The sequence below is a fragment of the Micromonospora sp. DT178 genome (assembly GCF_049841695.1).
In the GTDB taxonomy this organism is placed as follows: Bacteria; Actinomycetota; Actinomycetes; order Mycobacteriales; family Micromonosporaceae; genus Micromonospora.
Map to the genome: position 1 here is coordinate 111223 of NZ_JBNCKV010000016.1, position 57671 is coordinate 168893.

Here is a 57671-nt window from a genome sequence, read left to right on the forward strand (position 1 = left end):
GGCGGCGTCGGTCGTCGTGGGGCAGCAGGTCGGGCAGGGGCAGGTGCTCGGGCACGTCGGCAGCACGGGCAATTCCACGGGCCCGCACCTGCACTTCGAGATCCGCCGCCACGGCGCGGTGTACGACATCCGCCCGGCGTACGCCTGCGGCGGCATGGTCACCAAGGGCGCCCCGATCAACCTCCCGTTCGCCGACCTGACACCGGCCGACGCAGTCCCCGACCGGTTCGCGTTCGTGAACTCGGCGGGTGTGGTGTACGCGAAGGATGGGGCGTACTCGTCGTGGCGGGCGGTCAACGCGGGTGGGGCGTCGAAGGTGGTGCTGGGCGGTAACTGGATCGGGTGGCTTCAGGGTGGTGACTTCTTCGTCAAGGACGGCGTGTTCGGTGAGTGGTTGTCGATGGCCGGGGGTGGGCAGGTGCGGGACATCGCGGTCAGTGGTGACCGGTTCGCGTTCGTGAACTCGGCGGGTGTGGTGTACGCGAAGGATGGGGCGTACTCGTCGTGGCGGGCGGTCAACGCGGGTGGGGCGTCGAAGGTGGTGCTGGGTGGCAACTGGATCGGGTGGCTTCAGGGTGGTGACTTCTTCGTCAAGGACGGCGTGTTCGGTGAGTGGTTGTCGATGGCCGGGGGTGGGCAGGTGCGGGACATCGCGGTCAGTGGTGACCGGTTCGCGTTCGTGAACTCGGCGGGTGTGGTGTACGCGAAGGATGGGGCGTACTCGTCGTGGCGGGCGGTCAACGCGGGTGGGGCGTCGAAGGTGGTGCTGGGCGGTAACTGGATCGGGTGGCTTCAGGGCGGCGACTTCTTCGCCAAGGACGGCATCTACGCCGAGTGGCTGACCATGGCCGGGGGCGGGCAGGTCAGCGACGTCGCGCTGACCGGCCAGGACTGGTTCGCCTTCGTCGGCGGCGGGAACTTCTTCGCCAAGCAGGGCGCCTACGCCCCCTGGCTGACCATGAGCGGTGGCGGGCAGGTGAGCGGGATCGCCGTCACCACCTGACGGGCGCCACCGACCCGGGCGGGGAGCACGGGTGGGGCGTTCGCGTTTGCCGGGCGCCGGGATCGGAGACATTAGCCAGGCATGGCTGACAGGTGGTACTCGGAGGCGGTCGTCTACTGCCTCGACATCGACACGTACGCGGACTCCGACGGCGACGGGGTCGGTGACATCCGGGGGCTCATCGGCCGGCTGGACTACCTCGCCCGGCTGGGCGTGACCTGCCTCTGGCTGCACCCCATCCACCCGTCACCCAACCGGGACGACGGCTACGACGCGACCGACTTCTACAACATCGACCCGCGCTTCGGCACCCTCGGCGACTTCGCGGAGCTGCTGCACCAGGCGCAGAACCGCGGCATCCGGGTGATCATCGACCTGGTGGTGAACCACACCTCGAACGAGCACCCGTGGTTCCAGTCCGCCCGCTCCTCGCCCGACTCGCCGTACCGGGACTGGTACGTCTGGTCCGACCACGAGCCGGCCGACCGGCACCAGGGCATGGTCTTCCCCGGCGAGCAGCACGAGACGTGGAGCTACGACCGGACGGCCAAGGCCTGGTACTACCACCGGTTCTACAAGTTCCAGCCGGACCTGAACTTCACGAACCCGGCGGTCCGCGAGGAGATCAAGAAGATCGTCTCGTTCTGGCTCCAGCTCGGCGTCTCCGGCTTCCGGATGGACGCGGTGCCGTTCATCATCGAGCTGACCGAGCCGGGCAACCCGAACTCGCCGAAGGACTTCGAGTTCCTCACCGAGCTGCGCCAGCACGTGCAGTGGCGCCGGGGCGACGCCGTCCTGCTCGCCGAGGCCAACGTCGAGCCCGACCAGCTGCCGACCTTCTTCGCCGACAGCGGCGGCTCGGGCAACCGCCTGCACATGCTCTTCGACTTCATGCTCAACGGGCGGCTGATGCTGGCCCTGGCCCGGCAGGATCCGGAACCGATCATCGAGGCGCTGCGGGACACCCCGGCGCTGCCCGAGGGCGGGCAGTGGGCCACCTTCCTGCGCAACCACGACGAGATCGACCTCTCCCGGCTCACCGCCGAGCAGCGCAACCAGGTGTACGCGCAGTTCGGCCCGGACGAGGACATGCGGATCTACGACCGGGGCATCCGCCGCCGGCTCGCCCCGATGCTCGGCAACGACCGCCGCCGCATCGAGCTGGCGTACGCGTTGCAGTTCTCGCTGCGCGGCACGCCGGTGCTGCGCTACGGCGAGGAGATCGGCATGGGGGAGGACCTGTCGCTGCCCGGCCGGGAGGCGATCCGCACCCCGATGCAGTGGTCGTACCAGCCGAACGCCGGCTTCTCCACCGCCGACCCGGAGAAGCTGGTCCGCCCGGTGATCGACAAGGGCGACTACTCGTACGAGAAGGTCAACGTGACCGCCCAGCGCAGCGACCAGAAGTCGCTGCTCGCCTGGTTCGAGCGGATGATCCGTACGCTGCGCGAGGCCCCCGAGGTGGGCTCGGGCTCGACCACCCACATCGACGTGGCGATGCCGCCGGGAGTGCTGGCGCACCGGGCCGACGGGCGGACCGGCACGATGGTCTTCGTGCACAACCTCGGCACCACCGACGCCGAGGTGGACCTCAGCCTGCTGGAGCCGGAGGCGGACCTGCCCATCGACGTCCTCGCCGACCGCAACTACGGCGAGGTCGGCAAGCTGGACCGCCTGAAGGTCGCCGGCTACGGCTACCGGTGGATCCGCCTCTGCCGCGGTCGTGGCCTCTGACCGGTCACTCCCGCCAGCCGGCCAGTTCGACCCCCTTGGCCAGCTCCACCCGGAAGCCCAGGGTGATCTCGCCGCTCTCCCCCGGCCCGAGCCGCAACCGCCAGGTCAACTCGCCCAGCTCCGTGCGCTCGGCCGGGGGCGGGACGAGGGTGGACTCCCGCACGACCACCGCCTCGTCGCGGGACACCGGCAGCTGGTCGCGCACCTCCACGCTCGCCGGCCGGGGCGTGTGGTTGGCCACGCTGATCCGGTACTCCACGTCCCGCCGCCGGGTCGAGCCGAGCGTGGCCCGGGTGTCGGCGCGCCGGCCCAGCTTCCGTTCCACCCGCACCCGGTCGTCCACGCCGAGCGCCAGCTCGGTCTCCTCGCCGGGCGCCCACACCGGCAGCCGGGTGGTCGCGACGAAGTCGGCGCCGTGGAAGACCGCCGCCGGGCCGGGGAGCAGCGTGTGCGACGAGGTGTTGCGGACCGTCGCCCGCAGGTGCGCCTCGGCCGCGCGGACCGGCACGGTCACGTGGTCCAGCCGGGCCGGCAGCTCCAGCACGGCGATGGTGGCGCGGTGGGCGCTGCCGTCGGCCGGCACCGCGACCGGGCGCGCCGGCCGGTAGGTGGCCGCCGTGACCCCCTGCTCCACGGTGGCGACGCTCTCCCGCATCTCGGGGCGCGGCGGGGCGGACCGGGCCGCCGCGCCGGCGGGCGCCGCGCCGGGGGCTGCGGGCGCCGGCATCGCGCCGAAGCTCGCCGGCGCCATCGGCATCGGCGGCGGCACCGGCCGGAGCCGGTCGAGGTACCAGGGCGACAGTTCGGGTACGCGGGTCGCCGCCGCCGGCCGGGCCGTCGAGAGCTCGAGCACGCACTCCGGCCAGTCCTCGCCGGTGTCCTGGCTGACCAGCCCGAACCAGGTGACGGTCATGGTGTCGTCGACCAGCCGCAGGTCGTAGGAGGGCTGCCAGCGGGCCCCGTCGACCAGGTAGCTCAGCTCCAGGTCCAGCTCGTCGTCGTCGGCGTCCACCGACACGGTGACCTCGGCGACCAGCTGGTCCGGTTTCCGCTTGCCGCGCGTGGCGTCCAGCTGCCGCTTGACGGCCGCCAGCTCCTCGGTCAGGTCGGTGCGCCGCCGGTCCAACGCGCGACGGCGGCGCTGGGAGTCGGCGAGCTGACCGGCCACCGAGTCGGCGAAGGTGGCCACGTCGGTCGGGGCGGCGTCACCGGAGGCCAGCGCGCGGGCGTACGTGCCGCCGGCCCGGTCGGCCAGCCGGGTGAGGAACTGCCCCCGCTGCGTCTCGACCTCGCCCGCGTCGTCGACCTCGGCCAGCTCGTCGGCCAGCTCCCGGCTCCGCTGCTCCAGCTCGCGAACCTGCCCGTCGGTGCTGCGTGCCTGCCGCCACGTCGTGACGTCCACGCCGAGCACGGTGGCCGCGCCCCGGCCGCCGACCCGCAGCGAGTCCCGCCGCAGGCCCAGCGGCAACGGTGCGACGCGTACGCGGTGCTCACCGGCGGTCAACCGGGTGCTGCCCCGGCGGGTGACCCGGGCGCGGTCCGGGTAGACGGTGACACCGACGACGGGTGCTTCGATCTCCACTGCCTTCACGGCGGCGAGAGTAGCCGGGCGATGCTCGTGAGCGGTGTCCCGCGCGGGGCCGGCGTCGGCGTACGGCTGGGTTAAGCTCCTTCGATCGAGCGTAAGTTACCGGGAGGTAGGCATGTCGGAGGAGCAGCGGGTCGCCATCGTCACGGGCGCGGCGCGGGGGATCGGGGCGGCCACCGCCCGGCGGCTGGCGGCCGACGGCCTCGCGGTCGCCGTGGTCGACATCGATGAGTCGGCGACGAAGGAGACCGTGGATGCCGTCGTGGCGGCCGGCGGCCGGGCGCTCGGCGTCGGCGCGGACGTGTCCGACCGGGCCCAGGTCGAGGCGGCCGTGGAGCGGGTCGCCGCGGAGCTGGGCGCCCCGACGGTGCTGGTCAACAACGCCGGCGTGCTCCGCGACAACCTGCTGTTCAAGATGACCGACACCGACTGGGACACGGTCATGGGGGTGCACCTGCGCGGCGCGTTCCTGTTCAGCCAGGCCGCCCAGAAGCACATGGTCGAGGCGAAGTGGGGCCGGATCGTCAACCTGTCCAGCACCTCGGCGCTGGGCAACCGGGGCCAGGCGAACTACGCGGCGGCGAAGGCCGGCCTCCAGGGCTTCACCAAGACCCTCGCCATCGAGCTGGGCCCGTTCGGGGTGACCGTCAACGCGGTCGCGCCCGGCTTCATCGTCACCGACATGACCGCCGCCACCGCGGCCCGGATGAAGGTCGACTTCGAGGCGCTGCAGAAGCACGCCGAGTCGGAGATCGCCGTACGCCGGGTCGGCCGCCCCGAGGACGTCGCGCACACCATCTCGTTCCTGGCCAGCGAGGGCGCCTCGTTCGTCTCCGGCCAGGTCATCTACGTGGCCGGCGGCCCCAAGTCCTGACCCCCTCCCGCCCCACCCCGCGAGCCCTCCCCGGGAACGTCGATCATGCAGTCGTGGTGCCCCGCAAGGCCGGCGAACCCGGCCACCACGGGCACCACGACTGCGTGATCGCGCCCGTTCTGGCGCGGGGGTGGGTGGGCTGGAGGTCAGGGGTTGGTGGGGCGGGTGCGCCAGAGCCAGAGCAGGCCGAGCACCGGCAGGACCAGCGGGATGTAGCCGTACCCGCTGCCGAACTGCGACCAGACCGTCTCGTCGGGGAAGAGCTCCGGGTCGGCGAGGCTGAGGGCCCCGACGCCGAGCACCCCGACCAACTCCACGGCGCAGCACGCGAGCGCCACGCGGCGGCCGGCGGCGCCGGCGCGGGCCAGCCCCACCGCCGCGACGATGTAGATGGCCGCGGCGAGGGCCGAGAGCAGGTACGCCACGGGCGCCTCGTCGAACTTCGTGGCGATCTGGAGGCCGGCGCGGCTCGTCGCGGCGATCGCGAAGAGCAGGTAGACCGCGATCAGCAGCCGTCCCGGGCCGGCGTTGGTCCGCTTCACCTTCGGGGCGGGTACGTCAGCCACCCAGCACCTCCCAGGTCTGCTGGAGCCGTACGACGACCACCGGGGTGACCAGGCAGACCGCGCAGACGATCGCCGAGCCCCAGCGCGTCGGCTCCATCCGGGCCAGCACCCAGGCCAGCGGCGGCAGGCAGACCACCGTCGCGAGGTAGCCGAAGAAGGCGCCCGGCTCGTCGGGGCGCTCGCCGTCGCCGAGGGCGACCAGCGCCACCGCGGCCAACGCGAGCAGCGCCACCTCCAGCACGGCCAGGCCGGCGAACTGCGCCCGGTCCGGCGCGCGGTGCCGCAGCGTCGCCACCAGCGCCCAGACGGCGACGAGGAGCGACAGCACGATCGAGGCGGTCGCGAGAAGCCCGTCCACCGGCGAACCCGCCGACGCTGCGCTGGTCATCGGGGCCGTCCGGGGCGTGATTCGGTCACCGGCACAGCCTACTAACCCGCGTAGTACACCCCGTCACCCGCCGCCCCCTCCACAGGGGCCAGCCGTCCGCCCGGCCCGGCACCCGGGGGTCCGGCGGCGTCGGACCGGCGGGCGTGGGAGCGAGCCCGGCCAAGGCGGCGACGAATGTCGTCAGAGGACAGTGGGGTACCCCTATTGACCCCTACTCGCCGGTAAGCAGAACGTTGCGGAACGTTATTCTCTCGTCATCGTCGCCACCTCCGACGGCACGTTCGTCTGACGGAGAGGATCCCCATGTCCTTGCCCACCATCCCCCCGGCGCTGAGCGTGGTGATGCCGACATACCAGGATCCGCAGTGCCTCGCGCTGACCCTCCGGGCGCTGGCCCGGCAGACGCTGCCGCCGGAACGCTTCGAAGTGATCGTGGTCCGGGACGGTGGTTCGTCCGACAGGTACGCCGAGGCTCTCGCCGAAGGCGCCGGTCTCCGCCTGCGGGTGGTGGAACTCCCCCGGCGCAAGGGTCGCTCCGTCGCCCGCAACGAAGGGGCGCGGCACGCCACCGCACCCCTGCTCGTCTTCCTCGACGCCGACTCGTGGGCCGTGCCCGACCTGCTGGAGAGGCACCTGACGTGGCACAGCACGCCCGGCAACGCGGCGGTGCTGATCGGCCGGCGGGACGAGATCGGCCTCGCGGACCTCCCCGCCGTGCTGTCCGGGGAGTCGGACACGATCGCGCGTAGCTTCCCGCACGGTGGCGACCTGCGGTTCGCGACGGGACTCCCGGACGACGGCGGCGACTGGCTCCGGGCCGGCTGGGTGATCGCCTACACGCACAACATCTCGCTCTCCACCTCGCTCTTCGCGAAGGTCGGCGGCTACCGCGAGGCGTTCGGTCTCAGCTACGGCGTGGAGGACGTCGAGCTGTTCTACCGCGTGGACCAGAGCCTGCCGGACGGCGTCAACTTCGGCTACGACGACGAGGCCCGGGTCGTCCACCTGCCGCACCACAAGAACATCACCCGCAACTGGATGGAGATGAAGGCCAACTTCCAGCAGGCCGCCAGGTTGTACCCCTGCCTGGAGTGGGAGTTCCTCACCGCGGTCATGGGATACGAGGCGGTCCGGCGGATCCTGTACTACCGGTCGCTCGTCGACGAGTGCGTCGAGCGGTCGGCGTGCGCCATCGGGCCCGCCGCCGCGCGCCTCGCGGGCAAGTTGCGGGGACCCAGGGCGCTCTGGATCGGCACCGGCCGCGCCGAGGCGAGGCTGCCCGCCACGGCGCTCACCTTCGACTACTCCGCACCCATCGGCCCGACCAACTTCCACCTGCTCGGCGTCGCCCCGCCCATGCCGGCGGGCAGTCTGGACGCGGTGGTCAGCGTCGACTTCTGGCGGTACCTGCTGTGGCCGGAGCTCTGCCAGTTCATCTCCGCCTCGGTGCAGCTGGCCGGCGAGGTCCACCTGGTCGCCACCGCCGACGCGACGCCGGGGATGTGCGCCGCCGACCCGCAGACGCTGGACTACCTGCGCCAGGCACAGGCCGCCGAGTACGCGGCCGAGCTGCGCACGGTCGAGGGGCTCGGCGACGTGTTGACGCTACGGGCCCGCCAGCCCGTGACCGGCGCCGCGCGCCGGGTGCCCGGCCAGGTGACCACCAGGGCGCGACCCACGGCAATGGCGCCGGGTCGCCCTCCGACGGGCTAGCAGATCGACGGTGCGGCCGGACCCGACGTGCTGGGTCCCGGCTCGCTCCACCGCGCCCGGATCCGCCGCTACAGACGGAAAGGCGAGCATCATGCGCGTACTGTTGTCGACCCTCGGGTCGCGCGGCGACGTTCAACCACTGGTGGCGCTGGCATCGCGGTTGAAGGCTCTCGGTCTGCAGGTTCGCCTCTGCGCCCCACCGGACTTCGCCCGGTGGGTGGCCACCTTCAAGATTCCCTTCGTGCCCGTCGGCCCGCCCTGGCGCAGGTCGGCCGCGCCCAGGCCGCGGGCCGCCGTGCCCCGCCCCTCGCCGGCACAGGTGCGTCAGCTGGCCGAGTCCTCCGTCGGCATCCAGTTCGAGGTGCTGTCGAAGGCGGCCCGGGACTGTGACGCCATCGTGGCGTCGACCGGCCTCCAGATCGCCGCCCGCACCGTGGCGGAGAGGCGCGGCATACCGTACGTCTTCACGGCGTTCTGCCCGGCGGCCCTTCCCTCACCGCACCACCCTCCGCTACCGCTGCCGGCCCTCGGGGAGGTGCCCGCGCCCGCGTCGGCCGACAACCGCGAGCTGTGGGCCGCCAACCAGCGGCACGTCAACGACACCTTCGGCGCGCCGCTCAACGCGCTCCGGGCGACGATGGGACTGCTCCCGGTCGACGACGTCAGCGACCACATCCACACCGACCAGCCGTGGCTGGCGGCCGACCGGACGCTGGCGCCCTGGCCGGACACCGCCGACCCGGCCGTCTACCAACCGGGCGCCTGGCTCCTGCCGGACGAGCGGGCCCTGCCGGCCGAGCTGACGACCTTCCTGAACGCCAGCGACCAGCCGTGCGTCTACGTCGGATTCGGCAGTGTCGCCGCACCCCCGGGCGTGCTGGAGACGGCCATCCAGGCGGTGCGCGCGGTCGGCTGCCGCCTGGTCGTCTCCCGGGGCTGGGCACCCCTCTCGATGGCCGGCCGGGCGCCCGACTGCCTGGTCGTCGGCGAGGTGAACCAGCAGGCGCTGTTCAAGGAGGTGGCCGCGGTGGTCCACCACGGCGGCTCGGGCACCACGACCACGGCCGCGCGGGCCGGGACCCCGCAGGTCGTCATCCCGCAGGTCTACGACCAGCACTACTTCGCGCGACGCGTCTCCGCGCTCGGCATCGGCGGCGCACACCCCGGCGCGGTGCCGACCGTCGAGTCGCTGACCGCGGCTCTCAGCGCCGCGTTGCGGCCCGAGACCGCCGCCCGCGCCCGCGCGTTCGCCGCCGCCATCAGCACCGACGGAGCCCAGGCCGCCGCGGAGCGGTTGACCGCCGCCCTGCGGGCCTGAGCACCGGGTCACCGCCGGATCGTCCGCGACGACCAGCGGTGAGGGTGAGCGGGCACGTGCCGGCCGGGCAGCATTCCGGCGGGGAAGGGGCGACATCGAACCAGCCGCGACCCTGACGGCCGGTCCCGGAAGGACGGACGCGCCGGCGACATCCGGCACAGGGCCCGGCGCGGCTCGTGGCCGCGGGTACCGTGGTGTGACGACGACGGTGGAGGTGCTCGTAATGCGGTTCGGGTTGTTCGGCACCGGTCACTGGGCGGCGGAGACGCACGCTGCGGCGCTGCACGCCCACCCGGGGGTCGCGTTCGCCGGCGTGTGGGGCCGGGACCCGCGCAAGGCCGCCGCCCTGGCCGAGCGCTACGGGGTGCCGGCGTTCGACGACGCCGACGCGCTGATCGACGCCTGCGACGCGGTCGCCGTGGCCCTCCCGCCGGACGTCCAGGCCGGCATCGCGGTCCGCGCGGCCACCGCCGGCCGGCACCTGCTGCTGGACAAGCCGCTCGCGTTGAGCGTCGCCGACGCCGACCGGGTGGTCGACGCCGCGCAGGCGGCGGGCGTCGCCTCGGTGGTGTTCTTCACCGGCCGCTACCAGCCGGACGTCGCCGGTTTCCTCGCCTCGACGGCGGCCGTCGGCGGGTGGCACACCGCGAAGGCGATCCGGTTCGGCTCCATCTTCCAGCCCGGCAGCCCCTACGGGGCCTCGCCCTGGCGGCGGGAGCACGGCGCGCTGTGGGACATCGGCCCGCACGCGCTGTCGCTCATCCTGCCGGTGCTCGGCCGGGTCACCCGCGTCGCCGCCATGGACGGGCCGCGTGGGCTCGTCCACCTGCTCCTCAGCCACGACGGCGGCGCGACCAGCACGGTGTCGCTGACCCTGGACGCCCCGCAGGAGGCGGTGAGCCGGGAGTTCGTCTTCTACGGCGAGAACGGCGTCGAGAGCGTTCCGGCCGGCGAGGGCGACTCGGCGACCGCGTTCGGGGTGGCGATCGACCAGTTGCTGGAGGAGATCGGCTCGGGCACCCGGGACCACCGCTGCGACGTGCGCTTCGGCCGCGAGGTCGTCGCCGTGCTCGCCGCCGCCGAGACCGCCCGCGCCGAGGGCCGCACCGTCGACCTGCCGGGCTGAGGGCGCACCGCGGAAGCGGAAAAGCGGTCGCCTCCCGGGGACGGGCGCGGCTAGGGTCGCCGCATGTCCGCGCACGCTCTGATCGAGGGGGTCGGTACGCCGGCCGTCCTCGGGTCGCTGTTGGCGGCCCGCCTGCGAGTCCGGCGTCCGGCCCTGGCCGGCGCGACCCGCGACTGACCCCGCACCGCACACGCGGCGCCCCGCCCGGGCATCCCCGGGCGCGACGCCGCCCCCGCCACGCCTCCGGGTGCCGTCCCGGGGCTGAGTGCCGCCCGTCGGCGCCGCCCCGGTAGCCGCCCCGGCGTGGCGCCACGCCGTGCGCCGCCGATCCCGCGTTCCGCGTCCCGCACAGGGCCGTCCGAGTCCCCGGACCATTCGGACAGGCCCCGCTCGCGGCTGCCTGTCCGCTCCGTCGCCGCCCGGCGACAGACAGGACGACGACCCGTGGCGCCTCGCCGTACCCGAGCAACCGAACGTGACCGGTCCCGTCGCGTACTCTCCCAGAACTTCCTCGCCGACCCGGCCGCCATCGCCCGGATGGTGCACGCCGCCCGCCCCGGGCCCGACCGGCTCCTGCTGGAGGTGGGCGCCGGCCGGGGCCAGCTCACCCGGCCGCTCGCGGCCCGCTGCCGGCACCTGACGGCGTACGAGGTGGACCCGGCCGCCGGAGCCGAGCTGGCCAGGGTCTGCGCGGCCCTGCCGAACGTGACGCACCGGCAGGTCGACTTCCTCACCGTCACCCCGCCGCCGGAGGAGTTCGACGTGGTCGGCAACATCCCCTGGTCGCTGACCTCGGCCGTGGTGCGGTGGTGCCTGGCCGCGCCCGGTTTGCGCGCCGCCACCCTGCTCACCCAGTCGGAGTACGCCCGCCGGCGCAGCGGCGACTACGGCCGCTGGACCAGGCTGACGGTGCTGACCTGGCCGGAGTTCGGCTGGCGGCTCGCCGGGCGGGTGCCCCGCACCGCGTTCCGCCCCGTGCCGAGGGTGGACGCCGGCATCCTGCGCGTCGAGCGGCGGCCGGAGCCGCTGCTGGCCGCGTCGGCGCTGCCCGCGTACCGCCGGATGGTGGAGCTCGGCTTCGACGGGGTCGGCGGCTCGCTCGCGGCCTCGCTGGCCCGGCACCACCCGCGGGCGCGGCTGGCGGCGGCGCTGCGGGCGACCCGGCTCGACCCGGCCACCCCGGTCGGGCACGTCTGGCCCGAGCAGTGGCTGGTGCTGTTCCGGCTGCTGCACGCCCGCTGAGGGGTCAGGCCAGCGTGTTCAGGGCCTCGCTCAGCTCGGCGGGGGAGTCGAACTCCTCCGCCGGCAGGGCCCGGAGCGTCTGGAGCGTCGCCGTGCTGACCCCGTTCTCCTGGCCCCAGCGGATGAGGTCCTCCCGGGAGACCGGGTAGTCGAGCCCGGCCAGGTACTCCTGCAACTGCACGCCGGTGACGGTCATGCCGGCGGGCTACCCGCTCAGCCCGCCGGCACACGCCCGCCGATCGACGATCGGCGGTTTGCCCCGGCGGCGCGCCGGGTAGCCGCCGGCATGCTGGTTCAGCGGCTCGGCGCGCCGAGCGACTTCGACCCGTTGCTGGAGCGCGTCCGGGACGCCCGGATCGTGATGATCGGTGAGGCGACGCACGGCAACTACGACTACTACCGGCTGCGCGAACAGCTCACCCGCCGGCTGATCGCCGAGTGCGGGTTCTCCTTCGTGGCCGTGGAGGGGGACTGGCCCGACTGCGACCGGGTGCACCGCTCGGTGACCGCCGCACCGGGCGGAGCCGCCGACCCGCGCGTCGCGCTGGAGCGCTTCGAGCGCTGGCCGACCTGGATGTGGGCGAACGCCGAGGTGGCCCGCTTCTGCTCCTGGTTGCGGGCGTGGAACGTGGAGCGGCCCCAGGACGCCCGGGCCGGCTTCCACGGCCTGGACGTCTACAGCCTGTGGGAGTCCATGCAGGCGATCTTCGACTACCTCGGCGAGGAGGACCCGGGATCGCTGGAGGCGGCGCAGGACGCGTACCGCTGCTTCGAGCCGTACGGCAAGCGGGTCGAGGAGTACGGGATGGCGAGCCGGTTCGTCTCCGCCCGCTGCGAGGAGGAGGTCGTGCGGCTGCTGGCGCGTACCCGCGAACAGGCCGCCGGGGACGGCCCGGACAGCTTCTCGGCCTGGCAGAACGCGGAGGTGGTGGCCGGCGCGGAGCGCTACTACCGGTCGATGGTGCGCGGCGGGCCGGAGTCGTGGAACATCCGGGACACGCACATGGCGGACACCCTGGACCGGCTGCTGGAGCGCTACGGCCCGGGCGCGCGGGGCGTCGTCTGGGCGCACAACACGCACATCGGCGACGCCCGGGCCACCGACATGGCCGGCGACGGGATGGTCAACATCGGCCAGCTGGCCCGCGAGCGGCACGGCGCCGACGAGGTGGTCCTGGTCGGCTTCGGCGGCTACCGGGGCACGGTGATCGCCGCGCCCCGCTGGGGTTCGCCGGCGGAGGCGATGGTGGTGCCGCCGGCCCGCCCCGGCTCGGTCGAGCACCGGCTGCACGAGCTGATGCCCGAGCGGGCCGTGCTGGTCTTCGGCGGCGACGACCAGCCCGGCTGGGTCACCGGGACCGCCGACCACCGGGCGATCGGGGTGGTCTACGACCCGTCCTTCGAGTCGTGGGGCAACTACGTGCCGACCCGGCTGGGGGAGCGCTACGACGCCTTCGTCTGGTGCGACGAGACGACGGCCCTGCACCCCCTGCCGGCCCTGACCACCCCGGGCGAGATGGAGACCTACCCGGCCGGCGTCTGACCCGGCCCCCGCTCCGATCCCGCTGATCAGGCAGTCGTGGTGCCCGTTCCGACCGGTTTCACCGGTTGTGCGGGGCGCCACGACTGCATGATCGACCGAGCGGTGGTGGGTCAGGTGTGGGCGGGGGACCTGTCGTCCAGGTGGGCGCGCAGGCCCTCGCCCTCGATGTCGACATTGGGCAGGATCTTGTCCAGCCAGCGGGGGAGCCACCAGGCCCGCTTGCCGAGCAGCGACATCACGGCCGGCACAATGGTCATCCGGACCACGAACGCGTCGATGGCGACGCCGATGGCGAGCGCGAAGCCCATCGACTTGATGACCGGGTCGTCGAGGAAGACGAAGCCGCCGAACACCGAGATCATGATCAGCGCGGCGGCGGTCACCACCCGGGCACCGTGCCCCATCCCGTTGATGGTCGCCTGCTGCGCGGTGTCGCCGTGCACGAAGTCCTCCCGCATCCGGGAGACCAGGAAGACCTCGTAGTCCATCGCCAGGCCGAACAGGATGCCGATCAGCAGGATCGGCAGGAAGCTGACCAGCGGGCCGGGCGTGTCCAGGCCGAGCAGGTCGGCGAGGTGGCCCTGCTGGAACACCGCCACGGTGATGCCGAAGGTGGCGGCGACGGTGAGCAGGAAGCCCAGCGCGGCCTTGACCGGCACCAGCAGCGAGCGGAAGACCAGCATCAGCAGCAGCACCGAGAGGCCCACCACCAGCAGCAGGTAGACCGGCAGGGCGTCGGAGAGCTTCTCGGAGACGTCGATGCCGATCGCGGTCGCCCCGGTCAGCAGCACGTCGACGTCGCGGAACTCACCCACCGCCGCGCGGACGTCGTTGACCAGGGTCTCGGTGGCCTCCTCGGTCGGGCCGGTCTTCGGCACCACCCCGAGCAGCGCGGTGCGGCCGTCCGGGCTGAGCTGCGGCGGGGCCACCGCGAGGACGTTCTCGGTGCGCTGGACCAGCGCGGTGACCTGCGGGATGGCGGCCGAGGTCGCCTCCGGGGTGTCCCCGGCGACCACCACGGCGAGCCGGCCGGTGAAGCCCGGCCCGAAGCCCTCGGTGATCACGTCGTTCGACTCCCGGGCGGCCGAGCCGACCGGCGCGGTGCCCGCGTCGGGCAGCGCCAGCCGCATGTCGGGCGCGGGCAGCGCGAGCAGCCCCAGCCCGATCAGCCCGACCAGGATGACCGGCACCCGGAACCGGGTGACGAGGCGCGCCCAGCGGAACCCGAAGCCCGACCGGTCCTCGGCCCGCGGGGTGCCCGCGTCGGCGGCGTCGGCCGCCCGGTCCCCGGCCGGCACGGTGGCGCGCAGCTTGCGGGGCAGCACCCGGCGGCCGGCGAAGCCGAGCAGGGCCGGCTGGAGCGTGATCGCGACCAGCACCGCGACGGTGACCGTGCCGGCGGCGGCCAGACCCATCACCGTCAGGAACGGGATGTTCACCACGGCCAGCCCGGCCAGCGCGATGACCACGGTGGCGCCGGCGAAGACCACGGCCGAGCCGGCGGTGCCGACCGCGCGGCCCACCGCCTCGTCCGGTGGCAGCCCCTCCATCAGGTTCTGCCGGTAGCGGGAGGTGATGAAGAGCGAGTAGTCGATGCCGACCGCGAGGCCGAGCATCAGGGCGAGGATCGGCGCGGTGCTGCTCAGGTCGACCACGCTGCTGATCGCGAACAGACCCGCCATGCCGACGCCCACGCCGATCAGCGCGTTGAGCATCGTCATCCCGGCCGCCACCAGCGAACCGAAGGTGACCACCAGGACGATCGCGGCGACCGCCACACCGATCGCCTCGGTCGAGCCGACCTCCGGCACGCTGCTGAGCACCTCGCCGCCGGGCGCGACCTCCCAGCCCTGGGCCTCGGCCCGCTCGCCGACCTTCTCGTACGCGTCGCGCTGGGCGTCGGTCACCTCGTCGGCGCCGGTGGCGAACTGGACCTGGACCAGCGCGTACCGGCCGTCCGGGGAGACCGCCCCCACCTGGAACGGGTCGACGGCGCCGACGACGCCGGGCAGCGTGGCGGCCTCCTGGGTGAGTTCCTTCACCACGGCCTGCCCCTGCGGGCCGGCGAGCGCGCCGTCGGCCGGCGCCTTGACCGCGATCGTGCCGGTCGCGCCGCTCGCCGCCGGGAACTGCTCGGCGAGCAGGTCCAGGGCGCGCTGCGACTCGGTGCCGGGCATGGTGAAGTTGTCGGCTATCGGGCCGCGCAGGGTCGCGGCGGCGAGGCCGAGACCGACGAGTACGACGAGCCAGATCGCCGCGACGAGTCGCCGCCGGCGCATCGAGCCCCGGCCGAGCCGGTAGAGCAGGGTGGCCATGAGTTCCTTGTCCTCGGTCGTGGATGGTTGGGTACGGATCAGTCGACGGGCTCCAGTGCCCGCCGGGCGAGTGCCAGCAGGGCGGCGCGCAGCTCCTCGTCGGGTACGTCGGCGAACTCCCCGCAGGTCTCGGAGATGCCGGCGAGCAGCACCAGCGCCGCGATCCGGGCGGACGGGCGTGCCGGGTGTCCGGCGAGCGCGTCGACCAGTCGTTCGGACATCCGCTGGATGTGCGCGAAGGCGGGCTGCTTGAGCAGCTCCGGGAACTCGCCCCGGAGCAGGGCGATCTCGCGACGGAAGCGGACCGCGAGGTCGACGAAGCCCTCGGCGGCGACCCGCTGGGCGTCCGCGCCGCGATGCGCGGAGATCCGCTCGTCGAGCGCCTGGAGGACGTCGATCGCCGGGGCCATCAGCTCGGTGAGGATGGCCTCCTTGTTGGCGAAGTGGTAGAGCACCGCCGCCTTGGAGCAGCCCACCTCGCGGGCGATGTCCTGCAACGAGGTGCCCCGGTAGCCGGTCGTCGCGAAGCGTCGGGCCGCCGCCGAAAGGATCTCGTCGTGCGTCTCCGGAACCATCCGCGCCATGCCGGTCCACCTCCCCGGACCAGCATGCCTGACCGATCGGTCAGACCCTGACCGATCGGTCAGATCGAGGGCGTGGCGTTCCCCACACGCCGTCGAGGTTTACCCCTCCGGGGCGTGCGGGAGCGCCTCGTCGGCCGCGCCGTGCGCCCGGTCGTACGTGGCCCGGGCGTCGGCGATCGCGCTGCGGTGCCGTTCCGCCCAGCTGGTCAGGGCGATCAGCGACTCGTAGAGCTCCAGCGCGATCGGGGTGGCGGTGTACTCCACCTTCGGCGGGACGGTCGGATAGACCTCCCGGTGCAGCAGGCCGTCGCGTTCCAAATTGCGCAGGGTCAGGGTGAGCATCCGGCGGCTGATCCCCTCCACGCAGCGCTCCAGCTCCGTGAAGCGCACCGGGCCCTGGGAGGCAGCCACCAGGATGCCGATGCTCCACTTGCCGCCCACCCGGTCGAGCACCTCGCGGACGGTGCACGCCTTGGCCTGGCCGGGGGTGAAGGGCTCGTCGACCGCCCCGCACGCCTGGGGCGCCCGCCCGACGGTCACATCGCTGTTCCCCTGGGACATGAAAGTGCCTCCTTACGCTCCGCCTCATGGTCACAGAGGATGGCCCTGGTAACAAACCGTGCACCTAGGGGGCCGCTCGATGTCCACCCGTACCGTCGATTCCCGCTGGCCGGCGCTGCTCCTGCTCTGCGCCGGCAGCCTGATGATCATCCTGGACGGCAGCGTCGTCGCGGTGGCGCTGCCGGCCATCCAACGGGACCTCGGTTTCACCGCGACCGGCCTGGCCTGGGTGGTCAACGCCTACCTCGTCGCCTTCGGCGGGCTGCTGCTGCTCGGCGGACGCCTAGGGGACCTGCTCGGCCGCCGGGCGGTCTTCCTGGCCGGCGTCGCGCTGTTCACCCTCGCCTCGCTGCTCTGCGCAGTCGCGACCGGCCCGGCGGTGCTCGTGGTGGCGCGCTTTCTCCAGGGCGCCGGCGGGGCCCTCACCATGGCGGTCAGCCTCGGCATGATCGTCCGGCTCTTCCCCGCCCCGGGCGAGCGCGCCCGGGCCATCGCCGTCTTCAGCTTCACCGGCGCGGCCGGGTCGTCGATCGGCATGCTGGCCGGGGGCCTGCTCACCGACCTCGCCGGTTGGCCCGCCATCTTCGGGATCAACCTGCCGATCGGGCTGGGGATCCTGCTGGGCGCCGTACGCCTGCTCGACGCCGACCGTGGCATCGGGCTGCGGGCCGGGCTGGACCTGCTCGGCGCCGTGCTGGTCACCGCCGGCCTGATGCTCGCCGTGCTGGCGATCGTGGGCACCGGAGAACACGGCTGGGCCTCCGCCCGGACGCTCGGCGCCGGCGGGCTCGCGGCGGCCCTGCTCGGGGCGTTCGCGCTGCGGCAGCGGGCGAGTGCGACCCCGCTGCTGCCGCCACGGGTGCTGCGTACCCCCGACCTGGTCGCCGCCAACGTCGTGCAGTTCCTGATGGTCGCCGCGTTCTTCGGCTTCCAGTTCCTGCTCGCGCTGGAACTCCAGCTGGTGCTCGGCCTCGACGCCGCGGCCACCGGGCTGGCCTTTCTGCCCACGCCGGTGGTGATCGCGGTGGTCTCGCTCGGTCTCGCCGGCCGGCTGACCGCCCGGTACGGCGCCCGACCGGTGCTGCTCACCGGGCTCGCGCTGGCCGTGGTCGGGTTCCTGTTGCTCGCCCGGCTCCCCGTCGACGGCGGCTACCTGACCGACGTGCTCCCCGCGATGCTCGTCTTCGGCGCCGCCGGTGGACTCTCGCTGCCGGCGGTGACGACCCTGGCGATGGCCGGCGCCGATCCGGCGGACGCCGGGCTCGCCTCCGGGCTGGTCAACACCACCCAGCAGGTCGGCGGCGCGCTCGGGCTGGCCACACTCGCGACCCTGGCCGCCAGCCGCACCGACGGCCTGCGGGACGCCGGGTGGGCGGCGGCCGACGCGCTCGCCGCCGGGTACCGGACCGCCTTCGCCGTGGCCGCCGCCCTCGTCGTGGCCGCCCTCCTGCTCGCCCTGGCCACCCTGCGCCGTCGCCCGGCCCCGGAACCCGCCCCGGCCCGGCCCGCACCCCCGCTGCGGGCCCCGACGGCCTGACCACCTCCGCTCGCAAAAGGGGTCAGAGGGCGGTGAGGACGTGGGCCAGTGCGTCGAGGGCGGCCGGTAGGCGTGCGAGGGCGCGGCGGCGTAGCCGACGACCAGACCGCCCGGGTGCGGTCCGGGCCGGCGGCGATCCGTTCGCCGCGGTTCGCCCCGCCGCGTCCGGTTGACCGCCGGCCCCCGGGCCGCGAAGGTGGTCGGATGAGTGGCGCTGACGAGACCCGGGACGGGGTGTCGCTGACCAACCTCGACCAGCCGTTGTTCGACGGTGCCGACGCGACCAAGCGGGACCTGGTCGACTACCTCGACGCGGTGCACGAGCGGATCCTGCCGCAGCTGCGGGGCCGGCCGCTGTCGGTGATCCGGGTCCGGCCGGGGCAGCCGCCGTTCATGCAGAAGAACCTGCCGAAGTACACCCCGGACTGGGTGGCCCGCACCCCGGTCTGGGCCGAGGCGTCGCACCGCGAGATCTCGTACGCGCTCTGCGACGACCGGCGCACCCTGCTCTGGTTCGCCAACCAGCGCGCGGTGGAGTACCACCCCACCCTGGCCACGGTCGACGACCTGCACCGCCCCACCCACCTGGTGCTGGACCTCGACCCGCCGGAGGGGGACTCCTTCGCGCTGGCGGTCGCCGCCGCGCGGCTGGTCCGGCAGGCGCTCGCCGACGCGGGGCTCGCCGGCGCGGTCAAGACCAGCGGGGCCAAGGGCGTGCACGTCTTCGTGCCGGTGGCGCAGGGCGCGACGGTGGAGGACATGGCCGCCGCGACCCGGGCGGTGGCGGCCCGCGCCGAACGGCTGGATCCGGCGCTGGCCACCACCGCCTTCATCCGCGAGGACCGGGGCGGCAAGGTGTTCGTCGACTCGACCCGGGCCGGCGGGGCGACCGTGGTGGCCACCTACAGCCCCCGGCTGCGGCCGGGCGTGCCGGTCTCCTTCCCGGTCGACTGGGCCGACCTGGGCGACGTGACCCCAGCGGACTTCACCATCCGCACCGCCCCGGCGCTGGTCGTCGGGCACGACCCCTGGGCCGAGCGGCTGCCCGCGCCGCAGCCGCTCCCGGCGGACCTGGTCGCCGAGGGCCACACCATCCCGGTCGCCCGCGTGCAGGCCATGCACGAGGGCAAGCGCCGGGCCCGCGCCCGCCGCGCCGCCGACTGACGTACGCCCACCGCCTTCGGCCCCCTCCGTCGCCTGTCGCCGGCCACCCGTCGGCCTGTCGCCTGTCGGCCCTCCGTCGACTGCCGTGGGTCGCCCCTCGACCATGCCCGTCGGCCACCTCGGCTACGTCGGGAAGCGACGCCCGACCGCGCGGGCGGGCGACCGGTCCGTGCCGCCGTACGTCCGGAGGCGACCCCGCGTTCGCGCCGTCGGGCGGCAGACGGGCGGCGGCGGCCGACCTAGCGTCGACGACGACCCCAGCGGACGGCGCCGGCACGGCGTCGACTGGATCGGCAGGAGGACCCATGACCCGCGACAGGCTGACCTGGACGGTGCTCATCGCCCTGGTGTGGACGGCGATGATGTCGTTCGGCGGCGTCGCCGCCGAGACCGTGATGCTCTACCCGAACATCTTCGGGGACCCGCCGGCGTCCCTGGACCGGGCCCGCGAGTTCCTGGTGGCGGGCGGCCCGAGTGACTACTTCCCGCCGCTCGGCGCGACAGTCGTGCTCGCCTGTCTCGCGGCAGCGGTGCTGACCTGGCGCGACCGCCGGCTGCGGTGGTGGGTCGCCGGCGCGGCCGTGGTCTTCGTCGCCTGCGAGTTCCTGTTCTCCGTGTTCTTCTTCTGGCCGCGCAACGAGATCATGTTCGTCGACCCGGTCGGCACGCACTCCCCGGAGTACCTGCGTCAGGTCGCGGACGAGTTCGTCGCCGGGCACCGGGTGCGCCTGGTGGGCGGGGCGGTGACCGCCGCGCTGGCCTTCACCGCGCTGCTGCGCTGGGCCCGCGCGACCGCCCCTCGGACCTGACGGACGCCTTCCGCCCGCCCCGACCGGGCGGCGGCCGGAGCGCAGGCGAGGCCGTCGACCAGGCAACCTGGTCGGCGGCCTCTGCTGGCGGCCATGATCCAGTAGGTAGTCTCCCGCTCATGATCGCGCTGCTCTCGCCTCGCGTTCACAGCGAGCCCGCGCCGCTGCGGGCCCGCCCCGCCGCCACCCGTGCTGCGGCCAGTCCAGCTCTGAGGAGGATCTGGTGACCAGAGCCCATGCGAAGACCCTGGCCTTGATTGTCGGCGTGCTTCTCGTCCCGTTGATCCTGGTCGGATGCGCAAGAAATGAGGATTCGGGGGAGACCAGGATCTTCGAGATCGAAAACACGGAGGAGGTCTTCGGCAAGAAGGACGAAGACCACGTGACCGTCAGGAAGCACTACATGATCCTGAACCCACCCGAGGATCTGACGGAACTGAAGGAGCTGGTCGAGAAGTACGGCAAGGAGCACCCAGTCGAGGGGGAAATCGGAGCGGCGGCGGGAAAGACCCGCTTCTTCCACATGTACTTCTACCGGGAGAGCGACGACCTGCCGAGGGACTGGCAGCCGGACGAGGGCTACCTGAGCACGGATCGGATGGAGCACCACAAGAACGATCTCATTGCGGCGGTAGATTGGTCGGACGCAGACCCGCAAAAAGAATACTCCAGTTATGAAAAAAGCAAGGAGGGGAAGATCGTCAAGCGGATGCGTTTCGTGGAAGACCAGCTTGTCGAGTGAGGCTGGAGTCTCCAACAGATGTGCAGTGGCTGCGATGGCTTCCGCATGCGCCGCACCTGCTCCGCAGCCGCCCGCCTGATGATCCGGCTCAGCCACGCCAGGCGACGGCCGCGTTCAACTTCGGCACGCATCGGGTGCAGGCGCCCGTCACGGGCCGCTGAGAGCCGAACGTGGCCGAACGTACGACAAAGGCCGCTGCCTGGGCTTGCCCTGGTCAGCGGCCTTGATCGTGCTCATCGTGGTGCCCCCGGCAGGATTCGAACCTGCGCCCCCGCCTCCGGAGGGCGGTGCTCTATCCCCTGAGCTACGGGGGCTCAGCGACTCGAGAAGACTAGCAAACGCCTCCCCGGAACGCCGAATCGGTATCCGGTGCCCGCCCTCGTGTCGCCCTGCCCGGTGCCGCCTGCGCCGCACGCCGCGCCAAGGGGAGGGCGGACGCCCTCGGGCGGCACCAGTGGAACCTCACGGTTGTGTCCCGTCGTCCGATGCGACCATGGCGTTCCACTCGTCGTTGCCCGCCGGCCGCTTCGGCCGTCGCGCCGGGGCGGGCCGGCCCCGGCGCGGGCCGTCGCACCCGATGTCGGGCGTACGGTGCGGGCGCCGGCGCTGTGGGCGGTCAGGCGGCGACGGCGCGGCCGCAGCTGGGCAGCGGGTGCAGCACGATGCGGCGGGGCAGGCGCCGGGGCCACTCGTTGCGGGGCCAGGAGCCGTCGACGATCAGGTGCACGGTCCGCTGTTCCTCGCCGCTGAGCCGCAGCACGAAGTCGCGGGGGAGCGGCGGGTCGACCGACGGGGTGGTGATCATGAAGCGTACGCGGCCGCGGGAGGAGACGGCGGAGATGACGTCCGCCGCCGGCATCGTGCCCCGCAGGCGTACGCGGCCGATCCAGTAGACCTCGGCGAGGTGCTCCTGCGCCGCCCGGGTGATGGTCGGGTACTCGCTGCGTACCCAGCGCTCCACCGCGCCGACGCAGAGACCGCAGGCCCGTTCGCGGGGCTCCCGTGGGCCCAACCCCCAGGCCCGCAGGTACGCCCCGACCGCCCCGGCGTCCATGGGCGCCGCGAAGCGGTGCTGGATGAGGGCGTGCAGGCTCTGCCGCGTCCACAGCTCCTCGTCCAGGCCCAGCTCGTCGGGGTAGACGCCCCGCAGGACGTCGATGAGTTCGAGCTCCTGTTCGCGGCTGAGCGTTCCCGGCTCGCCCTGCCGCTGTCCGCGACGGACGGCTGCCACCGCCCCGTCACCGCCGATGGTGTGGCGCCGGCACCAGCTGGTGACCGAACGCCGTGCGTCTCTCAGTGCAACCCCCACGTCCTGCGCAACGAGCCCGAATCGCAACTGGTCACGATATGTGTGGAGAAAACTCTCTTAGCGTCAGAATCGGGCGTTCCGGTCAATCGGGCTGTCTGCCCGCCAGGCCGGACGCCGAGCGGTCGGGTGTCGGCGCGCTGCGTGGACGGAGAGCGGCCCGAGGATGGCGCAAGGCGCGACGGCCGGGCCGATTCGGCCTCGATCCGGCCCGCTTCGGCCTCGGGGCGGAACGGCGAGAGGTCCGCGGCGGCCGGGGCGAACCGGCGGCGACGCGGACCTCTCGACGGACAGCGGTGCGGTGGCGCGGGGTCAGCCGCCCAGCCGCTTCAGCGCGTTCTGGAGATTGGTGAGGTCGTTGCGCTGGGTGTTCTTCATGGTCTGCGCGGTCCTGACCACGTCGGTCTCGTCGCTGACCTCGAGGATCCCGTCGATCATGTGGATGCCGCCCAGGTGGTGCTTGATCATCAGTTGCAGGAAGAGGACGTCCAGCTCCCGGCCCTCCGCCGCGTGCAGCTTCGCCATCTCCTCGGGAGTGGCCATGCCCGGCATCAACCCGTTCCTGACCAGGCCCGCGCCGTCGGACATCCAGGACATCGACGGCTTGCTGCCCGCCGGGTCGAGCCCCCACGAACGCAACCACGTGTGCATGGTGCCGATCTCGCCCTGCTGGGCGGTGGCGATGTCGCCACCGATGCTGCGGACCTCCGGGTCGCTGCCCTTGTCGAAGGCGACCAGGCCCATCTCCACCGCCTGCGCGTGGTGGGTCAGCATGTCCCGGGCGAAGCCCGCCTCGGGCGAGGCGTCGCCCGGCCGGGTGAGCCGGGGCGTCAGCATGCCGCCCGCGTACCCGAGGAGCAGCCCGACCACGACGGCCAGGGCCAGCGCGGCCGTGCCCCAGCGGGCCGGCGACCGCCGCTCCTCCGGAGCCGGGCTGGCCGGCTCGCTGGTCTCGGTCATGGTCGGGATGCTCATCGCTCTCCTCAGCCCTGCGGCATCTGCTGGGCGTCGTCACGCGGCGCGGTGCCGGTGGCGGTGATGCCCTGGCTGCACAGCGCGGTCGGGCCCTCCACCGAGGCGTTGACCTTCAGCGTCTTGATGAACTCGTCGATCCGGCCGTCGTCGGCGTTGTCGACCTTGAGCTGGTAGCCCCACGCCTGGAGCGAGATCGGCTTGTCCAGCCCCTCGAACGGGCTGAGCATCAGCTTCTCCTTGCCCCGCACCTTGTCCGCGAGCTTCGTCACCTGGTCGGCGGGCAGGTCGGGGCGGTAGGTGATCCACACCGTGCCGTGCTCCAGGCTGTGCACCGCGTGCTCGTTGGCGATCTGGGCCGGGTAGACGTCGCCCATGCAGTTCTGCCAGGCGGCGTTGTGCGGGCCGGCCACGGGCGGCAGCACCGTGTAGGTGATGGGCCCCGTCTTGTGGTTCCCGCCGGCCACGAGGTCCTTGTCCTTCTCGCGGTAGTTGACGATGCCGTCGATCGCGTCGGCCCGGTCCTCCCAGGGCTTGGCGCCCTGGAACGTCGCCCAGGCGCCGTAGCCGATGATCGCCACGGCCAGCACACCCACGGCGACGAAGAGCGCGATCGGGCCCCAGGAGCGGCCCTGGCTCACCTTCACCGGGGCGATGGGCTTGCGGCCCTTGCCCCCCGCGCCGGGGCGGGTGCCCGTGGGCTTGCCGGACCCGGTCTTCGCGCCGGTGGACCCGGGCTTGGCGCCGCCGGACCCGGCCTTGGCGCCTGCTGCCGGCCGGCCCGCCGCCGGCTTCTTGCCGGTGCTGACCACGTTCGGGCGCCGCTCGGGGCCGCCACCCGGTGTGCTGATGCTCATCGTGCCTCGTCAGGTCGGTCGGTCAGGGGATCCGGCGGGCCGGTCTCACACACTGGGTCGCCGCCGCGGGTGCCGAGTCTACCCCCGATAACATGGATCGGTGACTCCCGCAGAACTCGCCGAGGTCGTCCTCTCCGCAGCCCACGCCGTCTTCACCGAGCGTGGCCTCGACCGCTCCGCCCTGCCGGAGCGGACGGCGGTCGAGCGACCCCGCAGCCCCGAGCACGGCGACTACGCCTCCACGCTGGCCCTCCAGCTCAGCAAGAAGGTGGGCGTCCCGCCGCGCGAGCTGGCTACGGCCCTCGCCGAGCAGCTCGGCCGGGCCCCGGGGGTCAAGTCGGTGGAGATCGCCGGCCCGGGCTTCCTCAACATCCGGCTCGACGCGGCCGCCGCCGGGCAGCTCGCCCGGGTGATCGTCGAGGCGGGCGAGGCGTACGGGCGCAGCGACCGGCTCGCCGGGCAGAAGATGAACCTGGAGTTCGTCTCGGCGAACCCGACCGGCCCGGTGCACATCGGCGGCGTCCGCTGGGCGGCCGTCGGCGACGCGCTGAGCCGGCTCCTGCGCGCCACCGGCGCCGAGGTCGGCACGGAGTACTACTTCAACGACGCGGGCTCCCAGATCGACCGGTTCGCCCGGTCGCTGCTCGCCGCCGCGAAGGGCGAGCCCGCCCCCGAGGACGGGTACGCCGGGGCGTACATCACCGAGATCGCCGAGGCCGTCCGGGGTGTCCGTCCCGACGTGCTGGAGCTGGACGACGCCGCCGCCCAGGAGGTCTTCCGGGTCGAGGGCGTGCAGCTCATGTTCGCCGAGATCAAGTCCTCGCTGCGCGGCTTCGGGGTCGAGTTCGACACCTACTTCAACGAGAAGGACCTGCACGACCGGGGCGAGCTGGACCTGGCCCTGGAGCGGCTGCGCGCGCAGGGCCGGGTGTTCGAGTCCGACGGCGCGACCTGGCTGCGCACCACCGACTTCGGCGACGACAAGGACCGGGTGCTGCGCAAGTCCAACGGCGAGTGGACCTACTTCGCCGCCGACTGCGCCTACTACCTGGACAAGCGGGAGCGCGGCTTCGAGCGGGTCGTGATCATGCTGGGCGCCGACCACCACGGCTACATCGGCCGGATGAAGGCGATGGCCGCCTGCTTCGGCGACGACCCGGAGCGCAGCCTGGAGATCCTGATCGGCCAGATGGTCAACCTGGTCCGCGACGGCGCACCGGTCCGGATGAGCAAGCGGGCCGGCACGGTGGTGACCCTGGAGGACCTGGTCGACGCCATCGGCGTGGACGCCTCCCGGTACGCGCTGGCCCGCTACTCCAGCGACTCCCCGATCGACATCGACGTCGAGCTGTGGACCCGGGCCACCCGCGACAACCCGGTCTACTACGTGCAGTACGTGGCGGCCCGGACGGCCAGCGTGGGCCGCAACGCGGCCGAGGTGGGGCTGACCCGGGGCGACGCCGAGGCGTTCCGGCCGGAGCTGCTCGGGCACGAGAAGGAGAACGAGCTGCTCAAGGCGCTCGCCGAGTTCCCCGCCGTGGTCGCCACGGCGGCGGAGCTGCGCGGCCCGCACCGGGTGGCCCGCTACCTGGAGGAGCTGTCCGGGGCCTACCACCGGTTCTACGACGAGTGCCGGATCCTGCCGCGCGGCGACGAGGAGACCACCGACCTGCACCGGGCCCGGCTCTGGCTCAACGACGCCACCCGCACCGTGATCGCCAACGGCCTGCGCCTGCTGGGCGTCTCGGCCCCGGAGAGGATGTGAGCGCCGTGCGAGCGCGAGGTGTGAGCCTGCGAGCCCCGCAGTCGCGAAGCGGAGACAGCTGAGATGCGTGCTCACGAGGCCGGTGCGCTGCACGGTGACATCGGCGTCCGGGGGCCGGCGTGGTTGCGCCCGCCGGCCGACGTCAACGCCCTGGTGCCGCAGCTGTGGCCGCGCAACGTCACGCGCGGCGGCGACGGCGTGCTCGCCGTGGCCGGCCTCGGCGTCCGCGACATCGCGGCCGAGTTCGGCACCCCGGTGTACGTCCTCGACGAGGACGACCTGCGGTCGCGCGCCCGGGACTTCCGCACCGCCTTCGACGGCGTCGACGTCTACTACGCCGGCAAGGCGTTCCTCTGCCGCGCCGTGGTCCGGATGATCGCCGAGGAGGGCCTGCACCTCGACGTGTGCACCGGGGGCGAGCTGGCCACCGCGCTGTCGGCCGGGATGCCGCCCGAGCGGATCGGCTTCCACGGCAACAACAAGTCGGTGACCGAGCTGAGCCGGGCGCTGGACGCCGGCGTCGGCCGGATCATCCTCGACTCGTTCGACGAGATCGGCCGGCTCACCGCGCTGGCCCGCGAGCGGGGCGTCCGCCCCCGGGTGATGATCCGGGTCACGGTCGGCGTCGAGGCGCACACCCACGAGTTCATCGCCACCGCGCACGAGGACCAGAAGTTCGGCTTCTCGCTTGCGGGCGGGGCGGCGGCGGAGGCGGCCTTCCGGGTGCTCGACGAGGGCGTGCTGGAGTTGCGTGGCCTGCACTCGCACATCGGCTCGCAGATCTTCGACGCCAGCGGCTTCGAGGTCTCCGCCCGCCGGGTGCTCGGCCTCCAGGCGCAGATCCGCGACGCGCGCGGGGTGGAGCTGCCCGAGCTGGACCTCGGCGGCGGCTTCGGCATCGCGTACACGACCCAGGACGACCCGGCCGCCCCGCAGGACCTGGCGAAGCGGCTGCGCCGGATCGTCGAGGCCGAGTGCGCCGCCGAGCGGCTGGCGGTGCCGCACCTGTCGATCGAGCCGGGCCGGGCGATCGTCGGACCGGCCGTGTTCACCCTCTACGAGGTCGGCACGGTCAAGGACGTCGACGGGATCCGGACGTACGTGAGCGTCGACGGCGGGATGAGCGACAACATCCGTACCGCGCTCTACGACGCGTCCTACTCCGCGACGCTGGCGTCCCGGGCGTCGGCCGCCGAGCCGCTGCTCGCCCGCGTGGTGGGAAAGCACTGTGAGTCCGGGGACATCGTGGTGAAGGATGAATTCCTGCCCGCCGACGTGCAGCCCGGAGATCTTGTCGCGGTGCCGGGCACCGGCGCCTACTGCCGGAGCATGGCCAGCAACTACAACCACGTGCCCCGCCCCCCGGTGGTCGCGGTGCGGGACGGCCAGGCGCGCCTGATCGTCCGGCGGGAGACCGAAGAGGACCTGCTGGCATTGGATGTGGGATGACGTCACCTGTGCGCCTGGCACTGCTCGGCTGCGGCACGGTCGGTAGCGAGGTGGTCCGGCTGCTGCACGAGCAGGCGGCCGACCTCGCCGCCCGGATCGGCGCCCCGCTGGAGATCGCGGGCATCGCCGTACGCCGTCTCGGCCGCGACCGGGGCGACCTGCCCGTCGACCCGACCCTGTTCACCACCGACGCGCTCGGCCTGATCAAGCGCGACGACGTGGACGTGGTCGTCGAGGTGGTCGGCGGCATCGAGCCGGCGCGGGGCTGGCTGGTCGAGGCGCTGCGGGCCGGCAAGAGCGTGGTCACGGCCAACAAGGCGCTGCTCGCCGAGGACGGCGCCGCCCTGCACGACGCGGCGGCCGAGGGCGGCGGCGACCTCTACTACGAGGCGTCCGTGGCGGGGGCGATCCCGCTGCTGCGTCCGCTGCGCGAGTCGCTGCACGGCGACCGGATCAACCGGGTCACCGGCATCGTCAACGGCACGACCAACTTCATCCTCTCCGCCATGGACGCCACGGGCGCCGGCTTCGCGGAGGCGCTGGAGGAGGCCACCGAGCTGGGCTACGCCGAGGCCGACCCCACCGCCGACGTGGAGGGCTTCGACGCGGCGGCCAAGGCGGCCATCCTCGCCTCGCTGGCGTTCCACACCCGGGTCGGCGCGGCCGACGTGCACCGGGAGGGCATCACCGAGGTCACCGCCGCCGACGTGGCCAGCGCCAAGGCGATGGGGTGCACCATCAAGCTGCTCTGCATCGCGGCCCGGGGCGCCGACGCCGCCGGCCGGGAGACGGTCAGCGTGCGGGTGCACCCGGCGATGATCCCGCTGGGCCACCCGCTGGCCAGCGTCGGCGACGCGTTCAACGCGGTCTTCGTCGAGGCCGAGGCGGCCGGGCCGCTGATGTTCTACGGCCGGGGCGCGGGCGGCGCGCCCACCGCCAGCGCCGTGCTGGGCGACGTGGTGGCGGTCTCCCGCAACCGGCTCGCCGGGGTGCGGTCGGCCAGCGAGAGCGCGTACGCCGACCTGGCGGTGCGGCCGATGGGGGAGGCGCTGACCCGCTACCACATCAGCCTCGACGTGGCCGACCGGCCGGGTGTGCTGGCGGCGGTGGCCGGGGTGTTCGCCCGGCACGACGTGTCGATCGCCACCGTGCGGCAGGGCCCGGCGGGCGGCGGCCCGGCGGGCCGGGGCGAGGACGCCGACCTGGTCATCGTCACCCACGTGGCGCCGGACGCGGCGCTCGCCGCCACCGTGCGGGAGCTGCGCGGGCTGGACATCGTCCGCTCGGTGGCGAGCGTGCTGCGGGTCGAGGGCGGGCTCTGAGCGGTCCGCTCGCGGGAGCGGGTCGGCCCGCGACCGCCGGCGTCAGGCGCCGGGCGGTGCCGGGCCCGCTGCGCGGCACGCGTCGGGCGGTGCCGGGTCCGCGGTGCGGCCCCGGCGGGGCGGGCGCCTCCGCGTCTCGCCTGGTGGTTAACTGCGGGTGCGCCGGCGGGCACGCGGCGAGACTGGTCCAGGCTGGAGGCGTACCCGACTCGGCGGGGCGGTAGAGGCGAGGGAGAACGACATGTGGCGGGGTCTGATCGACGCGTACCGGGACCGGCTGCCGGTCACCGACGCCACCCCGGTCGTGACCCTGCACGAGGGGAACACCCCGCTGCTGCCCGCGCCGGTGCTCTCCGCCCGGCTCGGCTGCGACGTGCACCTGAAGGTGGAGGGCGCCAACCCGACCGGCTCGTTCAAGGACCGGGGCATGACGCTCGCGGTCTCCAAGGCGGTCGAGGCCGGCAACAAGGCGATCATCTGCGCCTCCACCGGCAACACCAGCGCCTCCGCGGCGGCGTACGCGGCCCGCGCCGGCCTGACCTGCGCGGTGCTCGTGCCGCAGGGCAAGATCGCGCTGGGCAAGCTGGCCCAGGCGCTCGTGCACGGGGCGAAGCTGCTCCAGGTCACCGGCAACTTCGACGACTGCCTGTCGCTGGCCGCCAAGCTCGCCCAGGACTACCCGGTCGCCCTGGTCAACTCCGTCAACATCGACCGGCTGCACGGCCAGAAGACGGCCGCGTTCGAGATCGTCGAGGCGTTGGGCGACGCCCCCGACATCCACTGCCTGCCGGTCGGCAACGCCGGCAACGTCTCCGCCTACTGGATGGGCTACTCGGAGGAGCAGCGGGACGGCAACGCCACCCGGGCCCCGAAGATGTACGGCTTCCAGGCGGCGGGCGCCGCCCCGATCGTCACCGGGCAGGTGGTCCGCGAGCCGTCCACGATCGCCACCGCCATCCGGATCGGCAACCCGGCGAGCTGGACGAGGGCGCTCGACGCCCGGGACTCCTCGGGCGGGCTGATCGCCGCCGTCACCGACCGGGAGATCCTGGCCGCGTACCGGCTGCTGGCCCGCGAGGTCGGGGTCTTCGTCGAGCTGGGCAGCGCGGCCAGCGTGGCCGGCCTGCTCCAGCAGGCCGCCGCCGGTCGGGTCCCCGCCGGCTCGACCGTGGTCTGCACGGTCACCGGCCACGGCCTGAAGGACCCGGAGTGGGCCATCTCCACCGCGCCCGTGCCCACCACCATCGCCAACGACCCCCTGGCCGCCGCCCGATGCCTCGACCTCGCCTGAGCCGCCGGCGGATCGGCGCCGGCCGAGGTCGACGGGAGGAAACCGGCGCGGCGTAGGCGAGTCCTGTGCATCGGACTGGGGCAGGGCCGACCGGGGCCGGTCCGGCCGGGTGGGGGAGAATCCGTACCCCCGCCAATCGCCTTTTCAGGAGTGAGTCACGCCGATGTCGCTGCTCGCCAGATTCAGCCTCGCCAACCGAGGGCTGATCGCCCTCATCGCGGTGGTGACCACGCTGTTCGGGGCGTTCGCCGTACCGTCACTGAAGCAGCAGCTCCTGCCGTCGCTGGAGTTCCCGGCGGCCTTCATCGTGGCGGTCTACCCCGGCGCCGGGCCCGAGGTCGTCGAGTCGCAGGTCACCGAGCCGATCGAGAACGCCCTCCAGGGCATCCCCGGGCTGGACCAGGTCACCTCGACCTCCCGCGAGGGCTCCACGACCGTCCAGGTCCAGTACGAGTTCGGCACCGACCTGGACGACGTGGTCAACAAGATGCAGACCGCGCTCAACCGGATCGACGCGCAGCTGCCCGAGGGGGTCGACCCGCAGGTCATCGCCGGCAGCACCGACGACCTGCCCGCGGTGGTGCTCGCCGCCTCCGGCGGTGACGACCAGCGCGTCCTCGCGGAGAAGCTGCGCGCCACGGTGGTGCCCGAGCTGGAGGCGATCGAGGGGGTGCGGACGGTCGACCTGACCGGCGCCCGCGACGACGTCGTGGTGGTCACCCCGGACCCGGCCAAGCTGGCGGCGGCGAAGCTCCAGCCGACCGCGCTCGGCGCGGCGTTGAAGACCAACGGCGTGACGGTGCCGGCCGGCGCCGTGACCGACGGCACCCGCGCGCTCCCGGTGCAGGTCGGTACCCGGCTCGCCACCCTGGACGACCTGCGGGGCGTCGTGGTCGCGCCGGCGACGGGCCGGGCGGCCCCGGTCCGCCTCGGCGACGTGGCCACCGTCGAGCAGCAGCTCGCCCCGGCCACCGCGATCACCCGCACCAACGGCAAGGACAGCCTGGGCATCGCGGTCACCGCCTCCCCGGACGGCAACGCGGTGGAGATCTCCCACGAGATCCGGGACCGGCTCGCCGAGCTGCGGGAGGCCTCCGGCGCCGAGCTGACCGTCGTCTTCGACCAGGCGCCCTTCGTCGAGAAGTCGATCGAGAGCCTGACCACCGAGGGCCTGCTGGGCCTGGTGATGGCCGTCGTGGTCATCCTGGTCTTCCTGCTGTCGGTCCGCTCCACCGTGGTCACCGCGGTCTCCATCCCGCTCTCGGTGGTGGTCGCCCTGATCGCCCTCTGGATCGGCGACTACTCGCTCAACCTGCTCACCCTCGGCGCACTCACCATCGCGGTCGGCCGGGTGGTCGACGACTCGATCGTCGTGCTGGAGAACATCAAGAGACACCTGGAGTACGGCGAGCCGAAGCGGCAGGCGATCCTCGCCGCCGTCCGCGAGGTGGCCGGGGCGGTGACCGCGTCCACCCTCACCACGGTCGCCGTATTCGCGCCGATCGCGCTGGTGGGCGGCTTCGTCGGGCAGCTCTTCGCGCCGTTCGCGATCACCGTCACGGTGGCCCTGCTCGCCTCGCTGCTGGTCTCGCTGACCGTCATCCCGGTGCTCGCGTACTGGTTCCTGAAGCCTCCGAGCGGCACGGCGGACGACGCCGCGGTGCGCCGGGCGGCCGAGGAGAAGGAGCTGCGCAACCCGTTGCAGCGGGCCTACCTGCCGGTGATCGGGTTCGCCACCCGCAAGCGGGCCACCCGGTGGATCACGCTGGGGCTGGGCGTGCTCGTGCTGTTCGGCACCTTCGGCCTGTCCCGGCAGCTGGAGACCAACTTCATCGACGACTCCGGCCAGGACACCCTGAGCATCACCCAGGAACTGCCGGCGGGCACCGGCCTGGTCGGCACCGACGCGGCGGCCAAGCAGATCGAGGCGGTGCTGGAGCGCACCGAGGACGTCGAGACGTACCAGGTCACCGCCGGCGGCGGGGACAACCCGTTCGGCGGCGGCGGCAACAACGTCGCCAACTGGTCGCTGGCGCTCGGCGACGGCACCGACGCTCAGCAGATGCGGGAGAAGCTGCGCCGGGAGTTCGACGCGCTGGGCCCGGCCGTCGGTGAGGTCAGCTTCGGCGCCGGTCAGGGCGGGGCGGCGGCCAACCAGATCGAGGTGGTCGTCCAGGGCGCCGACCCGGAGGCGCTGACCCGGGCCGCCGAGGAGGTCCGGTCGGCGATGGCCGGGCTGGCGGGCGTCGAGGACGTCTCCACCAGCCTCGCCACGCGGGTGCCGCGCGTCGACGTCACCGTCGACCGGGTCGCCGCCGGCCGGGTCGGGCTCACCGAGGCCGCCGTCGGTCAGGTGGTGGCCCAGGCGTTCCGGGGCTCGCCCCTGGGGCAGGTCACGCTCGACGACGGGCAGCGGGACGTGGTGCTGCGGTTCGCGGGCAAGCCGCCGACCACGGTGGAGGAGCTGCGCGCGATGCCGGTCGGGCCGGTGAAGCTCGACGACATCGCCGACGTCACCCAGACCGAGGGCCCGCAGCAGGTGAGCCGGATCGACGGCGAGCGCAGCGTCTCCGTCACCGGTACGGCCACCGGCTCGAACCTCGGCGCCATCACCCAGGAGCTGCAGAAGAAGCTGGACGGCATCGACGTGCCGGGGGCGACCTTCGCCATCGGCGGCGTCAGCGCCGACCAGGAGGAGGCCTTCGCCGACCTGGGCCTGGCCGTGCTCGCCGCCATCGCGATCGTCTTCCTGATCATGGTGGCGACGTTCCGGAGCCTGGTCCAGGCGCTGATCCTGCTGATCTCCATCCCGTTCGCGGCGACCGGCGCGATCGGCCTGCTGCTCGCCACCGGCACCCCGCTGGGCGTGCCGGCGCTGATCGGCGTGCTCATGCTGGTCGGCATCGTGGTGACAAACGCGATCGTGCTGCTGGACCTGGTCAACCAGTACCGGGCCCAGGGCATGGGGGTCCAGGAGGCGGTGGTCGAGGGCGGCCGGCGCCGGCTGCGACCGATCCTGATGACCGCGGTCGCCACCATCTTCGCGCTGTTGCCGATGGCGCTCGGCCTCACGGGGGAGGGCGGCTTCATCTCCAAGCCGCTGGCGATCGTGGTGATCGGCGGGCTGCTCAGCTCGACGCTGCTCACCCTGATCCTGGTGCCGACGCTCTACGCCATGGCGGAGAACACCAAGGAGTCGTTCCGCTCCCGGCGGGCCCGCCGCTCCGGCGGGGTGGCCCCGGCCACCGGCACGGGCGACGGCGGCCCGGCCGGCGACGACGGCGGGGCGCCCGCCGCCGAGCCGGTACCGGTGCCCGCCGCGGGTGCCCCGTCCACCGCCGGCGCGGAGGCCGCCGACGCCCCGGCGTCCCGGCTGACGCCGTCGGGCGCGCTGGTGGACGGCACCGACCAGTTCGAGGTGCTGCGGCTGCCGAAGAGCCGCACGTCCCCGCTGCCGCCGACCGAGTAGCGGTACGTCCGCGAACGCCCCCGACGGGTCCCGCCCGCCGGGGGCGTTCGCGTTCGGTCAGGTACCCGCCGTACGCCCGGCCCGCCGGCCGGGGCCCGGTAGGGTATCCGGACGTGCCGTCCACCGTCTCGGTCCTCACCCGCAACCGGAACTTCCGCAATCTCTTCCTCGCGGAGCTGGTGGTCTTCGGTGCCGACTGGTTCGTCATGGTGCCGCTGCTCGTGCTGCTGCCGGACCTGACCGGCAGCGGGGTGTGGGGCGCGCTGGTGCTCGCCGTCGACACCGGGATCGTGGCGTTGCTGCTGCCGTACACGGGCACGATCGCCGACCGGTTCGACCGGCGCAAGATCATGATCATTTCGAACGTGGCGGCCCTGCTCGGCGTGCTGCTGCTGCTCGGGGTGCGCAGCGCCGGGACCGCCTGGCTGGCGATGGCCGGGATCGGTGTGGTGGCGGTCGCCAAGGCGTTCTACTCCCCGGCGGCCCAGGCGGCCCTGCCCAACGTGCTCGACCCGGACGAACTGGCCGCCGGCAACGCCGTCGCGGGGTCGGCCTGGGGCACCATGACCGTCGTCGGCGCCTCCCTGGGTGGCGTGCTCAGCGCCGCCGTCGGCCCGTACGCCTGCTTCTCGGTGGCGGCGGTCGGCCTGGTGGTCGCCGCGGGCCTGGCCACGCTGATCCGCCGGCCGTTGCAGGCGCCCCGCGACGCGGCCCTGCCAACGCAGCGGACCTGGCCGGCGATCCGGGAGGCGCTGGGCTACATCGGACACCGGCCGAGGGTGCTGGCGCTGGTCACCGTGAAGTCGGCGGTCGGCCTCGGCAACGGCGTGCTGACGGTGTTTCCGCTGCTCGCGGCGGTGTACGGCGTGGGCCCTGTCGGCACCGGGCTGCTCTTCGCGGTCCGCGGGGCGGGGGCGCTCGTCGGGCCGATCCTAATGCGCCGGGTGCTGACCAACCGGGCCTGGCTGCTGCCCGGGCTGGCGCTGTCGATGTCCCTCTACGGCCTGGCCTACCTCGGCACCTCGGTCGCCAACTGGTTCCCGCTGGTGCTGGCCCTGGTCTTCGTCGCCCACTTCGCGGGCGGCAGCAACTGGGTGATGTCGAACTTCGCCCTCCAGGGCGAGGTGCCGGACCGGCTGCGGGGCCGCGTCTTCGCCACCGACATGATGCTGGCGACCCTCGCCGTCTCGGTCAGCCAGCTCGCCGTGGCCGCCGTGGTGGACACCGTGGACGAGCGGGTGGTGCTGGCCAGCTGCGGCCTGGTCACGGTGGTCTACGCGATCGGCTGGCGGATCGCCACCCGCCGGCTCTCGCTCACGGACCCGGCCACGCAGCCGGCCCCGAGCGCCGCCCGCTGACCCGGCAGCGACCGGCCCCGCGCGCCGCGCGCCCGTAAGCGCCGCCCGCTGACCCGGCCGGCGGTCAGGGTCGGTCCGCGCCGGCGCCCGTCGGCGCGTCCGGCCGGGACCGGCCGCCCCACTGCGCCGGCACGTCGGCGTCGCCCGCCGCGGTCCACCCCGGGCCGGTCGGCGGCGCCGGCTGGGCGGCGGGCGCCGGCGCGGTGGTCGGCACCGGGCCGCCGTCGGCGAGCGGTCGTGCGCCGAAGGGGCCGGCCTCCGCGCCGCCCGCCCGCCGCCCGACCAGCACCGCCGCGATCAGCAGACCCGTCCCGATCGGGTACGCCAGGGCCTGCACCCCGCCGTAGGCCAGGTTCATGAGCTGGAAGTTCGAGTACCCCCAGTCGAAGCTGAACGCGCGGGGCAGCAGCAGGGACCAGGCCACGTTGAGCAGCGCGCAGGCCAGCAGCACACCGAGCCCGGACAGCGCCAGCAGCCGGGGCTTGCGGGGCAGTCGCCGCCCGGCCGTCGCGGCCAGTACGAGGCCGGCCAGCAGCACCAGCACCGTGGGCGCCTCGAAGACGACCGCCGTCGCCATGTACCCGAGTTCGCGCATCCCTGCCTCCAGCCGCCGTCGGTCGGGCCAGGCTAACGGACCGGCGGTGCCACCACCGCCCTGCGACGAGGCCGTCCGGCCCGGTCCCATCCGGCGGGCGGACATCCGCCCCGTCGGTACGCGGCCCTACCATGAGCCCGTGCCGACGAACTTCATCTCCGGCCCGGTCCGGGTCCGGGTCCCCGCCACCAGCGCCAACCTGGGGCCGGGGTTCGACGCCCTGGGGCTCGCCCTGGCGCTGCACGACGACGTGGCCGCCGAGGTGACGGCGGGGGGCGTCACGGTGACCGTGGCCGGGCAGGGCACCGGGGAGCTGCCGGCCGACGACCGGCACCTGGTCGTCCGGGCCATGCGGGCGGCCTTCGACGCGCTCGGCGGGCAGCCGCCCGGGCTGGCGGTGGAGTGCGTGAACCGCATCCCGCAGGCCCGTGGGCTGGGGTCCTCGTCCGCGGCGATCGTCGCCGGCGTGCTGCTGGCCCGCGCGCTGGTCACCGACGGCGAGGCCCGGCTCGACGACGCCGCCACGCTGCGCCTCGCCGCCGAGATCGAGGGCCATCCGGACAACGTGGCGCCGTGCCTGCTCGGCGGCTTCACCCTGGCCTGGACGGAGCCCTCCGGCGCCCGGGCGGTGTCGCTGCCGGTCGCCGACGGCGTACGACCGACGGTCTTCGTGCCGGCGGAGCGCGGCCTGACGGCGACCGCGCGGGCCGCGCTGCCGGCCACCGTGCCCCACGGCGACGCGGCGCTGAATGCCGGCCGCGCCGCGCTGCTGGTGCACGCGCTGACCGCCGACCCGGGTCTGCTGCTGCCAGCCACGGTCGACCGGCTGCACCAGGACTACCGCGCCGAGAGCATGCCGGGCAGTGCCGGCCTGGTGAAAGCGCTGCGTGAGGCCGGTGTGGCCGCCGTGATCAGTGGTGCGGGCCCGACCGTCCTGGCCCTGACCGCCCCGCCCGAGGGCTTCGACCCGGGAACATGTTGGGAGGTCTGGCGGTTGGATCCAGACGGGCGCGGAGCACAGGTTGCCCGGGGTAGACTGGGACACGCAGAGCGGGACCCTGTTGCCGCAGGTCGGAAGAGTTGATTACGCTCTAGACTTAGCACAGCCGCGAAGCATGCGATCTCCCTGCGGGTCGGCGCACCCCCGAAGCTCTCGGCGGTCAGCCCGTCACCCCTGCCTAGGCCCACGCCGCACCGCAGTCTTCACAGGTCGCCGCAGACGGCGAGACCTGCTCACCGACGTTCGGTGAGTCGGGAAACCGACCGGCTGCTGTGCTACAGACTCCCGCGACGCGTCCATGCGAGGCGGGTGCACCGAGGCCGCCCGGCCACCTTGCTTTTCGACTCCGGGCAGTCCCGGCCTATCGAGGGAAGGAATCCATTGAGCGACACCACCGACGTGACGTCGGATGTTTCCAACGTCGCTGGCGATGCCACCACCGCCGCCGCCCCCGCCCGTCGTCGGCGCAGCGGCACCGGCCTGTCGGCGATGCTGCTGCCGGAGCTGCAGAGCCTGGCCGCGTCGCTCGGCATCTCGGGCACGGCCCGGATGCGCAAGGGCGAGCTGATCAGCGCGATCTCCGAGCGGCAGGGCGGCGCCGCCGCCGGGACCCCTCGACCGCGGGCCGAGGCCGCTGCCGCTCCCGCCCGTGAAGAGGCCCATGCCGAGGTCCGCGAGACCACCGAGCGGCCGGCGGCCGGGCGGCGCACCGCGGCGCAGGCTCCGGCGGAGCCCGCGGCGGCAGAGACCGAGCCCCGTGGCCGGACCCGGCGCAGCCGGGCCGCCACCTCCGAGGCACGGGCCGCGGAGGCCCGTCCGGCGGAGGTTCGTCCGGCGGAGGCGGCCCGTCCGGCGGAGGCGGCTCGTCCGGCGGAGGTCACTCCGGCGGAGCCGCGCGCGGACGAGGCCGAGGCCGGCGAGCGTGCCGACCGTGGCCGTGAGCGCGGCGACCGTGCCGAGCGCGCGGAGCGCGGCGAGCGTGCCGAGCGGGGTGACCGTGCCGAGCGGGGTGACCGTGCCGAGCGCGGCGACCGTGCCGAGCGCGGCGACCGCGCCGAGCGCGGCGACCGCGCCGAGCGCGGCGACCGCGCCGAGCGCGGCGACCGCGCCGAGCGGGGTGACCGTGCGGAGCGCGGCGAGCGCGGCGAGCGTGCCGAGCGGGGCGACCGTGCCGAGCGTGGCGAGCGCAACGAGCGGGGTGACCGCGGCGAGCGTGCGGAGCGCGGCGACCGCAACGAGCGGGGCGAGCGTGCCGAGCGGGGCGACCGCGACCGCAACGAGCGCGGCGACCGGGGTCAGCGCGTCGAGCGTGACAACGACGACGACGACGAGAGCGGTGGCCGGCGTGGCCGGCGCAGCCGGTTCCGGGACCGCCGCCGTGGCCGCGGTGAGCGGCCCGAGGGCGGCGGCGACGGCGGGCGCGACGGTGGGCGCGACGGCGGGCGCGAGCCGCAGGTCGGCGAGGACGACGTGCTCGTCCCGGTGGCCGGCATCATCGACGTGCTCGACAACTACGCGTTCGTGCGGACCACCGGCTACCTGGCCGGCCCGAACGACGTCTACGTCTCCATGTCGCAGATCAAGAAGTACGGCCTGCGGCGCGGCGACGCCATCACCGGTGCGGTGCGCGCCTCGCGCGACGGCGAGCAGCGGCGGGACAAGTACAACCCGCTGGTGCGGCTGGACACCATCAACGGGATGGAGCCGGACGAGGCGAGGCGCCGGCCGGAGTTCTACAAGCTCACCCCGCTCTACCCGCAGGAGCGCCTGCGGCTGGAGACCGAGCCGCACATCCTCACCACCCGGGTCATCGACCTGGTCATGCCGCTCGGCAAGGGCCAGCGCGCGCTGATCGTGTCGCCGCCGAAGGCGGGTAAGACGATGGTGCTCCAGGCCATCGCGAACGCGATCACGCACAACAACCCGGAGTGCCACCTGATGGTGGTGCTGGTGGACGAGCGGCCCGAAGAGGTCACCGACATGCAGCGGTCGGTGAAGGGTGAGGTCATCGCGGCGACGTTCGACCGTCCGCCGCAGGACCACACCACGGTGGCCGAGCTGGCGATCGAGCGGGCGAAGCGCCTGGTCGAGCTGGGCCACGACGTGGTCGTGCTGCTCGACTCGGTGACCCGCCTCGGTCGCTCGTACAACCTGGCGGCGCCGGCCAGCGGCCGGATCATGTCGGGTGGTATCGACTCCACCGCGCTCTACCCGCCGAAGCGCTTCCTGGGTGCGGCCCGCAACATCGAGAACGGCGGCTCGCTGACCATCCTCGCCACCGCGCTGGTGGAGACCGGGTCCATGGCGGACACGGTCATCTTCGAGGAGTTCAAGGGCACCGGCAACGCGGAGCTGAAGCTGGACCGGAAGATCGCCGACAAGCGCATCTTCCCGGCCATCGACATCCACCCGTCCGGTACGCGCAAGGAGGAGATCCTGCTCGCGCCGGAGGAGCTGGCCATCATCCACAAGCTCCGGAAGGTCCTGCACTCGCTGGACTCGCAGGCGGCGCTGGACCTGCTGCTGGACAAGCTCAAGCAGACCCGCACCAACATCGAGTTCCTGATGCAGATCGCCAAGTCGACGCCGGGGGAGTGACCCTCCCCGGGTGAGACAGCGAGAAGGGCACGGCCACAAGGCCGTGCCCTTCTCGCGTCCCTGCCTCCGGTTCCGTCCTGCCTCCGGTTCCGTTCAGTGCTCCGGTGCCGCGTCCGCAGACGGACCGCCCGGAGCGATCGACCCTTGCCGGCCCGGGTTGGTGACGATCGGTGACGTTCGCCTCGAAGCGGCTCCGATGTGACTCTACGTGTTCGAATCCGGTCGCGCGAAGAGATTTCCTGTCCGGCCGCCACCGCTGCGGCCTTCTGACCAGGCACTCTGTCCCGAGATCCGATCTTGCGGCACCATCCCCCGCGTCCCCTTTGCTCTGCAGCCACATACGCAACGCTTACGCGCAGTGTCCGGTGCGGATATGACTGCAGAGCAAAGGGGACGGAGCGCGGGGTGGGCGGCCCCAAGGGCGCCCACTCTCCGTGACCGAAGGTGGTTGGCCGCGCGGCCCACGAGCGCCGCTGCGGTGCGGCACGCGCGTGCGGCGTGCGGGGCGGTGCGGCGCGCGGGTGTGGCGGTGCGGCGTGCGGGTTTGGCGGTGCGGTCCGCCGTGCCGGAAGCGGCCCCGCCTGCGCGGCACAGGGGACGGCGTGGTGCGGGCGCCGCCGTCCGGAGGGCGGTGCCGGTAGCGGCGATGACGGCAGCCGGAAGGGTGGAGTTTTCCTTCGCTTTGGCCGGCAGCTATTGAAACTTCTATTCACCGTCCGGTTGACTGTCGCCCATGCGTACCCGCAGACGATCCGCCCGGCTCGCAGGCGTCCTGCTGCTGACGCCGCTGCTCACCCTGGCCGGCACCGTGCCGGCGAACGCCGGCGCGCCGGCTCCGGCCACCGACCCGTCCCTCACCGCGGCCGAGGACGCACCGCGTGCCTCCTCGTACTCCACGGGCTCCGTGACGCTCGCCGGCGACCCGGCCGCGAGCATGTCGGCCGCCGCGGCCCCGACCGGCGTGGAGCCGGCCGGCGGGCTGGAGACCGCGAAGACCACCCGCCCGGTCGCCCCGGGCCTGAATCTGACCTCCTTCGACCGGTACGACGCCGACGGCTGGCTGCGCGCGGACGCGCTGACCGCCGACCTCACCGGCGGCCTGACCGTGGACTACGTCAACTCCGGCGCGGTCAGCCGGGCCGAGCCGCTGCGCGGCGCCGTCGACGCGGCCCGTGCGGTCGCCGCCGTCAACGGTGACTTCTTCGACATCAACAACTCCGGTGCCGCCCAGGGCGTCGGCGTCCGCGACGGCCAACTGGTCCAGTCGGCGGTCAACGGGCACCGCAACGCCGTCGCGATCACCACCGAGGGGCTCGGCCGGGTCATCGAGGTGAACTTCGACGGCACCGCGACCCTGCCCACCGGTCCGGTGACGCTGACCCAGTTCAACAACATGATCCAGGCGAACGGGATCGGCGTGTTCACCGCGCTCTGGGGGTCGTACACCCGGCAACGCGCGGTCGAGGGCGCCGCCCGCGTCACGGAGGTCACGGTGGTCGACGGCCGCGTCGCCACCGTCGGCGGCACGGCCGGAAGCGGGGCGGTCCCGGCCGGCACCACCGTGCTGCTCGGCCGTGACGCCGGCGCGGACGCCCTCGCCGGGCTGCGCCCCGGCGACCCGGTGACCGTCGCCTACCAGCCCAAGCCGGCGGACGGCAGCACCCTGCACGCGGCCGTCGGCGGCGGCAACGTGCTGGTCCGCGACGGAGTGGTGCAGAGCATCGCCGACGCGTCGCTGGCCCCGCGCACGTCCGTCGGCTTCTCCGCCGACGGTCGCCGCATGATCATGCTGACCGTGGACGGCCGGCAGGTCGACAGCCGCGGCGTCACCCAGACCGAGATGGGCCGCATGATGGCCGAACTCGGCGCGCACCACGCGCTCAACCTCGACGGCGGCGGCTCCTCGACGCTGCTCGCCCGGGAACCGGGTGCGGCGGCCGTGCAGGTGGAGAACAGCCCGTCCGACGGCAGCGAGCGCGCCGTGCCCAACGGCCTGGCCATCTACGCGCCCAAGGGCAGCGGCCGGCTCACCGGGTACTGGCTGGAGACCGCCAGCGACCCGACCACCGCCCCCGGCGTCGCGCCGGTGCGCGGCGGTCGGCCCGACCGCGTCTTCCCTGGCCTGACCAGGCAACTCACCGCCGCCGGCCACGACGAGACGTACGGCCCGGCGGCCGGCGCGCCGACGTGGCGGGCCAACCCGGCGGTGCACGGCGTCGTCGACGGCAAGGGCCGCTTCCGGGCCCTCCTGCCCGGCAGCACCACGGTCACCGCCTCGCGGGACGGGGCCCGTGGCACCCTCGACCTGACCGTGCTCGGGCCGCTGGCCCGGATCGACTCCACGGTGGACCGGGTCGGCCTGACCGGCGCGCAGGGCAGCGCGCTGTTCGGCGTCGTCGGCTACGACGCCGAGGGCAACACCGCCCCCATCGAGCCGGCCGACCTGAAGCTCGACTACGACAAGGAACTGCTGAAGATCGCCCCGACCGCCGACGGTAACCTCTCCGTCACCGCCCTGCGGGACACCGGCTCGGCGCTGGTCACCGTCCACGTCGGCCGGAGCAGCACCGTCCTGCCGGTCACCGTCGGGCTCACCGACGTGCCGGTGGCCGGCTTCGACGACGCGGCGGCCTGGAAGTTCAGCCAGGCCCGGGCCAGCGGCGCGGTCGCGCCCGCGCCGGGCCGCACCGGCACGGGCCTGAAGATGACGTACGACTTCAGCCAGTCCACCGGCACCCGGGCCGCGTACGCCGACCCGCCGGCCTGGATCGAGGTCGCCGGCCAGCCGCAGGCGTTCGGCATGTGGATCCACGGCAACGGCACGGGGGAGTGGCCCAGCCTGCACCTGCACGACGCGCAGGACACCCAGCACGTGCTGCGCGGCCCGCTGATCACCTGGACGGGCTGGAAGTACGTCGAGTTCGCCGTGCCCGCCGGAGTGCAGTACCCGGTGCGGGTCCGCCGGTTCTACGTGGCGGAGACCAACGCCGCCGCGCAGTACCGCAGCGAGGTGGTCATCGACGACCTGGTGGCGAAGGTGCCGCCGACGGTCGACGCGCCGGCCGAGAAGCCGCGTACCGACCGGGTGGTGCTGCGTGACGGCACTGTGGACGGGGCGCCCTGGCGCTTCGCCGTCATGTCCGACGCGCAGTTCGTCGCGGCGAACCCGGACAGCGACCTGGTCGCCCAGGCCCGCCGTACGCTCCGCGAGGTCAAGGCCGCGAAGCCGGACTTCCTGGTGATCAACGGCGACTTCGTCGACACCGCCTACCCGGCGGACTTCGCGCTGGCCAAGCGGCTGCTGGACGAGGAACTCGGCGGGGAGCTGCCGTACTACTACGTGCCCGGCAACCACGAGATCATGGGCGCCCCGATCGCCAACTTCCGGGCCGCCTTCGGCGACACCGAGCGGACCTTCGACCACAGGGGCACCCGGTTCGTCACGCTGAACTCGTCGACCGGCTCGCTGCGCGGCGGCGGCTTCGACCAGGTGCGGATGCTGCGCGAGGCGCTCGACTCGGCGGCCGGTGACCCGGCCGTCGGCTCGGTGGTCGTGCTGCACCACCACCCGCCGCGCGACCCGAGCCCGGCCAAGGCCAGCCAGCTCGGCGACCGGAAGGAGGCGGCGCTGCTGGAGCAGTGGCTGGCCGACTTCCAGCACCGCACCGGCAAGGGCGCGGCCTTCGTCGGCGGGCACGTCGGCACCTTCCACGCCGACCGGGTCGACGGGGTGCCGTACCTGATCAACGGCAACTCGGGCAAGAACCCCTCCACCCCGGCCGACCAGGGCGGCTTCACCGGGTGGACGGAGTTCGGGGTGGACCCGGTGAGCCCGGCCGAGGCCGACCGGGCCCGGCGCAACCCGCTCGTCGAGGGCCCGCGCTGGGTCGCCGCCGAGTTCCACGCGCACGTCGACGCGCTCGCATTGGCGGCCCCGGCCAGCGTCGCGGTCGGCGCCCCGGCGACGGTCACCGCCACGGTGACCCAGCCCGGCGGGCGTACGGTGCCGGTGGCGGCGCCGGTGAGCGCGGACTGGTCCGCCTCGCCGAACGTGCACGTCGGCTCGATCCTCGGGCTGAAGCCCTGGCACGTGGCCCGCCTCGACCCGGCCACCGGCAAGCTCACCGCCCTGCGCCCCGGCGCGCAGGTCAAGCTGGTCGTCGACGTCAACGGCGCACGCGCCGAGGCGACCGTCACCCTGACGGCCGCCGCGGCGGCCCCGGCCGCCTAGCGGGAGGTGAGGAAGGGCCCCTTCCCCGACGCTCGGCGCGTGGGGGGAGGGGCCCTTTTCCGACGTTGCGGGCCTCAGAAGTCGCCCTCGGCCACCTGGAAGACGGTGAGGCCGAGGGCGCGCCACATCCGTACCACCTGCTGGCGGTCGTCGAAGACGCCGACCACCCGGTAGCGGTCGGCGATCTCGCGCTCGTAGATCTCCCGCTTGACCACGGAGTCCTTCCGGCTGTCGCCGACGGCGCGCAGGTGCAGCCCGAGGTAGGGGACCCGGACGTGCCGGGCCAGCCACGCCTCCGTGGCGGCGCGGGCGGTGGCGTCCCGGCCCGAGCAGAACACCACCCCGTACCCGGCGGCGTGCATCGCCCGGACCGCCGCGATCACCGCCGGGTTGGGTTCGTCCTCGGCGACGCGGGTCATGTCGTACGGGCTGCGCGAGACGTTCAGCGCGACCGTGCCGTCGATGTCGACCAGGACGATCTCCGGCGGCTCGGTCGACGGGGCGTGCACCGTGGCGGGCCGCCCCGTGCGGGCCTGCGGCACGGGCAGCGGCAGCGTACGGCCCTCCAGGTAGCGCTCGTGCAGCCGGCGGATCCACGCCTCGCCGACCCGGTCGGCCTCGGGGCGGGCGGCGTCGCGGCGCAGGCACTCCGCGAGCGGCACGTCGGTGAAGTCGTGCACCTCGAACTCGGCGCCGTGTCGGGCGGCCAGGTCGGCCCAGTCGCGCAGGGTCCGCGACCGCAGGTTGGTGTCGTCGACGCAGACGTCGGCGCGGGCCCGCAGCAGCGCCTCGACCTGGGCCCGCTGCACGACGGTGACCTGCCACTCCGCCCACTGGGTGAACAGCCGCTCGCCGTGCAGCATCCGGCGCAGGTCGTCCCGGTTGACCCGGACCACGGACGGCTGGAGCGTCCGGGCGAACGTGGTCTTGCCGGAGGCGGGCAGTCCCCGGGTGGCGATCAGGCGGGCCATCAGGTCCTCCGTGTCGTACGTCGTCGGCGGTCCCGCCGCCCGGGGCGCGTGCCCCGGGCGGGGCACGACGCCGACGGCGGCCGTGCCGGGATGAATGCCCGGCCAGGCGTCGGGAATGCGGGAGGTGGGGCGTGCGTTGTCGATGCCGGACCAGCCGTGCGGCCCGATTGCCGGGTCGGCGTACGCCCATGGCACACTGGTCAATCGGCCACCGGTTCCGGTTCACGCCCGAGCCCGTCGCGCGCCGCGACGGACACCGACGGCGACCCGGCGACCACCCACGAGAGGACCGAGGCGAGATGAAGTCCAACATCCACCCGGAGTACGTGACCACCGAGGTCAGCTGCTCCTGCGGCAACACGTTCACCACCCGCAGCACCGCCAAGGGCGGCTCGATCCACGTCGAGACCTGCAGCGCCTGCCACCCGTTCTACACCGGCAAGCAGCGCGTCCTGGACACCGCGGGCCGGGTGGCCAAGTTCCAGCAGAAGTACGCCAAGGTTCAGGCCAAGAAGGCCAAGTAGCTCCTCGTTCGGCGCCCGCGTCCGGTCTCGTGCCGGACGCGGGCGCCGTCCGTATTCCCCCCGGTCCCGTCCTCGTCGTCGAAGGAGCCTCCCCCGCATGAGCAGCGAGCGTCTGGCCGCCCTCCTCGACGAGTACGCCGAGCTGGAGAAGCGGCTGGCGGACCCGGCCATCCACGCCGACCAGGGCACCGCCCGCCGGGTCGGCCGTCGGTACGCCGAGCTGGTCCCGCTGCACAAGGCGGCCGGGGAGCTGGAGCAGGCCCGCGCCGACCTCGCCGCCGCCCGGGAGCTGGTCGCCGAGGACGCGTCCTTCGCCGCCGAGGCCGAGTCGATCGCGGAGAGCCTGCCGGCGCTGGAGCAGCGGCTGGCGGAGCTGCTGATCCCGCGCGACCCGCACGACGCCAAGGACGTGATCGTCGAGATCAAGGCGGGCGAGGGCGGCGAGGAGTCCGCGCTCTTCGCCGGCGACCTGCTGCGGATGTACACCCGCTACGCCGAGCGGCGCGGCTGGCTCACCGAGGTGCTCGACGCCCAGGACTCGGACCTGGGCGGGGTCAAGGACGTCTCGCTGGCGATCAAGACCAAGGGCGTGCCCGAGGGCGGCAACGGCGTCTGGTCCCGGCTCAAGTGGGAGGGCGGCGTGCACCGGGTGCAGCGCGTACCGGTCACCGAGTCGCAGGGCCGCATCCACACGAGCGCCGCCGGGGTGCTGGTGCTGCCGGAGGCCGAGGACGTCGACGTCACCATCGACCCGAACGACCTGCGGATCGACGTGTTCCGCTCGTCGGGGCCCGGCGGCCAGTCGGTGAACACCACCGACTCGGCGGTGCGGATCACGCACGTGCCGACCGGCATCGTGGTCTCCTGCCAGAACGAGAAGTCCCAGTTGCAGAACCGGGAGCAGGCGATGCGGATCCTGCGCGCCCGGCTGCTGGCGGCGGCCCAGGAGCAGGCCGACGCGGCCGCCTCGGACGCCCGCAAGGCGCAGGTGCGCACCGTGGACCGCTCCGAGCGGATCCGCACCTACAACTTCCCGCAGAACCGGATCACCGACCACCGGATCGGCTACACCGCGTACAACCTGGACCTGGCGCTCGCCGGCGACCTGGACGGGGTGCTCGACGCCCTCGCCGAGGCCGACCGCGCCGCCCGCCTCGCCGGCGACACCGAGCTGACCCGCCGCTGACGTCGCGGCCCGGGGTCAGGAGGCGCGGGGGCGGGTCTTCGCCGCCAGCATCGCGCGGTCGGCGGCCTCGAACGCGGTGCCGAGGGCGTCGCGCAGGCCCGGGCCGGTGGCGCCCACCTCGGCGAAGCCGACGCTGACCCCGACCGGCGTGCCGGGCACCAGCGACTCCCAGTCCTCCGTGCGCACCGCGGCGTCGATCCGGCGGCCCACCTCGGCCGCCTCGGTCATCCCGGCGCCGGGCAGCACCACCACGAACTCGTCCCCGCCGTAGCGGGCCACGAAGTCGCCCCGGCGCATCACCCGGTTGATCACCCCGGCGATGCGCTGGAGCACCAGGTCGCCGGAGTGGTGCCCGTGCCGGGTGTTGACGGCCTTGAAGCCGTCCAGGTCGCAGACGCCGATCACCACCCGGTCGCCGTGGGCGACCAGGGTGGCGATGTAGCGCTCCAGCCGCCGCCGGTTGGGCAGCCCGGTCAGCGGGTCGGTCAACGCCTCGCCCTCGAAGCGGGCCGCCTCGCGGCGCATCTCCTCGTGGTCGATGCGCGCGGCGATGCCGTCGATGTAGACGTCCCGGAGCCGGTCGTTGCGCTGGGCGGCCAGCCGGAACGCCAGCCGGTCGGCCCGGTGCGCGCCCGCGTGGTCGCCGGCGCGGGCCAGGGCGATGCTGCGCAGCCGGGCCGGTTCGGCCGCGCCCAGCGTCTCGGTGGAGACCTGGACGGTGTCCAGCCGGGTGACGGCCTCGATCGGCCGTCCCTCGGCGACGGCCAGGCAGACCTGGCCGAGCTGGCGCATGTCGCGCGCCCGGGCGCTGTCGCCGCCGTGGCCGAGCAGCCGGGCCGGGGCGGCCTCCGTGTCGACGTCCCACCGGTCGCCGAGGGCCGCCCGCCGGGCGGCGGCGTAGCCGTACGCGGCCAGGCTGCTCGGGCGCAGCTTCCCGGCCCGCCCGCTGCGCCGGAACCGGTCCAGGTCGGCGGCGACGTCGCGCAGCACCCGCAGGCAGCCGTCGCTGTCGCCGTTGTGGTCCAGCGCCACGGCGTTGCGCAGCCGGATCCCGGGGGCGGCGAAGGTCTCCTCCGGGATCTCGGCGGCGCTGCCGAGCTGCCGGGCCCGTTCGATCGCCCCGAGGGCGTAGCCGTGGAAGCTGAGGTACGAGTAGGCCATCGCCAGGTCGTGCCAGCCCCACGCGGTGTCCCGGTCGGGGTCCTCCACCGCGCCCAGCGCCCGCGCGGCTTTCACCAGGTGGGTGACGCAGCGGTCCAGCGCGCCCTGGTGGTGCGCGGCGAGCGCGGCCAGCGCGTTGAGGTGCCCGAGCAGGTAGGGCTCGGCGAGGTCGCGGACGGCGGTGGAGGCCTCCTCGACGGCCCGGGTGTACTCCGCCGTCCGCCCGAGGTTGATCACCGCGGAGAGGCGCTGCACCAGGGCGTCGGCCCGCGCGTACGGGTCGGTGGTGGTGGCGGCGATCCGGTCGAGGATCGCGTACGCCTCGGCGGACTGGCTGGACTCCTGGAGGGTCCGCGCCCGCGACAGGGCGTCAACCTGGTCGGTGACCCGGTCGAGCCAACCCACCGCGACCTCCTGTCGGTGTGCGTCCGGACGCATCCGCTCGTGATGTCCAGCGCGACGCCCCATGATTATCTCGTGACCACCGTGCCGCAACACCCGTCCGAAGGGACGAGACGCCAGCGCCCTTCCGTGGCGTTGGCCCGGGCGTCCCGGGCCCTCGCCGACGCCGGTGTCGCCTCGGCCCGCGCCGAGGCGGAGCAGCTGGCCGCGTACGTGCTGGCGGTGCCCCGCGGGCGGCTGGCGCTGGCCGACGACTTCACGGCCGACCAGCTCGACCGGTTCGACGAGCTGGTCGCGCGGCGGGCCGGGCGGGAACCGTTGCAGCATCTCACGGGCAGCGCCGGCTTCCGGCACCTGGAGTTGGCCGTCGGGCCGGGCGTCTTCGTGCCCCGGCCGGAGACCGAGCTGCTCGCCGGCTGGGGGATCGCGCAGGGCCGACGCCTGGACGCCGCGCTGGTGGTGGACCTGTGCAGCGGCTCGGGGGCGATCGCCCTATCGGTGGCCCAGGAGCTGCCGGCGGCCCGGGTGGTGGCGGTGGAACGGTCGGCGGCGGCGCTGCCCTGGCTGCGGCGCAACGCGGCGGCCCGGGCCGCCGCGGGGGACCGGCCGATCGAGGTGGTGGCGGCGGACGTCACCGCCGCCGACCTGCTCGCCGACCTGGTGGGCCGGGTCGACGTGCTGCTCTGCAACCCGCCGTACGTGCCGTCGGGCGTGGCCGTACCCCCGGAGGTGGGGCGGCACGATCCGGCGAACGCGGTCTTCGGCGGCGCGGACGGCCTGGCGGTGATCCGCCCGGTGATCGCCCGGGCGGCGGCGCTGCTGCGCCCGGGCGGGGTGCTCGGCGTGGAGCACGACGACACGCACGGCACGGCGGTGCCCGACCTGCTCGCCGCGGACGGCCGGTTCGAGGCGGTCGCCGACCACCCGGACCTGACCGGACGGCCCCGCTTCGCGACCGCGTCCCGGCGGACGGACGGCCAGCACGCCGCCGCCGACGCGACGTGGCAGACTGACTCCTCGTGATGCTCTACGACTGCCGGTCGCCCGCCGACCGGGACCGCGGCATCGCCGCTGCCATCGAGGCGGTCAAGAACGGCGAGCTGGTCGTCCTGCCGACCGACACGGTCTACGGGATCGGCGCGGACGCGTTCACCCCGTACGCGGTCAAGGCCCTGCTGGACGCCAAGGGCGGCCGTCAGGTGCCGCCGCCCGTGCTGATCGGCTCCCGGAACACCCTCGACGGCCTGGTCTACTCGCTGCCCCAGGCGGCCCGGGACCTCGTCGAGGCGTTCTGGCCCGGGGCGCTGACCATCATCGTGGCGCACTCGCCCAGCCTGCGCTGGGACCTCGGCGACTCCTCCGGGACGGTGGCGGTGCGGATGCCGCTGCACCCGGTGGCGCTGGAGGTGCTGCGCGAGACCGGCCCGATGGCGGTCGCCTCGGCCAACAAGACCGGCCAGCCGGCCGCCCTCACCGCCGAGGAGGCCCGCGACCAGCTCTCCTACTCGGTGCGGGCCTACCTGGAGGCCGGGCCCTGCCCGGATCCGGTGCCGAGCACGATCGTGGACCTCACCGGCGAGGTGCCGCAGGTCCTCCGCCAGGGCGCCGTCGGGCTGGAGAAGCTCCGCGACGTGGTGCCCGACATCCTCGCCGGCCAGGGGGTCTGAGTGCCTCCGTTCACCGTGCTGCACGTCTGCATGGGCAACATCTGCCGGTCCCCGATGGCCGAGCGGCTGCTGGCCCTCGCCGTCCGGGAACGGCTGGCCCGCCGCGAGGTCGACCCGGACCGCGCCGACGAGCTGCTGCACAGCCACAGCGCCGGCACCGGCGGCTGGCACGCCGGCGAGGAGATGAACCCGCCGGCGTCGCGCCAGGTGACCTCCCGGGGCGGCAGCGTCGCCGGCTTCGCCGCCCGCAAGCTGCGGTCGGACCACATCGACGCCGCCGACCTCGTCCTCACCGCCACCGCCGACCAGCAGGAGTACGTGGTGGCGCTGCGGCCCGACGCCGCGTCGCGCACGTTCGTGCTGGGCGAGTTCGGCCGGCTGCTCGCCGGGGTGGACGCCGCCGCGCTGCCGGCGGCCGAGGCGACCCCCGACGCGGTGTACGCGCGCGGCGTGGCCCTGGTGGAGGCCGCCCACGCCGCCCGCCTGGGCACCACCTCGCTGCCCACCGACGATCTCGACGATCCGTGGGGGCGCGGCGACCAGTGCTTCAGCCGGGTCGCCGACGAGATCGAGGAGAGCGTGCACCCCCTCGCCGCCGTGCTCCTGCCGTAACCCTCCCGAGGTACCCGCCCGCGTGAGTTTCCTGCGGGTTTGGGGGAAAGGGGCGGTCAAGAGGGACTTTCGGGTCATTCTGGGTGGGTCCTGACCGGCTCCTGCGGGGAGAGCTGATGACCCGGGCACGCCTCGACAAACTGTTCACCGTACTGATCGCCGGCGTGCTGGCCGGGCTGGCGCTCGCGGTGGCGGCCCTCCCGGCCGCGCTGGTCTTCGGCATCGGGTTCTCGGCGCTCGCCGCGCCGTACTCGGAACTGCCGAACACGCTGCGCACGCCGCCCACGCCCCAACGCTCGAACCTCTACGCCAACGACGGCACCACGCTGATCACCTCCTTCTACCAGGAGGACCGGGTGGACGTGCCGCTGGCCGACGTGGCGCCGGTGATGCGGCAGGCGGTCATCGCCGCCGAGGACACCCGGTTCCACGAGCACAGCGGGGTCGACCTCCGCGGCGTGGTGCGTGCCTTCACCGTCAACCGGGGGGCCGGCGAGACCCGGCAGGGCGCGTCCACGCTGACCATGCAGTACGTCCGCAACGTGCTCAGCAACGACCCCCGGCTGAGCGAGCGGCAGCGCGCCGCCGCCACCGAGCTGACCACCGCGCGCAAGATCCAGGAGATGCGGTACGCGCTGGCCCTGGAGCGGGAGCTGACCAAGGACGAGATCCTCGCCCGCTACCTCAACATCGCCTACTTCGGGGCGGGCGCGTACGGGGTGGCCGCCGCGAGCCGCCGCTACTTCTCGAAGCCGCCGGCGGAGCTCACCCTGGCCGAGGCGGCGCTGCTGGCCGGCCTGGTCCGCTCCCCGCACACCGACGACCCGATCAACGGCGACGCGGACGCCGCGCTCGCCCGCCGGGCGTACGTGCTGGACCGGCTGGTGGAGTCCGGGCAGGTCCCGGCCGAGGCGGCGGACCGGGCCCGGGCCGAGCAGTTGAAGCTGCGCCCCAGCCAGACGCCGAACGACTGCACGGCGGTGCCGGCGGAGCACAACGACTGGGGCCTCTTCTGCGACTGGTTCACCCGCTGGTGGAACGCCCAGCCGGCGTTCGGCGCGACGGTCGACGAGCGGCAGCTCACGCTGCGCCGGGGCGGGTTCTCCATCGTCTCCTCGCTCGACCCGGCGGTGCAGCGCGCCACCACCGAGCAGGTCCGCCGGATCTACTCGGTGGACGACCGCCGGGCGGCGCCGACGGCGGTGGTCCAGCCCGGCACGGGCCGGGTGCTCGCGATGGCGGTGAACCGGAACTACGGCGTGGCCGCCAACCCGGCCGGGCAGAAGAACCACCCGAACACGGTCAACCAGCTGGTGGCCGGGGGCGGGGCGATCGAGGGCTACCAGGCCGGCTCCACGTTCAAGGTCTTCACGATGCTGGCCGCGCTGGAGTCCGGGCTGCCGCTGAGCACGGAGTTCGACGCGCCGGAGCGGATCGTGACCGACTACTCGGCGAGCGGGGCGGCGAGCTGCGACGGGTACTGGTGCCCGCGCAACGCCACCGACCTGATGGACGGCCGGCACACCATGTGGACCGCCTTCGGCGAGTCGGTCAACACGTACTTCGCCTGGCTGACCGAGCGGGTCGGCGCGGACCGGGTGGTGGAGATGGCCGAGCGGCTCGGCATCGTCTTCCGTTCCGCGGACGACGCGCGGCTGGCCCGCCACGGCGCGCGCGAGTGGGGGCCGTTCACCCTGGGCGTCTCCGCCACCACCCCGCTCGACCTGGCCGGCGCGTACGCCGCCGTGGCGGCCGAGGGCTCGTGGTGCGCGCCGCTGCCGGTCGTCTCGATCGCCGACGCCGCCGGCCGCCCGGTGGCCGCCGCGCGGCCGCACTGCCGGCAGGCGGTGGACGCGGACGTGGCCCGGGCGGCGGCCGACGCGGCCCGCTGCGCGGTCGGCGACCAGTCGATGTACCGGGAGTGCGACGGCGGCACCGCGGAGGGGCTGCGCCGGCAGCTCGGCCGGCCGGTGGCGGGCAAGACGGGCAGCTCGGACGGGTACGCGACGGAGACCGTGGTCGCCTTCACCCCGCAGCTGGCGGTCGCCTCGATCGCCGCGAACCCCGACGACCCGCGCGACGCGGTCGGCCAGCGGGTGCAGGCGCAACTGGTCGAGGCGGTGGGGGAGGTGCTCGCCTTCGCGCTGCGCGACGAGCCGGTCCGCGACTTCGTGCCGCCGAGCGAGACGACCGCCTTCCGGCTCACCGGCGCCCGCGCCGGCAACTGACCCCGGAGCCGGTACCGGGCCCGCGCCGGCAACTGACCCCGGAGCCGGTACCGGGCCCGCGCCGGCGCTGGACACGCGCCGGCACCGGGCCCGCGCCGGCGACTGAACCGGCGGGCCGGCAACCGAGCCCCGCGTGCCTCAGCGGCGCGGGGAGGCGGCTACGGGCCGGCGGGCCGCCTGCTCCGCCTGGCGGGCGATGTTGCGGGCCATCCCGCCGAAGACCACCGCGTGGAAGGGCGCCACCGCGCCCCAGTACGCGTGCCCGGGCAGCCCGCGCGGCAGGAACACCGCCCGCTGCTGGTAACGGCTGCCCTCGCCGTCCACCCGGACCACCCGCATCTCCAGCCAGGCCCGGCCCGGCAGCCGCATCTCGGCGCGCAGCCGCAGCAGCTCGCCGGGCACGATCTCCTCCACCCGCCAGAAGTCCAGCGCCTCGCCGACCTGGAGGCGGTGCGGGTCGCGCCGGCCGCGGCGCAGCCCCACGCCGCCGATCAGCCGGTCCAGCCAGCCGCGCACCGACCAGGCCAGCGGGAACGAGTACCAGCCGTGCTCCCCGCCGACGCCCTCGACGACCCGCCACAGCTCCTCCGGCGGCGCGTGCACCGCCCGCTCGCGGACGTCGGTGTAGGCGGTCCCGCCGGACCACTCCGGGTCGCTGGGCAGCGGCTCGGCCGGCGCGTCGGGGCCGCTCGCGGTCGACCAGCGGGTCTCCACCTCGCCGTCGCGGACCTTCGTCAGGGCCGCCGCGACCGCCTGGTCGAAGCCGGTCAGCCCCTCCGGCGGGTCGGGCACGTACCCGGCGATGTCGTGCTCGTGGGCGACGGCCTCGTGGACCAGGCTCTCCACCAGCGGCCGGGCGATCGCGTTGGGCACCGGCGTGACGAGCCCGACCCAGTGCGAGGAGAGCGACGGCGTCAGCGGTCGCACCGGCACGATGGTCCGCCGGCGCAGCCCGGCCACCCGCGCGTACCGCTGCATCATGTCCTCGAAGGTGAGGATGTCCGGCCCGCCGATGTCGAAGGCGCGGTTGACCTCCGGCGGCAGGCTCGCGCAGCCGGCCAGGTAGCGCAGCACGTCCCGGACGGCGATGGGCTGGATCCGGTTGCGGACCCAGCGGGGGGTGACCATGGCCGGCAGCCGCTCGGTCAGGTAGCGCAACATCTCGAACGAGGCCGACCCGGACCCGATGATCACCGCCGCCCGCAGCACCGCCGTCGGCACCCCGCTGTCGAGCAGGATCCGCCCCACCTCGGCCCGCGAGCGCAGGTGCGCCGACGGGACCTCCGAGTCCGCCGCCGGCTCCGGCCCGCCCAGGTAGACGATCCGGCGTACGCCCGCGACCCGCGCGGCCTCGGCGAACCGGGTGGCGGCCTCCCGGTCGGCGACCTCGAAGCCGGCCTGGCCGAGCGAGTGCACCAGGTAGTAGGCGACGTCCACGCCCTCGAACGCGGCCGGCAGCGTCTCCGGCCGGCGCAGGTCGCCCTCGACGATCTCGGTCCGCGCCGCCCACGGCACGTCCCGCAGCCGTCCCGCCTTGCGGGCGAGGCAGCGCACCGTGTGCCCCTCGGCCAGCAGCCGGGGCGCCAGCCGCCCGCCGATGTAACCCGTCGCTCCGGTGACCAGGCATCTCACGGTCTCCAGTGTGCGGCCCAATAGACTCTGGCGCTGTGGCTACTGAGACGAGCACCTTCTGGGGGCCGGACTTCGACCAGCTCCGCGCGACCGACCCGGAGATCGCCGGGGTGGTGCTCGGCGAGCTGGACCGGCTCCGGGGCGGACTGCAACTGATCGCCAGCGAGAACCTCACCTCGCCGGCGGTGCTGGCCGCGCTCGGCTCGACCCTGACCAACAAGTACGCCGAGGGCTACCCGGGCCGGCGCTACTACGGCGGCTGCGCCGAGGTCGACCGGGCCGAGGAGATCGGCATTGCGCGGGCGAAGGAACTCTTCGGCGCCGAGCACGCCAACCTCCAGCCGCACTCGGGGGCGAGCGCCAACCTGGCCGCGTACGCCGCGCTGGTCCAGCCGGGGGACACGGTGCTCGCCATGGACCTGCCGCACGGCGGCCACCTCACCCACGGCAGCCGGGTCAACTTCTCCGGCAAGTGGTTCCACACGGTCGGCTACACCGTCCGCCGCGACACCGAGCTGATCGACTACGACGAGGTACGCGACCTCGCCCTCGCGCACCGGCCCAAGATGATCATCTGTGGCGCGACGGCGTACCCGCGGTTGATCGACTTCGCGCGGTTCCGCGAGATCGCCGACGAGGTCGGGGCGTACCTGATGGTCGACGCCGCGCACTTCATCGGGCTGGTCGCCGGGAAGGCCGTCCCGTCGCCGGTGCCGCACGCCGACGTCGTCTGCTTCACCACGCACAAGGTGCTGCGCGGGCCGCGCGGCGGCATGATCCTGTGCCGGGAGTCGCTGGCCCAGCGCATCGACAAGGCCGTCTTCCCGTTCACCCAGGGCGGCCCGCTGATGCACGTCGTCGCCGCCAAGGCGGTCGCGCTGCGGGAGGCCGCCCAGCCCGAGTTCCGGGCCTACGCCGACCGGGTGGTGGCCAACGCGCGGGCGCTCGCCGCCGGGCTGGCCGACGAGGGGATGCGCCCGGTCTCCGGGGGCACCGACACCCACCTCGCCCTGATCGACCTGCGCGAGGTCGGGGTGACGGGCGCGGACGCCGAGGCGCGCTGCGACGCCGCCACCATCACCCTGAACAAGAACGCGATCCCGTACGACCCGCAGAAGCCGATGGTCGCCTCGGGTATCCGGGTGGGCACCCCGAGCGTCACCACGCAGGGCATGCGCGAGCCGGAGATGCGGCAGGTGGCCTCGCTGATCGCCCGCGCCGTGCGCACCGATCCCGCCGCTCCCGGGGGCGCCGACACCCTCGCCGGGATCGCCGGCGAGGTCGCCGAGCTGGTCGCCGCCTTCCCGGCGTACCCCCGATGAGCGCGCCGCGCGCGGGCGAGCCGGGCGCCATCCGGGCCCGGCTGCCGCACCTACGCCTGCCGTTGCTGGCCTGCGCGGTCCTCGCGCTGGTCGCGGTCCCGGCCGCGGCGGTGCTGCGGGGCGCCACGGGCGCGGCCGGGGTGGCCGCCGGGATCGCGCTGGTCATCGCCAGCTACCTGGTCTCCGGCGTCTCGGTGGCCTGGGCGGACGCCGTAAACCCCCGGATGATCATGTCGGTCGGGCTGGTCACCTACGCCACGAAGATCGTGGTGCTCGGGGTGGTGATGGCCGCCGTGGCGGCCACCGGCTGGCCCGGCCTGCCGGACATGGGAGTGGCGATCATCGCGGCCGTGGTGGTCTGGACGGGCGCCCACCTGACGTGGGCCCTGCGTACGCCGCTGCCCACATTCGAGCGACGCGGTGAGTGAGCGTTCTGTCGGATCTGCGTCCGGCATTTCGGGCTGCCGCGGCGGGCCGCACGGGAGTAACCTGACCAACGACTTTCGCGCCCGCACCACGGCCCGCACGCTGTCCGCAGTGTGGGGGGTGCCGCACACTCCCGCGCGTCCCTGCTGATATTGTTCGCCACGTCATGGCCGAAGACCCACACCCCCGCAGGTCCGACGAGCACTCGTCGGAAGGCGTGGCAGGGGCCGTTCTGGGCTACCTCCTCGCCGGCATCGTGGTGTGGGGCTTCCTCGGGTGGTTGGCGGAGCGACTTCTCGATCTGCCCACCGGCGTCGGGGCCGCCGTCGGCATGATCTTCGGCGCGGCCGGAGCGATTTACCTGATCATGAAGAGGCTCAGTGCTTGAGTGCCAGCACGCGCGGGTCTGTCGAGTGCGGAGGATGACACGGTGAGTGGACAGCTCGTCGCCGCCGAGGGGCTTCCCTGGCCCCCCAGCGTCGGAGATTTCTACCCGCCGGACGTGGCTGGCCCCTGGGTCACCAAGTTCGGGATCATGGTCTGGCTCGCGGTCGCGTTGCTGATCATCTTCTTTATGCTCGCCTACCGGAAGCCCAAGCTGGTCCCCGGTAAGGCCCAGTGGTACGCGGAGTCGGTCTACGGCCTGGTCCGGGACAACATCGCCCGCGAGCAGATGGGCAACGCGGGCATCCGCTTCGCGCCCTACTTCACGGTGCTGTTCAGCTTCATCGTGCTGACCAACTTCTTCGCCATCGTGCCCGGCCTGCAGATCTCGCCCAACTCGCACATCGCCTTCCCGATCGTGCTCGCGTTGATCTCCTACGTGATGTACCTCTACATCGGCGCCCGCAAGCACGGCCTCGGCAAGTACCTCAAGATGAGCCTGATCATCCCGGGCGTGCCGTGGCCCATGCACATCCTGCTGATCCCGATCGAGTTCCTGCAGACGTTCATCGTCCGGCCGGTCACCCTGGCCCTGCGGCTCTTCGCCAACCTGTTCGCCGGCCACCTGCTGCTGCTGGTCTTCACCGTCGGCGGCTTCGTGATGCTGAACTCGAGCAGCCTGTTCATCCAGGTGACCTCGGTCTTCTCCTTCCTGATGGCGATCGTGATGGCCTTCTTCGAGGTCCTGGTCGCCGTGCTGCAGGCCTACGTCTTCGTCACGCTGAGCGCGAACTACATCGGAAGTTCGCTCGCCGACGAGCACTGATCGGGCTCGGCGGGCCGCCCGGCCCGACCAAGCTTCTGGTACCGACCCGCGTACGCGTGAGAACTCACGCGTCGAACAGGAGGAATACCCGCAATGACTGTTCTTGCCGAAATCGGCGGCAGCGTCAACACCATCGGCTACGGCCTCGCCGCCATCGGCCCCGGTATCGGTGTCGCCCTGGTCTTCGCGGCCTACATCCAGTCGAGCGCGCGTCAGCCGGAGTCCGCCGGCTACAACCGCACCTGGCTGGTCCTGGGCTTCGCCCTGGTCGAGGCGCTCGCACTCTTCGGCCTGGTGCTCGCCTTCGCCGTCCAGGGCTGACGAGAGCTCTCTCCCGACCCGGAGGTCTGACATGTTCATCGCCGCAGAAGGTGTGGAGCACAACCCGATCCTGCCCATCTGGCAGGAGATGGTCATCGGGACCATCGCCTTCGCCCTGCTCTGCTTCGTCCTGCTGAAGTTCGTCATGCCCCGCATGGAGGCGATGTACCAGGCGCGGGTCGACGCGATCGAGGGTGGCCTCAAGCGGGCCGAGGCCGCCCAGGCCGAGGCGAACCAGGTGCTGGAGCAGTACCGGGCCCAGCTCGCCGAGGTGCGTACCGAGGCGGCGCGGATCCGGGACGACGCCCGCGCCGACGCCGAGGGCATCCGCCAGGACATCCTTGCCAAGGCGCGGGAGGAGTCCGACCGGATCCTCGCCGCCGGCAAGGAGCAGCTCGCCGCCGAGCGGGCCACCATCGTGCGCGAGCTGCGCACGGAGGTCGGCACGCTCGCGGTCGACCTGGCCAGCAAGATCGTCGGGGAGTCCCTCGCCGACGAGGCGCGTCGCAAGGGCACCGTCGACCGGTTCCTGAGCAACCTCGAGAGCGCGGGGGCCCGCTGATGCAGGCCGCCAGCCGGGAGTCGTACAAGGTCGCGGTCGAGCACCTCGGCGCGTACGTCCGCGGCGCGGAGCCGTCGGCGGTGGCCACCACCGCCGGCGACATCCTCTCCGTCGCCGACCTGCTGCGGCGCGAACCGCGGCTGCGCCGCGCGCTCGCCGACCCGGCCCGCTCCGGGGCCGACCGTGCCGGGCTGCTCGGCGAGCTGCTGCGCGGCAAGGTCGGCGCCGAGGCGCTGGACCTGGTCGCCTCCCTGGTCGCCGGCCGCTGGTCGGTGCCGTCGGAACTGCTCAGCGCCACCGAGCAGTTGGGCATCGACGCGCTCCTGGCGAGTGCCGACTCCGCCGGCGAGCTGGGCGAGGTCGAGGACGAGCTGTTCCGCTTCGGGCAGGTCGTCGCCGGTTCGCCGCAGCTGTCCAGCGCGCTCTC

General features: G+C 73.8%; 48 protein-coding genes and 1 tRNA gene (2 of these 49 only partly in view). 34 read left to right on the forward strand and 15 right to left on the reverse strand.

Going from position 1 to position 57671, the window contains the following annotated elements; all coding sequences use genetic code 11:
- A protein-coding gene (locus ACLQ22_RS25075; RefSeq protein WP_425694467.1) for a M23 family metallopeptidase crosses the window boundary here: on the forward strand, positions 1-1003 show its 3' portion. 335 nt of this gene lie to the left of the window's left edge; only the last 1003 of its 1338 coding nucleotides appear in the window; the start codon falls outside the window, past its left edge; its stop codon occupies positions 1001-1003.
- An 81-nt stretch (positions 1004-1084) separates the two neighbouring features.
- Positions 1085-2737 carry an alpha-amylase family protein gene (locus ACLQ22_RS25080; protein ID WP_425694468.1) on the forward strand — a complete coding sequence of 551 codons (1653 nt, stop codon included), beginning with the start codon at positions 1085-1087 and terminating at the stop codon, positions 2735-2737.
- A gap of 4 nt (positions 2738-2741) precedes the next feature.
- On the opposite strand, the gene ACLQ22_RS25085 is transcribed toward ACLQ22_RS25080, so the two are convergent.
- Entirely contained in the window at positions 2742-4319 is a 1578-nt protein-coding gene (locus tag ACLQ22_RS25085; protein ID WP_425694524.1) for a DUF4139 domain-containing protein, read from the reverse strand.
- Positions 4320-4440: 121 nt separating this feature from the next.
- On the opposite strand from ACLQ22_RS25085, the gene fabG reads away from it, so the two are divergent.
- Positions 4441-5199 carry a 3-oxoacyl-ACP reductase FabG gene (gene fabG, locus ACLQ22_RS25090; RefSeq protein ID WP_425694469.1) on the forward strand — a complete coding sequence of 253 codons (759 nt, stop codon included), beginning with the start codon at positions 4441-4443 and terminating at the stop codon, positions 5197-5199.
- A 146-nt stretch (positions 5200-5345) separates the two neighbouring features.
- On the opposite strand, the gene ACLQ22_RS25095 is transcribed toward fabG, so the two are convergent.
- Together ACLQ22_RS25095 and ACLQ22_RS25100 are read right to left on the reverse strand one after the other, a co-directional pair.
- A complete protein-coding gene (locus ACLQ22_RS25095; RefSeq protein ID WP_425694470.1) occupies positions 5346-5765 on the reverse strand; it encodes a hypothetical protein in 420 nt (139 codons plus the stop codon).
- Positions 5758-6153, reverse strand: a complete 396-nt coding sequence (locus ACLQ22_RS25100) for a hypothetical protein (RefSeq protein ID WP_425694471.1) — start codon at positions 6151-6153, stop codon at positions 5758-5760. Before ACLQ22_RS25100 ends, ACLQ22_RS25095 begins: the two co-directional genes overlap by 8 nt.
- Before the next feature lie 303 nt (positions 6154-6456).
- Here ACLQ22_RS25100 and ACLQ22_RS25105 point away from each other — a divergent pair, with 303 nt between their 5' ends.
- The 4 genes from ACLQ22_RS25105 (at position 6457) to erm (ending at position 11552) form a co-directional block, all read left to right on the forward strand.
- A complete protein-coding gene (locus ACLQ22_RS25105) occupies positions 6457-7866 on the forward strand; it encodes a glycosyltransferase family 2 protein (RefSeq protein WP_425694472.1) in 1410 nt (469 codons plus the stop codon).
- Positions 7867-7957: 91 nt separating this feature from the next.
- Complete coding sequence (locus ACLQ22_RS25110; RefSeq protein WP_425694473.1) at positions 7958-9184, forward strand: glycosyltransferase; 1227 nt, start codon at positions 7958-7960, stop codon at positions 9182-9184.
- A gap of 223 nt (positions 9185-9407) precedes the next feature.
- Positions 9408-10310 (forward strand): Gfo/Idh/MocA family protein, encoded by a 903-nt coding sequence (locus ACLQ22_RS25115; protein WP_425694474.1) that lies wholly within the window; start codon positions 9408-9410, stop codon positions 10308-10310.
- A 444-nt stretch (positions 10311-10754) separates the two neighbouring features.
- Positions 10755-11552, forward strand: a complete 798-nt coding sequence (gene erm, locus ACLQ22_RS25120) for an ErmE/ErmH/ErmO/ErmR family 23S rRNA (adenine(2058)-N(6))-methyltransferase (protein ID WP_425694475.1) — start codon at positions 10755-10757, stop codon at positions 11550-11552.
- Positions 11553-11556: 4 nt separating this feature from the next.
- On the opposite strand, the gene ACLQ22_RS25125 is transcribed toward erm, so the two are convergent.
- Positions 11557-11748 carry a DUF2795 domain-containing protein gene (locus ACLQ22_RS25125; protein WP_121399625.1) on the reverse strand — a complete coding sequence of 64 codons (192 nt, stop codon included), beginning with the start codon at positions 11746-11748 and terminating at the stop codon, positions 11557-11559.
- 90 nt (positions 11749-11838) lie between these two features.
- On the opposite strand from ACLQ22_RS25125, the gene ACLQ22_RS25130 reads away from it, so the two are divergent.
- Positions 11839-13095: an erythromycin esterase family protein gene (locus ACLQ22_RS25130; RefSeq protein WP_425694476.1), complete on the forward strand. Its 1257-nt coding sequence runs from the start codon at positions 11839-11841 to the stop codon at positions 13093-13095.
- Between the two features lie 110 nt (positions 13096-13205).
- Here the strand turns inward: ACLQ22_RS25130 and ACLQ22_RS25135 are convergent, their stop codons facing one another.
- From ACLQ22_RS25135 to ACLQ22_RS25145, 3 genes are all read right to left on the reverse strand, one after another.
- Positions 13206-15410, reverse strand: coding sequence for an MMPL family transporter (locus tag ACLQ22_RS25135; RefSeq protein WP_425694477.1), 2205 nt, complete (start codon positions 15408-15410; stop codon positions 13206-13208).
- A gap of 38 nt (positions 15411-15448) precedes the next feature.
- Complete coding sequence (locus ACLQ22_RS25140; RefSeq protein WP_425694478.1) at positions 15449-15994, reverse strand: TetR/AcrR family transcriptional regulator; 546 nt, start codon at positions 15992-15994, stop codon at positions 15449-15451.
- Positions 15995-16093: 99 nt separating this feature from the next.
- Complete coding sequence (locus tag ACLQ22_RS25145) at positions 16094-16555, reverse strand: winged helix-turn-helix transcriptional regulator (protein WP_425694479.1); 462 nt, start codon at positions 16553-16555, stop codon at positions 16094-16096.
- A gap of 79 nt (positions 16556-16634) precedes the next feature.
- Between ACLQ22_RS25145 and ACLQ22_RS25150 the strand changes: the two genes are divergently transcribed.
- The 4 genes from ACLQ22_RS25150 (at position 16635) to ACLQ22_RS25165 (ending at position 20807) form a co-directional block, all read left to right on the forward strand.
- Positions 16635-18092, forward strand: coding sequence for an MFS transporter (locus ACLQ22_RS25150; protein WP_425694480.1), 1458 nt, complete (start codon positions 16635-16637; stop codon positions 18090-18092).
- A 204-nt stretch (positions 18093-18296) separates the two neighbouring features.
- Positions 18297-19256 (forward strand): non-homologous end-joining DNA ligase, encoded by a 960-nt coding sequence (ligD, locus tag ACLQ22_RS25155; RefSeq protein ID WP_425694481.1) that lies wholly within the window; start codon positions 18297-18299, stop codon positions 19254-19256.
- 305 nt (positions 19257-19561) lie between these two features.
- Positions 19562-20065 carry an anthrone oxygenase family protein gene (locus ACLQ22_RS25160; RefSeq protein ID WP_425694482.1) on the forward strand — a complete coding sequence of 168 codons (504 nt, stop codon included), beginning with the start codon at positions 19562-19564 and terminating at the stop codon, positions 20063-20065.
- A gap of 223 nt (positions 20066-20288) precedes the next feature.
- On the forward strand, positions 20289-20807 hold the full coding sequence (locus ACLQ22_RS25165) for a hypothetical protein (protein ID WP_425694483.1): 519 nt from the start codon (positions 20289-20291) through the stop codon (positions 20805-20807).
- A gap of 239 nt (positions 20808-21046) precedes the next feature.
- Here the strand turns inward: ACLQ22_RS25165 and ACLQ22_RS25170 are convergent.
- The 4 genes from ACLQ22_RS25170 to ACLQ22_RS25185 all read right to left on the reverse strand — a co-directional run bounded on the left by ACLQ22_RS25170 (position 21047) and on the right by ACLQ22_RS25185 (position 23942).
- Positions 21047-21121, reverse strand: a tRNA-Arg gene (locus ACLQ22_RS25170).
- A gap of 302 nt (positions 21122-21423) precedes the next feature.
- Positions 21424-22116, reverse strand: a complete 693-nt coding sequence (locus tag ACLQ22_RS25175) for a winged helix-turn-helix domain-containing protein (protein ID WP_366640276.1) — start codon at positions 22114-22116, stop codon at positions 21424-21426.
- 309 nt (positions 22117-22425) lie between these two features.
- Positions 22426-23088 (reverse strand): DUF305 domain-containing protein, encoded by a 663-nt coding sequence (locus tag ACLQ22_RS25180; RefSeq protein WP_425694484.1) that lies wholly within the window; start codon positions 23086-23088, stop codon positions 22426-22428.
- Between the two features lie 8 nt (positions 23089-23096).
- Entirely contained in the window at positions 23097-23942 is an 846-nt protein-coding gene (locus ACLQ22_RS25185) for a DUF3105 domain-containing protein (RefSeq protein WP_425694485.1), read from the reverse strand.
- Between the two features lie 100 nt (positions 23943-24042).
- Here ACLQ22_RS25185 and argS point away from each other — a divergent pair, with 100 nt between their 5' ends.
- The 6 genes from argS (at position 24043) to ACLQ22_RS25215 (ending at position 34596) form a co-directional block, all read left to right on the forward strand.
- Positions 24043-25707, forward strand: coding sequence for an arginine--tRNA ligase (argS, locus tag ACLQ22_RS25190; RefSeq protein ID WP_425694486.1), 1665 nt, complete (start codon positions 24043-24045; stop codon positions 25705-25707).
- 63 nt (positions 25708-25770) lie between these two features.
- A complete protein-coding gene (lysA, locus tag ACLQ22_RS25195; protein WP_425694487.1) occupies positions 25771-27156 on the forward strand; it encodes a diaminopimelate decarboxylase in 1386 nt (461 codons plus the stop codon).
- Between the two features lie 8 nt (positions 27157-27164).
- Positions 27165-28478, forward strand: a complete 1314-nt coding sequence (locus ACLQ22_RS25200) for a homoserine dehydrogenase (protein WP_425694525.1) — start codon at positions 27165-27167, stop codon at positions 28476-28478.
- Positions 28479-28719: 241 nt separating this feature from the next.
- Positions 28720-29769, forward strand: coding sequence for a threonine synthase (gene thrC, locus ACLQ22_RS25205; RefSeq protein WP_416606102.1), 1050 nt, complete (start codon positions 28720-28722; stop codon positions 29767-29769).
- A 163-nt stretch (positions 29770-29932) separates the two neighbouring features.
- Positions 29933-33238, forward strand: a complete 3306-nt coding sequence (locus tag ACLQ22_RS25210) for an efflux RND transporter permease subunit (protein ID WP_425694488.1) — start codon at positions 29933-29935, stop codon at positions 33236-33238.
- Positions 33239-33351: 113 nt separating this feature from the next.
- Positions 33352-34596, forward strand: coding sequence for an MFS transporter (locus ACLQ22_RS25215; protein ID WP_425694489.1), 1245 nt, complete (start codon positions 33352-33354; stop codon positions 34594-34596).
- Between the two features lie 64 nt (positions 34597-34660).
- On the opposite strand, the gene ACLQ22_RS25220 is transcribed toward ACLQ22_RS25215, so the two are convergent.
- Positions 34661-35191 (reverse strand): hypothetical protein, encoded by a 531-nt coding sequence (locus tag ACLQ22_RS25220; RefSeq protein ID WP_425694490.1) that lies wholly within the window; start codon positions 35189-35191, stop codon positions 34661-34663.
- 139 nt (positions 35192-35330) lie between these two features.
- On the opposite strand from ACLQ22_RS25220, the gene thrB reads away from it, so the two are divergent.
- The 3 genes from thrB to ACLQ22_RS25235 all read left to right on the forward strand — a co-directional run bounded on the left by thrB (position 35331) and on the right by ACLQ22_RS25235 (position 43020).
- Entirely contained in the window at positions 35331-36275 is a 945-nt protein-coding gene (thrB, locus tag ACLQ22_RS25225; RefSeq protein ID WP_425694491.1) for a homoserine kinase, read from the forward strand.
- A gap of 297 nt (positions 36276-36572) precedes the next feature.
- Positions 36573-38789: a transcription termination factor Rho gene (gene rho, locus ACLQ22_RS25230; protein ID WP_425694492.1), complete on the forward strand. Its 2217-nt coding sequence runs from the start codon at positions 36573-36575 to the stop codon at positions 38787-38789.
- 733 nt (positions 38790-39522) lie between these two features.
- Positions 39523-43020 carry a phosphodiester glycosidase family protein gene (locus ACLQ22_RS25235; RefSeq protein WP_425694493.1) on the forward strand — a complete coding sequence of 1166 codons (3498 nt, stop codon included), beginning with the start codon at positions 39523-39525 and terminating at the stop codon, positions 43018-43020.
- 74 nt (positions 43021-43094) lie between these two features.
- Here ACLQ22_RS25235 and ACLQ22_RS25240 read toward each other — a convergent pair whose 3' ends face one another.
- On the reverse strand, positions 43095-43991 hold the full coding sequence (locus tag ACLQ22_RS25240; RefSeq protein WP_425694526.1) for an AAA family ATPase: 897 nt from the start codon (positions 43989-43991) through the stop codon (positions 43095-43097).
- Positions 43992-44290: 299 nt separating this feature from the next.
- On the opposite strand from ACLQ22_RS25240, the gene rpmE reads away from it, so the two are divergent.
- Together rpmE and prfA are read left to right on the forward strand one after the other, a co-directional pair.
- Positions 44291-44515, forward strand: a complete 225-nt coding sequence (gene rpmE / locus ACLQ22_RS25245; protein ID WP_088998650.1) for a 50S ribosomal protein L31 — start codon at positions 44291-44293, stop codon at positions 44513-44515.
- A gap of 97 nt (positions 44516-44612) precedes the next feature.
- Complete coding sequence (gene prfA, locus ACLQ22_RS25250) at positions 44613-45701, forward strand: peptide chain release factor 1 (RefSeq protein ID WP_366639290.1); 1089 nt, start codon at positions 44613-44615, stop codon at positions 45699-45701.
- Positions 45702-45716: 15 nt separating this feature from the next.
- On the opposite strand, the gene ACLQ22_RS25255 is transcribed toward prfA, so the two are convergent.
- Positions 45717-47267 (reverse strand): GGDEF domain-containing protein, encoded by a 1551-nt coding sequence (locus tag ACLQ22_RS25255; protein WP_425694527.1) that lies wholly within the window; start codon positions 47265-47267, stop codon positions 45717-45719.
- 81 nt (positions 47268-47348) lie between these two features.
- Here ACLQ22_RS25255 and prmC point away from each other — a divergent pair, with 81 nt between their 5' ends.
- The 4 genes from prmC to ACLQ22_RS25275 all read left to right on the forward strand — a co-directional run bounded on the left by prmC (position 47349) and on the right by ACLQ22_RS25275 (position 51771).
- A complete protein-coding gene (gene prmC / locus ACLQ22_RS25260) occupies positions 47349-48287 on the forward strand; it encodes a peptide chain release factor N(5)-glutamine methyltransferase (protein WP_425694528.1) in 939 nt (312 codons plus the stop codon).
- The gene (locus tag ACLQ22_RS25265) at positions 48287-48931 is read left to right on the forward strand and encodes an L-threonylcarbamoyladenylate synthase (RefSeq protein ID WP_425694529.1); all 645 of its coding nucleotides are present in this window, start codon (positions 48287-48289) and stop codon (positions 48929-48931) included. Before prmC ends, ACLQ22_RS25265 begins: the two co-directional genes overlap by 1 nt.
- A complete protein-coding gene (locus ACLQ22_RS25270; RefSeq protein WP_366639284.1) occupies positions 48932-49543 on the forward strand; it encodes a phosphotyrosine protein phosphatase in 612 nt (203 codons plus the stop codon).
- Positions 49544-49659: 116 nt separating this feature from the next.
- A complete protein-coding gene (locus ACLQ22_RS25275) occupies positions 49660-51771 on the forward strand; it encodes a transglycosylase domain-containing protein (RefSeq protein WP_425694494.1) in 2112 nt (703 codons plus the stop codon).
- A 138-nt stretch (positions 51772-51909) separates the two neighbouring features.
- Here ACLQ22_RS25275 and ACLQ22_RS25280 read toward each other — a convergent pair whose 3' ends face one another.
- Positions 51910-53403 carry an SDR family oxidoreductase gene (locus ACLQ22_RS25280; RefSeq protein ID WP_425694495.1) on the reverse strand — a complete coding sequence of 498 codons (1494 nt, stop codon included), beginning with the start codon at positions 53401-53403 and terminating at the stop codon, positions 51910-51912.
- A 35-nt stretch (positions 53404-53438) separates the two neighbouring features.
- Here ACLQ22_RS25280 and glyA point away from each other — a divergent pair, with 35 nt between their 5' ends.
- From glyA to ACLQ22_RS25315, 7 genes are all read left to right on the forward strand, one after another.
- A complete protein-coding gene (gene glyA / locus ACLQ22_RS25285) occupies positions 53439-54725 on the forward strand; it encodes a serine hydroxymethyltransferase (protein WP_425694496.1) in 1287 nt (428 codons plus the stop codon).
- Positions 54722-55153, forward strand: a complete 432-nt coding sequence (locus ACLQ22_RS25290; RefSeq protein ID WP_425694497.1) for a hypothetical protein — start codon at positions 54722-54724, stop codon at positions 55151-55153. The genes glyA and ACLQ22_RS25290 overlap by 4 nt, the downstream gene beginning before the upstream one ends.
- Before the next feature lie 164 nt (positions 55154-55317).
- Positions 55318-55539 carry a hypothetical protein gene (locus tag ACLQ22_RS25295; protein ID WP_121399596.1) on the forward strand — a complete coding sequence of 74 codons (222 nt, stop codon included), beginning with the start codon at positions 55318-55320 and terminating at the stop codon, positions 55537-55539.
- Positions 55540-56361, forward strand: a complete 822-nt coding sequence (atpB, locus tag ACLQ22_RS25300; RefSeq protein WP_357870797.1) for a F0F1 ATP synthase subunit A — start codon at positions 55540-55542, stop codon at positions 56359-56361.
- Between the two features lie 93 nt (positions 56362-56454).
- Positions 56455-56682 (forward strand): ATP synthase F0 subunit C, encoded by a 228-nt coding sequence (gene atpE, locus ACLQ22_RS25305; protein ID WP_121399594.1) that lies wholly within the window; start codon positions 56455-56457, stop codon positions 56680-56682.
- A 31-nt stretch (positions 56683-56713) separates the two neighbouring features.
- Positions 56714-57244 carry a F0F1 ATP synthase subunit B gene (locus ACLQ22_RS25310; protein WP_425694498.1) on the forward strand — a complete coding sequence of 177 codons (531 nt, stop codon included), beginning with the start codon at positions 56714-56716 and terminating at the stop codon, positions 57242-57244.
- Positions 57244-57671, forward strand: the 5' portion of a protein-coding gene (locus tag ACLQ22_RS25315) for a F0F1 ATP synthase subunit delta (RefSeq protein ID WP_425694499.1). It continues 394 nt past the right edge of the window; only the first 428 of its 822 coding nucleotides appear in the window; its start codon is at positions 57244-57246; its stop codon lies off the right edge, out of view. Before ACLQ22_RS25310 ends, ACLQ22_RS25315 begins: the two co-directional genes overlap by 1 nt.

Coding starts and splice junctions, on each gene's coding strand:
- ACLQ22_RS25080 (WP_425694468.1), top strand. CDS start 1,085: ATGGCTGACAGGTGGTACTCGGAGGCGGTCGTCTACTGCCTCGACATC.
- fabG (WP_425694469.1), top strand. CDS start 4,441: ATGTCGGAGGAGCAGCGGGTCGCCATCGTCACGGGCGCGGCGCGGGGG.
- ACLQ22_RS25100 (WP_425694471.1), bottom strand. CDS start 6,153: ATGACCAGCGCAGCGTCGGCGGGTTCGCCGGTGGACGGGCTTCTCGCG.
- ACLQ22_RS25105 (WP_425694472.1), top strand. CDS start 6,457: ATGTCCTTGCCCACCATCCCCCCGGCGCTGAGCGTGGTGATGCCGACA.
- ACLQ22_RS25110 (WP_425694473.1), top strand. CDS start 7,958: ATGCGCGTACTGTTGTCGACCCTCGGGTCGCGCGGCGACGTTCAACCA.
- ACLQ22_RS25115 (WP_425694474.1), top strand. CDS start 9,408: ATGCGGTTCGGGTTGTTCGGCACCGGTCACTGGGCGGCGGAGACGCAC.
- ACLQ22_RS25125 (WP_121399625.1), bottom strand. CDS start 11,748: ATGACCGTCACCGGCGTGCAGTTGCAGGAGTACCTGGCCGGGCTCGAC.
- ACLQ22_RS25130 (WP_425694476.1), top strand. CDS start 11,839: ATGCTGGTTCAGCGGCTCGGCGCGCCGAGCGACTTCGACCCGTTGCTG.
- ACLQ22_RS25135 (WP_425694477.1), bottom strand. CDS start 15,410: ATGGCCACCCTGCTCTACCGGCTCGGCCGGGGCTCGATGCGCCGGCGG.
- ACLQ22_RS25140 (WP_425694478.1), bottom strand. CDS start 15,994: ATGGCGCGGATGGTTCCGGAGACGCACGACGAGATCCTTTCGGCGGCG.
- ACLQ22_RS25145 (WP_425694479.1), bottom strand. CDS start 16,555: ATGTCCCAGGGGAACAGCGATGTGACCGTCGGGCGGGCGCCCCAGGCG.
- ACLQ22_RS25150 (WP_425694480.1), top strand. CDS start 16,635: ATGTCCACCCGTACCGTCGATTCCCGCTGGCCGGCGCTGCTCCTGCTC.
- ligD (WP_425694481.1), top strand. CDS start 18,297: ATGAGTGGCGCTGACGAGACCCGGGACGGGGTGTCGCTGACCAACCTC.
- ACLQ22_RS25160 (WP_425694482.1), top strand. CDS start 19,562: ATGACCCGCGACAGGCTGACCTGGACGGTGCTCATCGCCCTGGTGTGG.
- ACLQ22_RS25180 (WP_425694484.1), bottom strand. CDS start 23,088: ATGAGCATCCCGACCATGACCGAGACCAGCGAGCCGGCCAGCCCGGCT.
- ACLQ22_RS25185 (WP_425694485.1), bottom strand. CDS start 23,942: ATGAGCATCAGCACACCGGGTGGCGGCCCCGAGCGGCGCCCGAACGTG.
- lysA (WP_425694487.1), top strand. CDS start 25,771: ATGCGTGCTCACGAGGCCGGTGCGCTGCACGGTGACATCGGCGTCCGG.
- thrC (WP_416606102.1), top strand. CDS start 28,720: ATGTGGCGGGGTCTGATCGACGCGTACCGGGACCGGCTGCCGGTCACC.
- ACLQ22_RS25210 (WP_425694488.1), top strand. CDS start 29,933: ATGTCGCTGCTCGCCAGATTCAGCCTCGCCAACCGAGGGCTGATCGCC.
- ACLQ22_RS25220 (WP_425694490.1), bottom strand. CDS start 35,191: ATGCGCGAACTCGGGTACATGGCGACGGCGGTCGTCTTCGAGGCGCCC.
- ACLQ22_RS25235 (WP_425694493.1), top strand. CDS start 39,523: ATGCGTACCCGCAGACGATCCGCCCGGCTCGCAGGCGTCCTGCTGCTG.
- ACLQ22_RS25240 (WP_425694526.1), bottom strand. CDS start 43,991: ATGGCCCGCCTGATCGCCACCCGGGGACTGCCCGCCTCCGGCAAGACC.
- rpmE (WP_088998650.1), top strand. CDS start 44,291: ATGAAGTCCAACATCCACCCGGAGTACGTGACCACCGAGGTCAGCTGC.
- prfA (WP_366639290.1), top strand. CDS start 44,613: ATGAGCAGCGAGCGTCTGGCCGCCCTCCTCGACGAGTACGCCGAGCTG.
- ACLQ22_RS25265 (WP_425694529.1), top strand. CDS start 48,287: ATGCTCTACGACTGCCGGTCGCCCGCCGACCGGGACCGCGGCATCGCC.
- ACLQ22_RS25275 (WP_425694494.1), top strand. CDS start 49,660: ATGACCCGGGCACGCCTCGACAAACTGTTCACCGTACTGATCGCCGGC.
- ACLQ22_RS25290 (WP_425694497.1), top strand. CDS start 54,722: ATGAGCGCGCCGCGCGCGGGCGAGCCGGGCGCCATCCGGGCCCGGCTG.
- ACLQ22_RS25295 (WP_121399596.1), top strand. CDS start 55,318: ATGGCCGAAGACCCACACCCCCGCAGGTCCGACGAGCACTCGTCGGAA.
- atpE (WP_121399594.1), top strand. CDS start 56,455: ATGACTGTTCTTGCCGAAATCGGCGGCAGCGTCAACACCATCGGCTAC.
- ACLQ22_RS25310 (WP_425694498.1), top strand. CDS start 56,714: ATGTTCATCGCCGCAGAAGGTGTGGAGCACAACCCGATCCTGCCCATC.